General features: G+C 41.7%; 48 protein-coding genes and 2 riboswitches. Of the genes, 16 read left to right on the top strand and 32 right to left on the bottom strand.

Annotation, left to right across the window (positions count from 1 at the left end):
* Nucleotides 1-582 precede the first annotated feature (582 nt).
* From meaB to SWH54_04805, 16 genes are all read right to left on the bottom strand, one after another.
* Nucleotides 583-1,611: a methylmalonyl Co-A mutase-associated GTPase MeaB gene (gene meaB, locus SWH54_04880; GenBank protein ID MDY6790587.1), complete on the bottom strand. Its 1,029-nt coding sequence runs from the start codon at nt 1,609-1,611 to the stop codon at nt 583-585.
* 199 nt (nt 1,612-1,810) lie between these two features.
* Complete coding sequence (locus SWH54_04875) at nt 1,811-2,326, bottom strand: cob(I)yrinic acid a,c-diamide adenosyltransferase (GenBank protein MDY6790586.1); 516 nt, start codon at nt 2,324-2,326, stop codon at nt 1,811-1,813.
* A gap of 231 nt (nt 2,327-2,557) precedes the next feature.
* A complete protein-coding gene (cobJ, locus tag SWH54_04870; protein ID MDY6790585.1) occupies nt 2,558-3,289 on the bottom strand; it encodes a precorrin-3B C(17)-methyltransferase in 732 nt (243 codons plus the stop codon).
* Nucleotides 3,290-3,318: 29 nt separating this feature from the next.
* Nucleotides 3,319-5,172, bottom strand: coding sequence for a precorrin-4 C(11)-methyltransferase (gene cobM, locus SWH54_04865; protein ID MDY6790584.1), 1,854 nt, complete (start codon nt 5,170-5,172; stop codon nt 3,319-3,321).
* Nucleotides 5,173-5,324: 152 nt separating this feature from the next.
* Entirely contained in the window at nt 5,325-6,569 is a 1,245-nt protein-coding gene (gene cbiE / locus SWH54_04860; protein MDY6790583.1) for a precorrin-6y C5,15-methyltransferase (decarboxylating) subunit CbiE, read from the bottom strand.
* Nucleotides 6,566-7,675, bottom strand: a complete 1,110-nt coding sequence (gene cbiD / locus SWH54_04855; protein MDY6790582.1) for a cobalt-precorrin-5B (C(1))-methyltransferase CbiD — start codon at nt 7,673-7,675, stop codon at nt 6,566-6,568. Before cbiD ends, cbiE begins: the two co-directional genes overlap by 4 nt.
* Before the next feature lie 49 nt (nt 7,676-7,724).
* Nucleotides 7,725-8,780 carry a nucleoside recognition protein gene (locus SWH54_04850; protein ID MDY6790581.1) on the bottom strand — a complete coding sequence of 352 codons (1,056 nt, stop codon included), beginning with the start codon at nt 8,778-8,780 and terminating at the stop codon, nt 7,725-7,727.
* On the bottom strand, nt 8,770-9,495 hold the full coding sequence (gene cobI, locus SWH54_04845) for a precorrin-2 C(20)-methyltransferase (protein MDY6790580.1): 726 nt from the start codon (nt 9,493-9,495) through the stop codon (nt 8,770-8,772). Before cobI ends, SWH54_04850 begins: the two co-directional genes overlap by 11 nt.
* 10 nt (nt 9,496-9,505) lie before the next feature.
* Nucleotides 9,506-10,123, bottom strand: coding sequence for a precorrin-8X methylmutase (locus SWH54_04840; GenBank protein ID MDY6790579.1), 618 nt, complete (start codon nt 10,121-10,123; stop codon nt 9,506-9,508).
* Nucleotides 10,110-11,576, bottom strand: a complete 1,467-nt coding sequence (locus SWH54_04835; GenBank protein MDY6790578.1) for a cobyrinate a,c-diamide synthase — start codon at nt 11,574-11,576, stop codon at nt 10,110-10,112. The genes SWH54_04840 and SWH54_04835 overlap by 14 nt, the downstream gene beginning before the upstream one ends.
* 94 nt (nt 11,577-11,670) lie before the next feature.
* Complete coding sequence (locus tag SWH54_04830; GenBank protein ID MDY6790577.1) at nt 11,671-12,633, bottom strand: ABC transporter substrate-binding protein; 963 nt, start codon at nt 12,631-12,633, stop codon at nt 11,671-11,673.
* On the bottom strand, nt 12,630-13,403 hold the full coding sequence (locus tag SWH54_04825; GenBank protein MDY6790576.1) for an ABC transporter ATP-binding protein: 774 nt from the start codon (nt 13,401-13,403) through the stop codon (nt 12,630-12,632). Before SWH54_04825 ends, SWH54_04830 begins: the two co-directional genes overlap by 4 nt.
* Nucleotides 13,404-14,492, bottom strand: coding sequence for an iron ABC transporter permease (locus tag SWH54_04820; GenBank protein ID MDY6790575.1), 1,089 nt, complete (start codon nt 14,490-14,492; stop codon nt 13,404-13,406).
* Nucleotides 14,493-14,597: 105 nt separating this feature from the next.
* Nucleotides 14,598-15,479, bottom strand: a complete 882-nt coding sequence (locus SWH54_04815; GenBank protein ID MDY6790574.1) for a sirohydrochlorin cobaltochelatase — start codon at nt 15,477-15,479, stop codon at nt 14,598-14,600.
* Between the two features lie 72 nt (nt 15,480-15,551).
* Nucleotides 15,552-16,601, bottom strand: coding sequence for an LbtU family siderophore porin (locus SWH54_04810; protein ID MDY6790573.1), 1,050 nt, complete (start codon nt 16,599-16,601; stop codon nt 15,552-15,554).
* Nucleotides 16,602-16,724: 123 nt separating this feature from the next.
* Entirely contained in the window at nt 16,725-16,982 is a 258-nt protein-coding gene (locus SWH54_04805) for a hypothetical protein (protein MDY6790572.1), read from the bottom strand.
* Nucleotides 16,983-17,162: 180 nt separating this feature from the next.
* Nucleotides 17,163-17,414: riboswitch (cobalamin riboswitch) on the bottom strand.
* A gap of 112 nt (nt 17,415-17,526) precedes the next feature.
* Nucleotides 17,527-17,725, top strand: a riboswitch (cobalamin riboswitch).
* 131 nt (nt 17,726-17,856) lie between these two features.
* Here SWH54_04805 and cobT point away from each other — a divergent pair.
* The 5 genes from cobT (at nt 17,857) to SWH54_04780 (ending at nt 23,976) form a co-directional block, all read left to right on the top strand.
* Nucleotides 17,857-18,954, top strand: coding sequence for a nicotinate-nucleotide--dimethylbenzimidazole phosphoribosyltransferase (cobT, locus tag SWH54_04800; protein MDY6790571.1), 1,098 nt, complete (start codon nt 17,857-17,859; stop codon nt 18,952-18,954).
* Between the two features lie 130 nt (nt 18,955-19,084).
* Entirely contained in the window at nt 19,085-20,800 is a 1,716-nt protein-coding gene (locus SWH54_04795; GenBank protein MDY6790570.1) for a bifunctional sulfate adenylyltransferase/adenylylsulfate kinase, read from the top strand.
* Between the two features lie 136 nt (nt 20,801-20,936).
* Nucleotides 20,937-21,620, top strand: a complete 684-nt coding sequence (locus SWH54_04790) for a YggS family pyridoxal phosphate-dependent enzyme (GenBank protein ID MDY6790569.1) — start codon at nt 20,937-20,939, stop codon at nt 21,618-21,620.
* Nucleotides 21,617-22,144, top strand: coding sequence for an epoxyqueuosine reductase QueH (locus SWH54_04785; GenBank protein ID MDY6790568.1), 528 nt, complete (start codon nt 21,617-21,619; stop codon nt 22,142-22,144). Before SWH54_04790 ends, SWH54_04785 begins: the two co-directional genes overlap by 4 nt.
* Entirely contained in the window at nt 22,144-23,976 is a 1,833-nt protein-coding gene (locus SWH54_04780; GenBank protein ID MDY6790567.1) for a M48 family metalloprotease, read from the top strand. Before SWH54_04785 ends, SWH54_04780 begins: the two co-directional genes overlap by 1 nt.
* 377 nt (nt 23,977-24,353) lie before the next feature.
* Here SWH54_04780 and SWH54_04775 read toward each other — a convergent pair whose 3' ends face one another.
* From SWH54_04775 to SWH54_04710, 14 genes are all read right to left on the bottom strand, one after another.
* Nucleotides 24,354-26,660, bottom strand: a complete 2,307-nt coding sequence (locus SWH54_04775; GenBank protein ID MDY6790566.1) for a GspE/PulE family protein — start codon at nt 26,658-26,660, stop codon at nt 24,354-24,356.
* Between the two features lie 77 nt (nt 26,661-26,737).
* Complete coding sequence (locus SWH54_04770; protein MDY6790565.1) at nt 26,738-26,968, bottom strand: hypothetical protein; 231 nt, start codon at nt 26,966-26,968, stop codon at nt 26,738-26,740.
* Nucleotides 26,969-26,976: 8 nt separating this feature from the next.
* Entirely contained in the window at nt 26,977-27,768 is a 792-nt protein-coding gene (locus SWH54_04765; GenBank protein ID MDY6790564.1) for an enoyl-CoA hydratase-related protein, read from the bottom strand.
* A 145-nt stretch (nt 27,769-27,913) separates the two neighbouring features.
* Nucleotides 27,914-29,563 (bottom strand): N-acetylmuramoyl-L-alanine amidase, encoded by a 1,650-nt coding sequence (locus SWH54_04760; protein MDY6790563.1) that lies wholly within the window; start codon nt 29,561-29,563, stop codon nt 27,914-27,916.
* Between the two features lie 157 nt (nt 29,564-29,720).
* Complete coding sequence (gene mutS / locus SWH54_04755; protein MDY6790562.1) at nt 29,721-32,348, bottom strand: DNA mismatch repair protein MutS; 2,628 nt, start codon at nt 32,346-32,348, stop codon at nt 29,721-29,723.
* 3 nt (nt 32,349-32,351) lie between these two features.
* Nucleotides 32,352-32,777, bottom strand: coding sequence for a LapA family protein (locus SWH54_04750; GenBank protein ID MDY6790561.1), 426 nt, complete (start codon nt 32,775-32,777; stop codon nt 32,352-32,354).
* Complete coding sequence (locus SWH54_04745) at nt 32,774-33,256, bottom strand: HIT domain-containing protein (GenBank protein ID MDY6790560.1); 483 nt, start codon at nt 33,254-33,256, stop codon at nt 32,774-32,776. The genes SWH54_04750 and SWH54_04745 overlap by 4 nt, the downstream gene beginning before the upstream one ends.
* A gap of 182 nt (nt 33,257-33,438) precedes the next feature.
* Nucleotides 33,439-34,170, bottom strand: a complete 732-nt coding sequence (locus SWH54_04740; GenBank protein ID MDY6790559.1) for a UPF0280 family protein — start codon at nt 34,168-34,170, stop codon at nt 33,439-33,441.
* Between the two features lie 326 nt (nt 34,171-34,496).
* On the bottom strand, nt 34,497-35,666 hold the full coding sequence (locus tag SWH54_04735; GenBank protein ID MDY6790558.1) for an HD domain-containing protein: 1,170 nt from the start codon (nt 35,664-35,666) through the stop codon (nt 34,497-34,499).
* On the bottom strand, nt 35,653-36,438 hold the full coding sequence (locus SWH54_04730; protein ID MDY6790557.1) for a RimK family alpha-L-glutamate ligase: 786 nt from the start codon (nt 36,436-36,438) through the stop codon (nt 35,653-35,655). Before SWH54_04730 ends, SWH54_04735 begins: the two co-directional genes overlap by 14 nt.
* Before the next feature lie 12 nt (nt 36,439-36,450).
* The gene (locus SWH54_04725) at nt 36,451-36,897 is read right to left on the bottom strand and encodes a Mut7-C RNAse domain-containing protein (GenBank protein MDY6790556.1); all 447 of its coding nucleotides are present in this window, start codon (nt 36,895-36,897) and stop codon (nt 36,451-36,453) included.
* 542 nt (nt 36,898-37,439) lie between these two features.
* On the bottom strand, nt 37,440-37,640 hold the full coding sequence (locus SWH54_04720; protein MDY6790555.1) for a cold shock domain-containing protein: 201 nt from the start codon (nt 37,638-37,640) through the stop codon (nt 37,440-37,442).
* 205 nt (nt 37,641-37,845) lie between these two features.
* Nucleotides 37,846-38,304, bottom strand: coding sequence for a DnaJ domain-containing protein (locus tag SWH54_04715; protein ID MDY6790554.1), 459 nt, complete (start codon nt 38,302-38,304; stop codon nt 37,846-37,848).
* A gap of 18 nt (nt 38,305-38,322) precedes the next feature.
* Nucleotides 38,323-39,174, bottom strand: coding sequence for an ARMT1-like domain-containing protein (locus SWH54_04710; GenBank protein MDY6790553.1), 852 nt, complete (start codon nt 39,172-39,174; stop codon nt 38,323-38,325).
* A 195-nt stretch (nt 39,175-39,369) separates the two neighbouring features.
* Between SWH54_04710 and SWH54_04705 the strand changes: the two genes are divergently transcribed.
* From SWH54_04705 to amrS, 4 genes are all read left to right on the top strand, one after another.
* A complete protein-coding gene (locus SWH54_04705; protein MDY6790552.1) occupies nt 39,370-40,167 on the top strand; it encodes a divergent polysaccharide deacetylase family protein in 798 nt (265 codons plus the stop codon).
* Between the two features lie 80 nt (nt 40,168-40,247).
* Nucleotides 40,248-41,717 carry an AmmeMemoRadiSam system protein B gene (gene amrB / locus SWH54_04700; protein MDY6790551.1) on the top strand — a complete coding sequence of 490 codons (1,470 nt, stop codon included), beginning with the start codon at nt 40,248-40,250 and terminating at the stop codon, nt 41,715-41,717.
* Nucleotides 41,718-41,729: 12 nt separating this feature from the next.
* Entirely contained in the window at nt 41,730-43,835 is a 2,106-nt protein-coding gene (locus tag SWH54_04695; GenBank protein ID MDY6790550.1) for a hypothetical protein, read from the top strand.
* Nucleotides 43,822-45,000, top strand: coding sequence for an AmmeMemoRadiSam system radical SAM enzyme (gene amrS / locus SWH54_04690; protein ID MDY6790549.1), 1,179 nt, complete (start codon nt 43,822-43,824; stop codon nt 44,998-45,000). The genes SWH54_04695 and amrS overlap by 14 nt, the downstream gene beginning before the upstream one ends.
* Here the strand turns inward: amrS and SWH54_04685 are convergent.
* Nucleotides 44,958-45,254, bottom strand: coding sequence for a hypothetical protein (locus SWH54_04685; GenBank protein MDY6790548.1), 297 nt, complete (start codon nt 45,252-45,254; stop codon nt 44,958-44,960). The genes amrS and SWH54_04685 overlap by 43 nt on opposite strands.
* Before the next feature lie 203 nt (nt 45,255-45,457).
* On the opposite strand from SWH54_04685, the gene SWH54_04680 reads away from it, so the two are divergent.
* The 7 genes from SWH54_04680 (at nt 45,458) to SWH54_04650 (ending at nt 53,975) form a co-directional block, all read left to right on the top strand.
* Nucleotides 45,458-45,919: an isoprenylcysteine carboxylmethyltransferase family protein gene (locus SWH54_04680; protein MDY6790547.1), complete on the top strand. Its 462-nt coding sequence runs from the start codon at nt 45,458-45,460 to the stop codon at nt 45,917-45,919.
* Nucleotides 45,920-46,077: 158 nt separating this feature from the next.
* Nucleotides 46,078-46,614 (top strand): hypothetical protein, encoded by a 537-nt coding sequence (locus SWH54_04675; GenBank protein ID MDY6790546.1) that lies wholly within the window; start codon nt 46,078-46,080, stop codon nt 46,612-46,614.
* Nucleotides 46,615-46,964: 350 nt separating this feature from the next.
* Complete coding sequence (locus SWH54_04670) at nt 46,965-47,495, top strand: cobalamin-dependent protein (protein ID MDY6790545.1); 531 nt, start codon at nt 46,965-46,967, stop codon at nt 47,493-47,495.
* A gap of 596 nt (nt 47,496-48,091) precedes the next feature.
* Nucleotides 48,092-51,952, top strand: a complete 3,861-nt coding sequence (locus SWH54_04665) for a hypothetical protein (GenBank protein ID MDY6790544.1) — start codon at nt 48,092-48,094, stop codon at nt 51,950-51,952.
* 171 nt (nt 51,953-52,123) lie between these two features.
* Nucleotides 52,124-52,801 carry a CsgG/HfaB family protein gene (locus SWH54_04660; GenBank protein MDY6790543.1) on the top strand — a complete coding sequence of 226 codons (678 nt, stop codon included), beginning with the start codon at nt 52,124-52,126 and terminating at the stop codon, nt 52,799-52,801.
* A 62-nt stretch (nt 52,802-52,863) separates the two neighbouring features.
* Nucleotides 52,864-53,421, top strand: a complete 558-nt coding sequence (locus SWH54_04655) for a hypothetical protein (GenBank protein MDY6790542.1) — start codon at nt 52,864-52,866, stop codon at nt 53,419-53,421.
* Nucleotides 53,422-53,528: 107 nt separating this feature from the next.
* On the top strand, nt 53,529-53,975 hold the full coding sequence (locus SWH54_04650; protein ID MDY6790541.1) for a GNAT family N-acetyltransferase: 447 nt from the start codon (nt 53,529-53,531) through the stop codon (nt 53,973-53,975).
* Between the two features lie 7 nt (nt 53,976-53,982).
* Here the strand turns inward: SWH54_04650 and SWH54_04645 are convergent, their stop codons facing one another.
* Nucleotides 53,983-54,519: a hypothetical protein gene (locus tag SWH54_04645; GenBank protein ID MDY6790540.1), complete on the bottom strand. Its 537-nt coding sequence runs from the start codon at nt 54,517-54,519 to the stop codon at nt 53,983-53,985.
* Nucleotides 54,520-54,828: the final 309 nt, after the last annotated feature.

The raw sequence follows: 54,828 nt of genomic DNA, 5'->3' as shown, positions 1-54,828 counted from the left end.
TCTTGGATTTTGGTCACAGAATCAGCGCTGTTACCTTTAATCCAAAAGGAGCATTTTTTAAATACTCAGCATAGCTTTTGCCATTCTCCCCAGCTTAGCTGGGGGTTTAGCTCTGTAATTACCTCTGGTCATTGGCAAGGGTAAAATAATTATAACTCAAGTTTCTCACCCCGGTTTGGCTGAAAGTAATGCCCTGACGTCAGGTAACATATAAAATCAGATGTGAATCTAAACGGTTATATTTTTTTCTGTAAGGGGATATGTGGGTCATCTATTACCCCTTTTCGCCGTGTCCGGATATTTGGGAGATGCAGTCCCTGTTATATTGTTTAGCAACGGATAGACTGTATCCCAAATATCCGGACACGCTGCAACTGATTCAATTCATATCCCCTGGAAGAAAATAATACAACTGTCTCGATTCACACCCTTAACACCAATCAGTGCCTTAAGAATTCCGCCTCCACCGTGGATAAGGGGTACGAAACTTGAGTTATAACTTGTGGGCATCTCGTATTTTTAATCAGTCAAAAGCCGGATGGGTCGTATGTTGAGCAATATTTCCGTATAAACATTTAAGTTTTAAAAATCATTATGGCGTCTATTTGAACCTGTAGACGATGATACTCCTTTATGAGAAAAAAATGAAAGCAGCTTAAAAGCGGCGGCGGTGGGTGCCATTTTTCCTTTTTCCACTTCTTTTTTAACTTTTGGCAACATCGTTTTTACATCCGTATTTTTATAAAACTGGTCTTTAAGCCCTTCTTCCACTAGTGACCACATCCACTCTATGGATTGGTTTTTACGTTTTTCTTCAAACTCCCCGTTGGATTTTAGTTTATCCCGGTGATTCAAAATAATGTTCCAAATATTTTCCATACCTTCAAACTTAATGGCACTGCAGGTGGTCACCGGAGGTAACCAGTTTGCGGAAGACGGATTTATTAAATGCAGTGCTGTTTCATACTCTTTCCTTGCACGTTTGGCTTTTTCAATATTATCGCCGTCAGTTTTGGTTATTGTAATCGCATCGGCAAGTTCCAGCACCCCTTTTTTTATCCCCTGAAGTTCGTCCCCTGCACCTGATAGCATCAGCACAAGAAAAAAATCGACCATTGATGCAACCGTTGTTTCCGACTGACCCACACCAACTGTTTCCACTATTATTACATCAAAACCGGCGGCCTCACATACAATCATGGTTTCCCTGGTTTTTCTCGCAACGCCACCAAGGGTTCCCCCTGATGGAGATGGTCGTATAAATGCACATTCTTCCACAGAAAGCCTTTCCATACGCGTCTTGTCACCCATGACGCTTCCGCCGCTTTTTTTACTGCTGGGATCCACCGCAAGAACTGCGATGCGATGATCATCCTTTAACAGCATCATGCCGAAACTCTCAATAAATGCACTTTTGCCAACACCCGGAATCCCTGTTATACCAATACGAACCGCTTCTCCGCTATACGGCAAAAGATTATCAATTATCGTTTTTGCCTTTTCCTGATGAGCGGGCAGCGAACTTTCAACAAGTGTAATGGTTTTTGCAATAACCCGCCTGTTCCCTTCAAGTACACCGTCAATATAATAATCGGCATTTTCAGCAATCATTTTTTATCCTGAAGAATCTTATGTCAAATGACTAAGTATGCATTCGCTACGCTCTATCTTTTTAGATATTAAAAATGTTAGAATACCTTTCTTCGATATTCATTATTCCTTGTTCAATATTCTGCGGTTCAAAACAAACCCGCAAAATTGTTTTTTAGTACAAAGCCATAACATATCGCTCTTTATAAAGCCATCAACTTTATTTTTCGATTCCAATCCTGGCCTTCACCCCTTTTTGATAATAATGTTTGATTTCTTTCATCTCTGTGACAAGATCCGCCCTTTCAATTATTTCAGGTGTGGCACCCCGTCCAGTAACAACTATCTCCATACTATCCGGTTTCATTTTAATAATAGCCAGAAGATCCTGCGCTGAAAAAAGACCGCACATTACCGCAACATTTCCTTCTTCAATAACCACCACATCATGCTCACCTGCTAAAATTATTGATTTCAATTTTTCAAGACCTTTTCTACCTGCTTCTATATCTTCAGGTGATGGCTTTCCCCTGACAAAACGGCCAACTCCATACTGTTCTATGGTAATGAGATCAGAAAATCTTTCAAGCGCTTTTATTTCACTGTAATCTCCCATTTTCAGAAACTGCACGATAAAGACTTTCAATCCAGCTCCTACCGCCCTTACAGAAAGCCCCAGTGCAGCCGTTGTTTTCCCCTTACCGTTTCCTGTGTAAACCTGTACATATCCTTTCATATTTTATCTCCAACAAATTGCTGAACATCGAACGTCCAACATCGAACGTCGAATAATGATGTCGCTCCGCTCCTCAAATTATTTTAAAATTGAATAAAAAAACAATACCTAACATCTTACGACTATTTCTGTTTCTTCATCTTTTCCCATTTAAAATTCGATGTTGGCGCCACGATGTTCGATGTTTATTTTTTTAGTAAACCTTCCGCAGTCCATCCGGCAAAAATATAACTAAGCGCCCATATACTTCTTGTCATACCCCCTTGGTGTAACCATAAAATCGAGATATTTAAACGACTTGCTGTTTCCGATAAATACAGTTGTCTGCATGTTTGCGTATGCTATGTGAAGCTCTTCAAGGGAAACAAGCGTCACCATTTCATCTTTTCGCATGGCGCTTACAACAATTCCGACAGGAGTTTTTTTATCTCTGTATTTTAATATAATCTTCTGTGCTGTTTCAAGTTGCCAGGTTCTTTTTTTACTTTTAGGGTTATATAAAACAATTGCAAAATCCGCACTCGCTGCGGCTTCTATCCGTTTTTCAATAACCTCCCATGGAGTTAAAAGATCACTAAGACTTATAGCTGCAAAATCATGGCTTAATGGCGCCCCCAAAAGTGATGCGCCGGCACAGAGTGCGGGTATTCCTGGAATAACCTCGACTGCCATCGAAGATTTTGCACGCGAAGAAGAAGGTGTAATCTTGATATTTTTCTTTTTGCAAATCTCAAAAGCGAGTCCGGCCATGGCATAAATTCCCGGGTCACCGCTTGAAATAATGGCACACGATCTTCCGGAAAAAGCAACATCAATGGCCTCCTCAACTCGGTTTATCTCTTTGGTCATTTTTGTACTGATTATATTCTTATCCTTAATGAGAGGATAGACCAAATCAATATAGGTTGTATATCCTGCTACTGTATCTACAGACTTAAGAACGTCATTTGCACGTTTGGATATATGATCGAAACTTCCCGGACCAATCCCGATTATGTAAAGGATATTCTGGCGATTGCCACTGTCACATTTCTGATTGAATGTTTCTCTACTATCAGTTTTCCGTTGTTCGATGCAAGAATTGCCGCTGCTTCGCATACGCTTTCTGCTCCTGTATGTTTTGCCACCATCGCGGATGGTCTCTTAATACCGACTGCCCCGTTCAATTCTTCTTTTTCGTAAAAGACTATCGGCAGACTCAAATCCTCTGCAAAAGCTATCAGCCCCGGTTCATCAGCTTTCAAGTTAATCGTAGCAATACGTATCACGCTGGCTATTGCAAGCTTTGATTCTTCAAGTACTTCTCCAAAAAATCCCTTTATTTCATTCATCGATGTATTACTGTTGCATCCAATTCCTGCAACAAGTGATCCGGGTCTTAATATCAGCGTTTGTTTTGAAAGATCGGCCAGAATGTCATCTATATAGACACAGGAAATATCTTTATTTCCCATATTTTTTTCTTTATTAACATCTTTATAAATATATGATGAATCTATACTTCCACACAACAATTCGTATGGATCGTGGAGATATATTTTCTTTTCATTAAGGAATGCCATGTTTATCTTTTTTATAGCTTCCGGATTTTCTATGAAAAGGTTGAGCTGCTTAGCCAGAACATCAATCGCAGGCACATCGTTTACATCCGTAGCTGTGGTTATAACAGGTTCAGCTCCTGTTAACACTGCAACCTTTATCGCAAGTTCATTTGCCCCACCGATATGACCGGAAACAAGACTGATTACATGCTGCCCAAGCTCATCTATTACAACTACTGCCGGATCAGTCGTTTTACTTTTTAGATGTGAAGATACAAGTCGCATTACAATACCTGTTGACATGAGAAAAATATGCCCACTGTATGCATGAAACTCCCTTGATACAGCATCGGACAGTCTTTCAGAATAAGAAACCCGGATATCATTTATATTCAAATTATCAGAAAGGTGCAATTCGGTATCCGGCATACTCTCTGAAATTTTTTTAGCAAGGACTGCGCCTTTAGGTGTTACAGCCCACAGGGCGATTTTATCCTTTTTCTTCTTTCTATACCCGTGTGAAAAATCCTTATCATATAGTTTAGACTTAAATCTCACTTCATTTTTATCAATATCCATCACTCTTGAGACTATAATAAGGGCGTGGCTGGTTATTTTCTCTTTTCTTACTATATCAGGCAACTTCCCGGGATGTGTAAAAATAATCTTTTCTTCCGGCTGACTGACACGGAAAACAACTGCACACGTTGCATCTTTTCCATATGCTTTTTCAAGTATCCTCGCCACCTCGTCAACCATGGATATGCTAAGATAAATTGCTATGGAAGCTTTATGCTCTGCAAGTGATTCCAGCGCTTCATTTTCAGGTACAGGTGTTCTACCGGCCATACGGGTTAAAATAAGTGTCTGTGAAACCTCAGGCATGGTATATTCGATTTTCATGGCTGCTGCAGCGGCAAAAGCAGCGGTTACTCCAGGAATGACTTCATAGGGGATCGAAATTTTATCCAGCTTTGCCATCTGTTCAAATATAGCGCCATAAAGGCTCGGATCTCCTGTATGCAGGCGAACGACCCGTTTTCCATCTCTTTGAGCTTTTTCCATTTCACCTACAATCTCTTCAAGGTTCATGGAAGCACTGTTTAAAACCTTTGTTCCAGGTTTTGTCCATTTTAATACAGCTTCAGGCACAAGAGAACCCGCATAAATAACAAGATCTGCATCAGCAAGGGCTCGTTGTCCCTTAACAGTTATCAACTCGGGATCACCAGGTCCTGCCCCTACGAATATTACAGGATGCGATACATGGCTACCATTATTTTTAATATTCGGCGTGATTTTCATATTTTTATTAATTTAGTCTGTTGAAGAATATGCCAAAATGAGCATTCAGGTGATCCGATTTTAAGTGGGTCGCTGTTTGAAGGCATTAGTCAGCGTTATGAAATTGGAAATTTGGTTTTCATACTTTTCTCCCGAATTTCTACTTTCCAATTTCAAGTTTCAAGCCGTGAATGGCTACCATCTGTCTTCATACCTGTAATTATCCATACCGGGTTTTCAGCCTCAAGCATTTCTCCCCAGGACATTTCTTTAGACCTGCTGATTTGGACCTGGACTATATCTGTTTTAAAATCAAGTTGCTTCAATGTTTCCAGAGCAGTCTCAATTGATGGGATAAGTATCGTATTAATAACAATTATTCCGTCAGGTTTAAGATAACTTGCAGCAGCATTTATAATATTTTTTAGATTTCGTCCGCCTCCTCCTATAAATATCCTATCCGGCTCAGGCAGCTTTTCAAGTCCCCTTGGAAGCGTTGCTTCTATTACTTTCATGTTTTTTATTCTAAAGCGCTTCCTGTTATTATCGATTTGCTTCACCCTTTCTTTCTTTTGCTCTACAGCAAATGTCATCCCATTATTTGCAAGAATTGATGCTTCAACAGCAATGGAACCACTTCCTGCGCCTAAATCCCATAAAAAATGTTCAGGTAAAATTCGCAGTTTGGAAAGAGTAACAGCTCTTACCTCTGCCTTAGTGATCAATCCTTTATTATGATCATACCATTTATCAGGCATTCCGAAAAAAGTGTTATGTTTTTTTTCAGGTTGACATTCAATCTGTTTTAATACTGCCAGGTTAGGCTCCGAAAACTTCATTCCGGCAGCCTTTTTAATTGTATACCATTTAAATCGCTCTGAAGATGTACCAAGCTTTTCGAAAACGCAAATATTAAAATCTATAATATTTTTTTTAATAAGAAGTTTTGCAATCCATGCAGGATTTTTTTCAGGATCCGTATAAACTGCAATCTTATCCTTTGAAGCTATTAGCTTAAAAAGTTCTATTTCACTATCCCTGCCATGTAAACTTACGACTGAAACATCATTCCAGGGTTCCTTTATCCTTGAAAAGGCTGCAGCAATAGTAGAAATGTTAGGATATATCACAACATTGTCAGTGCCCAGTGATTTGATCAGCAATGAACCGATTCCGAAAAACAGCGGATCACCGGATGCAAGTACTACAACATTTTTCCTGCCCATTTTACTTTTTATATAGCGAATAACTCCTTTTAGATCTTTGCTTATCTCCTTTTTATCTGCCGTATAATCCTTGAAATACTCAAGATGCCGTTTCCCCCCTACCAGCACAGCAGCATCTTTAATTATTTTCAGGTGCTTTGCGGTAAGATCTTCCGGAGTAAGTCCCACTCCTATAACGGATACTGGTTTCATGTTTGTTTTATCCCCTTAGCATCTGAATCAAATACAACATTCCCGCTGAAATCAAATATAATACCCTGTATATCTATACCAGAACTTGCAAATATCCGTGCAGCCTTAACCACTAGCCTCCCAACATAAGAAACGACTTTTGGATATTCATCGACTATTAAATCAAATGCATGTCTGGCTGTATTGGCAGACGCTATTTTTTCAGCAAATTCACGATTTTTTGTAATCTCAAATGACCATTCTGAAAGCTTTTTCATGCTCAAACTTGACTTTGCGGCATGTGTGTGTGGCACTCCTTGTGCCATTTTTACCGCTTTTCCGAAAAAAACCGCAAGTGTAATCTTATTAAAACCCTTTTTAGATGCAGCTTCAAGGGACATTTTGAAAAAATCTCCGATCTGAATAAAAGCTTCTTCAGAAAGCTTCTCAAACAGAGCCTGGGAAAATCTTTCACTGCGACGACCGGTTGTTAATACAACTCTTTTCAGACCGGAGGCCTTTGCAACCGACAATGAAGATTTGATTGTTGCGATATAAGCGTCATGGGACATTGGTCTTTCAACACCTGTGGTTCCCAGAATAGATATTCCACCAAGAATTCCCAGCCTTGCATTTAAAGTCTTTTCAGCAAGCTTTTTTCCTTCTGGTACAAATATTTCAACTTCTACAGAGATGTTTTTATTATGATTTTTTAATAACCCCGTAACAGTCTGTGTAATCATTTTTCTGGGGCCCAGGTTTATTGCAGCTTCTCCGGGCTCAATCTCAAGGCCAGGCTTTGTGACAACCCCTACACCCTTTCCCCCGGTTATAGATACACTCCTTTGATTTTCTTTGTCCAGCAGCGTGACTGTTGCTCCAATTTCCGCCTTATGTGTTATATCAGGATCATCCCCTGCATCTTTTATAACCGTGCATTTCGATTTCTTTTTTCCCTCATATTCACAAGTATATATGGGAATATTGATATTTTCGCCTGTTAAAAATTCTATTTGAACGCTTGAAGATTTTTCGCCGGTTAAAATCAAAGAAAGAGCCCCCTTTGCTGCCGCGGCCGCCGCAGTCCCTGTTGTAAACCCTGTTCTTAGCCTTCTTTTGTTAGCCATTGATATATGCTGAATTCGTAATAAGCATAGATGTTACAAAAAACTGTATTCACCCCAGATAATAATAAATTGTTCCCATAATGACAAGACTAACGACCCTAAAACCCTGGCCCATTAGCAGCAACTGGGTTCCCATCTTCGGAGAAAAGATTCCGATATATCTTGGCAACTGATGACGCAGAGCACGAATGGGAAATGCAATTATGTTTCCGATAATCAGAGCTAAAACAGTCTGCTTTGTTGTAATTACGCCGGCATCAAGGAGCGCCCCTGCAGCTGCGAACCCTGAAGTAAACTCGGCAGCAAAACTTAAAATTATCACTGAAAGGGCCTCAACGGGCATAAATGCTGTTACAAAATAGTCGGCAAGCCAGCTTCGCATCATGTTAAAAACACCTGCGTCATTTAATAGAAAAACAATTATATAAACCGGAACAACATATATCGTAACATCAATAATACGCTTTGGAAATTTTTCCTTTATCCTTTCCCAAAGTCCTTTTTCCTGATTTTTGGAATCTTTAAAAAGTATTTTTTTTTCATTTTTATAATTCTGCGTATGTATTGAAAGTCTCAAATGTCCGTAAAAAATAAAAAGGACAGTTCTAAAAAGAGTTGCAGTAAAAGTTATAATAAAATAGATAGCTCCTGCAAACCCTGTAAGGGGCAATACAATAAAAACTGTAGTGGGTAAGTGAAGAAAAAAAGCCGGGAACTGGTTGACGAAATTGGTTAAAAATAGCTGTCTGCGAGATATCTTATCGTCCTTAAAAAAATCAAGAAGCATAGCATTTGCAGCAACACCTGAAATAAAAGCTGTTGTAAAAGCAGCGCTGCATCTATCTCCAAGATTACCAAATTTAAAGAAAGGCCTGGCCAGTACTGCGAACCTTTTTGTCCAGCCCGAAGCTTCAATTAGCTGACCTGCCGCAAGTCCTGCTCCAATAAAAAGCATAAGACGTAAAAGCGGCCACAAAAGCTTTGACACTACTTTTTGAACACTGAGATCGTTAATAGTATATATTCCGATAAACAGCACAGCAGCAGACAAAGCAAAGGATACTGTCAGCGATATGTATTTTGGCTTTGCCTCTTTATGCATCATCTTTTTGTTTTGCGATAATCAAAGTCCAGTAATCCGGCTTTCTTTTGCCAAGCTTATCAATATTCCTGATGATTTCTTCTTCCTGATGCCCGCAGTTTTTAACTCCGACACTGCTTTTATAAACTCCGGTTTCATTTAGTGCAGAGTTAATATCTTCAACATTTTTGTATGCTTTTAGAAAAACTATGCATTCCGGTTTGACGGAAAGCTGCCTTAGATGTTCTCCACCCCTGGCACCTGAAACAACCATGAGCGTTTCTTCACCTTCGACTAACGGTGTGTTAAGACTGGATGCTGCTGCCTGGTATGAAGTAATCCCTGGTATATTTTTTACTTTCACGTTGGGTGCAATCTTGCGAATATGCTTTAAAACATATCCATAGGTGGAATAGGTCATGCAATCTCCCAATGTTAAAAAAGCAACATCTCTACCGAGTTCAAGCTCTTTTATAATTGTATGTGCATGATCTTTCCATGCCTGTTCAGTCTTTTTCTTATCTCTTGTCATTGGAAAAGATAGCATTCTTACTGAAGTTGTTTCCGGAATATGGGGCTTTGCAATGCTTACAGACAGACTGTAACTGTTTTTCGTAGATGCTGCTGCAAAAACTACATCAACCCTGTTTAATATTTTTGAGGCTTTTATTGTAATAAGTTCCGGATCACCCGGTCCTACCCCTATGCCGTATAAACTTCCTGCTTTTTTCTTGTTCATTATCTCCTCGTTACGAATTTAATATAGCCAGTTTTGCCAGCGCATTCACCACACTGGCAGCAACATTGGAACCGCCTTTTCTTCCCTTATTTGTAATATACGGATAATCAATTTCAACAAGTGCGGCTTTAGATTTCGCAGCATTTACAAACCCCACTGGAAGTCCGATAATCAGAGCAGGTTTTGCTTTTTTATCTTTTACCAACTCTATAAGCCGCAAAAGGGCTGTGGGAGCATTCCCTATTACGTAAATACCGTCTTCCATATCGGATATTGCCGCATCAACTGCTGCTTTTGCTTTGGTAACCCCGGTTTTTGATGCAATCCGGCCAACTTCGGGATCAGACATAAAACATTTTACTTCCGTGCCGAAGCTTTCAAGATCGCTTTTTCTGATTCCCACTCTTGCCATGTTGGTATCAGTGACGATCTTTTTTCCATTTCGTAAGGCATTTATTCCACATGATATGGCATCTGGATGAAAACGAACAGACCTGATATATTCAAAATCGGCTGTAGTATGGATCACCCGTCGCACGACAGACCACTTTTCGGAAGGAAAGTTATGCCTGCCTGCTTCTTCGTCTATTATCTTAAAACTTAAGGTTTCAATTTCATCGGGTTTCATAGATGGATTCTCTTTTGTAATTTCGACAGAATTCAACAAAACATGCAGCCGCCTCCGGGCGGCTGCCAAAATGAAGATGTATATAACTGCCGAGTGTTCTGTTGACTATGTAGCCTTCATCTGTTTTATTTATTCCTGCTCTTGCTGAAACGTCATAAACCGTTTCTGCTTTGTTTCTATCTCCGTTTTTATCTTCGTTTTTATCTTTTGGCACTTTTATTTCCGAATAGTGAAATTCATGTCCTCTAATGGTCTCACCACGTTTTCCCGTCAGCGTATCTCTGACCAGCTTTATCTCTCTATAACCAAGTGATTTCAACCGTGTAAACATTTGTGTTGCAAAATCAAAACAGCCGATCATCGGATATGTATTCCCTTTTGTGTCCCGGATTTCTCTGCAAAGATACATAAACCCGCCACACTCTCCGTAAACAGGCATACCTCTTTTGCTGCTTTCCTTTATTTGTCTTCGCATCTTCACATTATCTGAAAGTTGCTTTGCGAAAAGCTCAGGATAGCCCCCTCCCAGATAAATCCCGTCAAGATTTTCCGGAAGGCTCTTGTCATCCATGGGTGAAAATTCGACAAGCTGCGAACCATTTTTTTCCAGCATGTCTAGGTTGTCCTGATAATAAAAGCAAAAGGCATTGTCCCTGGCAAGTCCGATCCTTACATCCGCTCTAATTGTAAAATCTGCATCTTCAGACTTTTCTTGGGTACTTTTAACTTCCGGGAGTAAATCAAGAAGTGTTTTTATGTCGATATTTTTTTCAATATGATCTGCAAGCCTGTCTTTATACTTATCTGATAATGGATGTTCCTGAGATGTAACCAGACCAAGATGCCTTTCCGGCATTGTAATATCTTTGCTATAGGGAATGCCACCCATGCATAGCATTTTGACATTGTCTTTAAGGGCTTCTTTTAAATATTCAAAGTGCCTTTTACTTCCGATATTATTAAAAATAACACCTGCAAAAGTTAGATCTTTATCAAACCGTTCAAACCCCTGGACAAGTGCTGCTGCACTGCGAGCCATACTCTTTGCATTAACCACCAGTATAACCGGAAGCCCGAGCCATTTTGCCATTTGAGCAGTTGAGCCTGCTTCACTTCTACCATCATACCCATCAAAAAGTCCCATCACGCCTTCTGCTACAGCAACATCCGCTTTCCTTGCATTTTTTCTGAAGCATTTAAGGTTGTAATCTTTCGGCAGCATCCAGCCATCTAAATTTCTGCTGACAGCACCTGTTATTCTTGAATGATGCCCGGGATCTATAAAATCCGGGCCAACTTTAAAAGGTGCAACATTAAGCCTGTGTCTCTTTAAAGCTGCCATGAGCCCAAGAGAGATGGTTGTCTTTCCGCATCCACTCTGAGTTCCGGCTATTACGAATCCTTTAATAATAATCTCCTTATTTTTATAACTTTTGTTTCCCAAATAGGACACGGAGAAACACGGATTACACAGATATATTATTTTTATCTGCTATGGAAAATCCCAACATTATGAAAATCCGTGTTAATCTGTGCAAATCTGTGTCCTAATTCTCAATAAAGATTTCCGGATAAAGAATTTTGCCGATTTCCTGTATTCCTTTAAGAAGCCTTAAAGTAGGTCGCGATACTATCATTTCATCAATAATATATACCTGGTCTTCTCTTACCGCCTTGATTAACCTGAATCCTGTTTCGTTTTTAATAAGAGATATTGTTGGGCAGTTCATGGCTCCATTTTGTGCAAGATAGACATCTATTTCAGCAGCATGGGAGAGGATTCGTTCTTTGCCATAAGCTGCGATATTTGTTTTCCTTATCGGTTTTGCGTCTATTGCGATATTTATCCCCCCTGCTGTTTCAAGGGCAAATATTGCCATTGAGTCAGGGGAAAAGGTTTTCATTCTCTTGTGTATGGCTTCAAAATATGCCTTTTTTTTAAAAGTCAGATCTCTTGTTCTGGATTTAATAAAAGATACCCTTTTTTTAAAATGCCGGGTCATATCTGATGCTTCATTCTGTTTTCCTGTAAGAATGCCAAGTATCTTCCAGTAGTTGAACATTTCATCTACTGTAGCAGGCTGTAATGATATGACTTTAATTTTACTCTTTTCCAGCCTTGCCATCAACTGTGGATAACCGCGGTCGATCATGGGTCGTATTAAAACAAGATCGGGGCAAGCTGCTAAAAACTTTTCAGGATCATCATGATATGAAAAGACCGGCTTTGTCTTTGCTTTTTCAGGAAAAGCCTCGTTTCGCGATACACCGATAATTTCTTTTTCAAGGCCTAATGCAAACAGGTTTTCAGTATGAGCGCCGTAAAGAGAAATAATCCTTTTAAACGGTTTTTCAACACTAATACTCCTGCCTGCCTGATCGATTATTCTGCTTTTATTTACTACACAAAAGTTCGAAGCCAATGCACTGATAGCTACAAGATGGCATAATGCTTCAATGGCTACCAGAGAAAAAAAGGTCTTAACTATTTTTAATACCTGATTTTTCATCTCTTAAAAACAACCTGCTTTGAATTTGAATACGGCTCAAAATAGATTTTTGTCTCCACCTTAAAAACAGATCGTATTGTATCAGGAGTTAATATTTTATCTGTTTGGCCATGAGTTTCAATACGCCCCTGCCTGATGAATATCAAGTCATCGCAGTAAATTGCAGCAAGATTAATATTCTGCATCACTGCAATTACCGTCTTTCTTTCTTTTCTAACACTTTGTTTTGCAATGTTAAGCAAACTTATTGTATAATTGATGTCAAGGTTTGAAGTTGCTTCATCCAGAACTAAAATCGGTGTATCCTGGGCAAGCGCTCTGGCAAAAATGACTCTCTGTCTCTCCCCCCCGCTAAGCTCCGTAATAAAACGATTTTTAAAATCATAAATTTTGGTCTTTTCCATTATCTCCTTTACAGTTTTAAAATCTTTTAAAGATGGAGCGGAGAAACGGGGAATATGCGGATAGCGGCCCATCATGACTATTTCTTCTACTGTAAATGGAAAATTTATATAGAAATTTTGCGGAACTAAAGAGATCTCTTTTGACAATTCTTTCTTTGAATACGAAGCAAGTTTCTTTCCTTTATATTTAATGCTTCCTGATACAGGTTGACTGTGTTTAGTAAGAAGATCGATAAAAGTGGTTTTTCCGCAACCGTTCGGACCTATGATTCCGTAAAATTTACCTGAATCAAGGTTTATGGAAATTTTGTCTATGACCTTTTTTTCTTTATAAAAATATTCTAGTTTTTCAACTTCAAAAGCCATTTATTCACCTGACCTTGCAGTCTGTCTTTTCCTGAAAATATAACAGAAAAACGGGCCACCGATCAGAGCTGTCAATACACCTATGGGAATCTCGCCTGGAAGAATAGCCCTGGTGAATGTATCGGCGGACAATAAGAGTATTGCACCTGACAACATCGAGACTGGAATAAGCTTGCGATTATCAGGACCTGTTAGAAATCTCACCATGTGGGGGACAAGAAGTCCAACAAATCCGATAATACCGGATACTGAAACACAAATAGCTGTTACCATGGATGCGGTAACAAGAAGAATTAGAGTCACCCTTTTTGTATGCACCCCAAGGGAAGAAGCTGTTCGACTTCCAAGGGAAATAAGATTGAGATCCCGGGCAAAAAATATAATAATCAAAAATCCGCCGCACAAAAATAACAATGTCATTATTACATCCGCCCATGTCTTTGAAACAAAACTTCCCATAAGCCAAAAGATGATTATTGAAACCTGTTCATCCGCCACGTATTTTAAGAAACTTATTCCTGCTGATAAAATGGCTGCTACTATTATACCGGAAAGGATCAGGTTGTTTGAAGAAAAACCACCTCTTGCAGATGAGAGATACACAACGAAAAACAGGGTGCCTATTGCACCGATGAAAGCAAAGGCCGGCACGGAACAGGCTCCAAGAAAAATATTATCAAAAAGGACAATATTAAAGAAAAATGCCAGACAGGCTCCGAAGGCGGCTCCGGCAGATACTCCCAGTGTGTATGGATCAGCCAGTGGATTTAATAAAATTCCCTGGAAAGCAGCGCCAGCTACTGCCAGTCCTGCCCCCACTATTGCAGCTGTCAGTATTCGCGGCAAACGCACCTCTATCACAACCACAGAAAGAATTTCATCCATTTCTTTAAGAAGGCCGGTTTGTCCTGATATTTTAGCAAAAATAATTTTTGCCACGTCAAGAAATGATAAATGAATATATCCCATACCGGTGGATATCACGATTATCAGGCACAACGCTGCGCTCAACAATAATACCTGGATTCTGGTTGCCTTTTGAAGCCTTTTTTTTAAGCCGGATGATTTTTTCTGTACTTTAATGGCCATCTTTTATTGAAGCAGTTAAAGAAAGCCGGCAGTTGTTAGAAATAACTGCCGGCTCCTGCTTTAGTGTCATTTTTTTGTTAAAATATCAACATGTAATACAAGTGTTTAAAAATGTGCCAATACTGTCTTTAAATGCGCAACCCATATATCAATGATTTCATCGTATTCAGCCGTTCCTTTAAGAATGGGTACACATTTTATACCTGCCTTGGTAAGGATGACCTTCCATGAATCGTCTTCATCTCCTGCCATGTCATTTCGGGCATGATCACCCGCCACCGACATAAAAGGCATGAGATAGGCTTTTTTGATTTTCTTTTTAAGAAGCATAGCTCTAATATCATCTATAGTTGGCGCACCTTCAACAGTACCCATAAAGATATTCGGGTCTTTCTGCTGGAAATGGTACATCATGGCAGCATAAAAAGCATTGCCCGGGTGGTGAGTACCATGGCCCATGAGGACAACTGCATCTTTCTTTTTCCTGTTTTTTGGGATATTTTTTATAACTACTTCCGTTACTTTTGCAAGATCATCTTCTTTTCCCAGAAGTGGGTAGCCCACGAGAATACGCTCAAATCCTCCTGCCATCTGTCCAAACGCATGGGCGCTCTGTACGAGCCCGTGGTACTCTTCACCGGCAATGGTATGCAATGACTGGATTGCCACATGTGTAAATCCTTCATCCATCATCTTTGCCAGGGCCATCTCCGTAGAATCGAGGTTCTTGCCTTCTTTTGCCAGTTTATGGCGTATAATATGTGAAGTGTATGCCCATCTTACAGGCACGCCCGGGAAAGCCTTTTTTACCCTTTTGTCAATGTTTTTAAAAGAAACCTGTGCCTCAGGCATGCTTGAACCAAATGCAACCAGTAAAATCCCTTTTTTCATGGGTTGCTTGTGCCCGTAGCCTCCGGCCAACGTTACAGTACAAAAAGCAATAACAAGCACAAAAACAAAAATTGAAATAGTTGTGTTTTTTTTCATTAGATGTTTTCTCCTTTCTTCAAGATATGCTTAATATAATATTTCCTTTTATCTTTCCGTTGCCATCTTTAGTTAAAACTCTATAGCCAGTTGAGCGGTCACCACATCGATTTCATCATCATTTTTAAATTCACCGTGGAGATACTCAAGACCCAGTGAGGTATTTTCAAACAGACCGTATGTAATTGCACCACCGTATCGCTTTTCCGGCAGAAAATCACCACCGTCGTCACTTGCCTCATAACGCACAGCAACTTCAAGATCATCGATAACACTAACCGCCAGTTCCGCATACCAGGTGGATGGCTTGAATTTCCGTCCGCCGTCAAAAGACAACTCTCCGGCTGCAAACTCATCAGCGGCTGTCAGGTATTCGGCGTTAAGGAAAAACCTGTCTAAAGCGGAAATCGAAATAAACGCACTATACCCGGCCACATAGTCTCTAATAGTCACCGGTCCGGATTCGATATCTTCCTGCAAAGAATCACTATCACCAATATTTGATATGTATGAACCTCCGGCTGATAATACAAAACCGGATACAGTGTTTTCCGGAAGGGTAAATACGGCGCCGGCCACATAACTTTCTATTTTATTATCCTCTCCGATTTCATCAATATCTCCGTTGAAAACACCGGCGGAAATATCCAACCAGTCGGTTGCAAAACCGGCAACCACAGCACTTTCCCTTGTTTCGCCCAGTTCCAGTGTGATTGGTTCGCTGATCATATGGCTTTCAAAATTTCCGAATGGCACATACATCTGCCCTGCGTTCAGGTACAGAGGCACCACATCCTCACCCTTAATTGAGATAATGGCTTCATCCACCTCCAGGTCGGTATCATCTTCTTCATATAAAAACAGAAGGTGTCCGGAAACGTGCTTTACAATTTCAGCATCGATGCCGGCTTCAACAGTTGCGATGACAATATCACTGGAATCCTCGTCTTTAGTAGCAGGGTCATTATAATCGATCTTTTCAAAACCTGCTTCGACCTCGATAGCACCGCTTAAAGTAACATTTTCAAACCATCTTTCTCCATCCTCATCACATACAGCCGGCCCGGAAACCACAAAAACTGCGATAATCAGCGATAAGGTAACAACAAATAATCTTTTCATAACTTATTTCCTCCATAATCTTTTTAATCTCAGATATTAATTTTAGAGTTTCTCTCGGTAAACATATTAAGTTATCTATAATACCAAAAAAACTCACAAGACACCTGTCTATTATCACCTTAATCACTCACACAATTGAATCTCACGACCAGTAAGCCTTATATCTGAGCCATTGACAATTTCAGCAATCATACAGACGATGCGCTTCATGCCTTTTGCCGTCAGCGACCACCATGCATCCATGATATCGAAATGACCCGATCTGGAAGAGACTATCTCTACTTTATCTGCCTCAATCTTTAAGTTCTTAACCTCTTCCTTCACATTAAAATCCTTATCATTTTCTTTTCCAATAACGTATACAATTGCCCCGGTTTTCATTTAATTTCACCCCCTTTCCACATCATTGTTAATGTTTTGCAGCCCGGGAGCAAAAAAAAATCCCCGGACCGATATTTAATCGATCCGGGGATTTCCCTTTTTTATCCTCAAGATCATCTGGCTACCCTCAGTCCGCGAAGGCTACGCCATGAGACCTTTGCAAAATGGTAATTTTCAAAGGTCTCACTATCCAGCTCAGGCAGGTCTTCTGACTCTCCCTCCTTTTTAGCGGCCTTCCCACCCTGTACTCAGGCATCTGAGTGTCGGACAGTGGCATAAAAATACTAAAAAGTTCCCTTTTGATTTAAATAAAAGGCCAGGGTTACAGCGGCGGGCCCGTCCCCGATTTTCACGGGGTTCCCTGTTAGGCTCAAAAACCATTGAATATTTTTCAAAGTTTTTTAAACGAGCACCTGAACAATATCTGATTTTCTAAACAAAAGAGATTTGAAAGTCAATAAGAAATTAATCCGGTATGACTCTGCATTCTTTTCAATACACAAATAGACTTGACAATAAAGTCCATCTGTATCATTCAAGAAAAATAATTGCTCGGCTTTATGGTACATTCAAATAATGAATAGGGAAACCGGTTAGACTCCGGTACGGACCCGCCGCTGTAACGGGGACGAAATCTGCAAAAACCACTGTCCGGTGCACGAACCTCTTTGTATAGGGTGGGAAGGGGCAGAAAGTAGAACGATCCGTAAGTCAGAAGACCTGCCATAAAGTTCACGGTTTACTTAAAAAAGTATTTTCGTTTTAAATGGTTTTTTGAGTAAACTCTGGTGTTGGGGAGATGGTAAATCCTCAAGCGTCAAACGCTTGAGGATTTTTTTTTGATTAAACACCGAGTAATCGGAAGATTAATTGAGTGGAGGAAAAAACAATGGGAACAGGAAGGATAAATTTAGAAGAAATAATAGAAGGTATTAGACCGGTAGATGAAAAATGGATGGAGAAAGCCAACGAGAGAACATCTCAACTGGTAATGCCCACCCGCGCGCTTGGAAGGCTTCACGACATTTCAGAACAAATATGTGGTATTTGTAAAACGTTAAAACCATCCATAAACCACAAAGCGTTTTTAGTTATGGCAGCAGACCACGGTGTGGTGGAAGAAGGTGTCAGCGCATATCCTCAGGAAGTCACCGGCGAAATGATCAAAACATTCTTAAATGGCGGCGCCGGTATTAATGTCCTCGCAGCCCAGGTTCATGCACATGTTTTTGTGGTGGATATGGGCATCATTGCAGATCTTGACCCTGTTTCTTTAAATGGAAAAGATCGCCTTTTTATTCATAAAATAGCCCGGGGTACGTCCAACCTGTCTCGAGGACCGGCCATGACACGAGAAAAAGCAGAACAAGCGATACTGACTGGGTTTCGCCTCGCCACCGACCTTTTCAATAAAGGATTAGATATACTTGGCACAGGTGATATGGGAATCGGAAACACGACGCCTTCTGCAGCCATCGGAACAGTATTCACTAAAACCGCCCTTGAAGAAATGGTTGGACGGGGAACAGGGGTCAATGACGAGGGTTTGCTAAAAAAACAGACCGCCATTCAAAAAGGAATTGAGGTAAACCGTCCCGATAGCAATGATGCTCTTGACGTCCTAACAAAACTGGGAGGATTTGAGATCGGTGGAATTGCCGGATGTATTCTGGCCGGGGCATATCATCAGCGTCCTGTGGTCATTGATGGATTTATTTCCACAGCCGGAGCGCTGGTTGCTCACGCACTTTGTCCGGTGGTGACAGATTATATTTTTGCCGGACACTGCTCTGAAGAAACCGGCCACCGCGCCATGCTGAATTATTTGGGTCTTAAACCTATTCTCGATCTTGGCATGCGTCTGGGAGAAGGCAGCGGCGGAGCGCTGGCAATGGGAATTATCGAAGGGGCACTCAAGATTTTTACCGATATGCTTACCTTTGATCAGGCCGGCGTCTCCCACAAGTCATGATGTTTTTGCAGTTTAATCTTGACCCTATTCATAATGTTATTTATTTTAAAAAAAAGAACATGTGAACGATTTGAATAGATAAGCAGTTTAACAAATAGCCACATTGCTACAATGACTGGTTGCAAATACTATGAGTAATACTGAAATAAACAAACCCCACGGTGGTTCTCTGGTAAATCTGCTTGTGGATGAAAAACGCCAAACCATGCTAAAAGATGTGGCTTTTAATCTGTCGGACATTACTCTTGATGACCGTCAGCTTTGTAACCTTGAGCTACTGACCACCGGCGCTTTTTCGCCACTAAACGGTTTTATGACAAGGGCGGATTATGAATCTGTTTTAGATCGTATGCGTCTGCAAAACGGCGTCCTTTGGCCCATTCCCATTTGCCTCGACATATCAGAAACCAAAGCAAAATCCATTGAAGCAGGCCAGTCGGTTACGCTAAGAGATGCGGAAGGATTTCTTTTGGCTATTATGGAGATTGAAGAAATCTGGCCTGTTGAGGTGGAAAAAGAAGCCAGGCAGATTTTTGGCACATCAGATCGGCTTCATCCGGGAGTGCAACAACTTTATAAAAAATCGGGCAACTTTTATATCGGTGGCACCCTTGATGTTTTAAGTCTGCCGCTTCATTTCGACTTTAAACAACTTCGTCTCACACCCCTGGAAATCAGAAATATCTATCAAAGGATGGGATGGAAACGTGTGGTCGGATTTCAGACGTCACAACCTGTTCATCGACCCCAGTACGAACTGACCCTTAAAGCCATGCAACAGGCCAAGGCAAACCTTCTCCTGTTACCGATTGCCGGTATGACTAAACCCGGAGATTTTGATCATTATACCCGCGTCAGATGCTACCGTGAAGTCACCCGTCACTATCCACCTGATTCTTTTATATTAAATCTCCTGCCTGTGACCATGCGAATGGCAGGTCCAAGGGAAGCACTATGGCAAGCGATCATTGCCAAAAACTATGGATGCACTCATTTTATTGTGGGCCATGACCATGCAGGCCCCGGTCGGAATAAAAACGGAAAGCCTTTCTATAAAAGCAGTGATTCCAAGAAGCTTACGAAAGCATATTCAACAGAAATCGATATAGAGATTATTTCATTTAATGAAATGGTCTATCTGCCTTTTGAAGACGAATACCGCTTTGCTGATCAAGTACCCCAAGGGTCTAAAACCGTATCCCTGACCGGTTCAGATATCCGGGAAAGGATTTTAACGGGCAGGGAGATCCCGAAATGGGCGACCTTTTCGGAAGTGGTCGACGAACTGCGAAAAGCCCACCCGCTGCCGCATAAACAGGGATTTACCGTTTTCCTAACCGGTCTTTCCGGTGCAGGCAAGTCCACCATTGCCAAGGTTTTATATTCCCGTTTTCTTGAAATCGGAGATCGACCGGTTTCACTTCTTGATGGTGATATTGTGCGCCGAAACCTGTCGAGTAATTTAAAATTTACCAAAGAAGACAGAGATATCAATGTTCGCCGTATCGGTTTTGTGGCCAGTGAGATCACCAAAAACCGCGGCATCGCCATATGTGCCCCTATTGCGCCTTACGAATCGACCCGCTCAGAAATACGGTCAACCATAGAGTGCTATGGCGGTTTTATTGAAGTACATGTTTCAACTCCAATCGAAATTTGTGAAAAAAGAGACAGAAAAGGTATGTATGCAAAAGCCAGGGCAGGACTGATTAAAGGATTCACCGGTGTGGACGACCCATATGAGATACCGACATCGCCGGAACTCAGCATCAATACAATCGACATTACCCCCAATGAAGCGGCACAGGAAATTTTGCTATTTCTCGGACAAAAAGGGTTTATTTGACAGTAACTGGTTCACGGTACAAGGGTCCACCGTTGGGAGACAGGCGTATATGTCATATCCACTCCAAATCGGTTCGACCATGAACCTTGTGAGCCCTTGAACCTTGGACGGCTAAATATATTAAGGAATTTATATTTTGAAGCTAAAATTAGAAAAAGTGAGGGATCGTATAAACAAAGCCGCTGTTTCATCGGGAAGGAATCCCGAGACTGTTCGTCTGGTTGCGGTTAGTAAAACCATACCCACAAAAACAGTTGAGGAAGCCATTCAGGCCGGTGCGGACATTCTGGGTGAAAACTATATCCAGGAAGCCAGAGCCAAATTCAACGATCTCTCCTCGTATCCGGTGTCCTGGCATTTTATCGGCCATCTGCAGACAAATAAGGCAAAATATGCGGTTAGAATTTTTGATTTGATCCACTCGGTGGATTCATTAAAACTGGCCATGGAACTTGATAAGCAGGCAAAAAAGACCGGAAAAATCCAGCACATCCTGATCCAGGTAAACCTGGCTGATGAATCTTCAAAATCGGGCGTTTCGATTAACCATACATTGAACCTGGTAAAACAAATCAGCGTTTTAAAAAACTTGGCCATAAAAGGACTGATGACCATGCCCCCTTTTTTCAACGCACCTGAAAAAGTCAGGCCTTTTTTTAAACAACTGCGCAGCCTGCGGGATCAAATCAGCAAAGAGACCATCCACAACGTTGCCATGGACGAACTCTCTATGGGCATGACCGGCGACTTTGAGGTTGCCATACAAGAAGGGTCAACCCTTGTGCGAATCGGAACTGCGATTTTCGGTGAACGAAAATGAAAATTCTGCTTCATATCTGTTGTGCCCCCTGCTCCATATACCCCGTCAAATTTCTGCGTAAGCAAGGCCTGGATGTCATGGGCTTTTTTTACAAACATAATATCCACCCATACACAGAGTGTTTAAAGCGGCAGCAAGCTGTGGAATCTTATGCGCCAAAAATAAATCTTCGCGTGATATACCAGGAAGGATACGACCTGGAGGGTTTTATCCAGAATGTGGTGTTCAGGGAGTCAGATCGATGTACGTACTGTTATCATGATCGCCTTCGTTCTACCGCTATGGTGGCAAAGCACGGCAAGTTTGATTATTTTACCAGCACTCTTTTATACAGCAAATTCCAGAAACATGACCTTATCAAATCGATGGGCGAGTCCATCGGCCGCAATGTCGGAGTTAAGTTTTATTACCAGGATTTTAGAACCGGCTGGAAAAGCGGAATCGAAGAGTCTAAAACCATCGGACTATATCGTCAGCAGTATTGCGGATGTATTTACAGTGAAAAAGAAAGATACTTCAAATAATGTTTGCCAATTTTATTTATTTCATTATTGTACTTCTCATTTACAGCACTTATCAGCCTCCGGAGCAGACCAACTTCGACCCTTGGGAAACTTTATTTTTATTTTTTTGCCTTATTTTTTTATTTGCCGCCTTTACCCGTTTCCAGTTTCATAAGCTGGAAAAACAGATTTATCAAAAAGGCTTTTCCGTGGTGGCCTATAGATTTGATGGTATCATCACCCGCCACTGCGTGATTGCCATCCTGCTTTTTGGTATCAACATATATGGCCTTAATCTTCCCTCCTTTCTAATAGCAATCCCTGTTTTTTCAACATTGCCGACAGTGACGGCGCTTTTTTTTCTGGGTATCTTTATTTTCTATCTTTCCATTGTATGGGCGTTGGCCCATAAATCATACCGGATGATTTATAAAACCGAAAATTCATGGCAGTCATACGTATGGTCAAACATTTCCTTTTCAATTCCCGTGCTCCTGCCATGGCTTTTCTTATCCGGAATATTGGATCTTATCAATTTATTACCATTTGAATCCTTAAAACAGCTTCTGGCTACCACCGAGGGGCAGGTGGGCTATTTTCTGATTTTTCTTCTTATCATTGCCATAATCGGACCGGCCATTATCCAAAAATTCTGGAGATGCAAACCCTTGGAAAGCGGATACAATCGCAGCCGTATCGAACTTTTGTGCAAAAAAGCCGGTTTAAAATATGCCGATATTTTATATTGGCCAGCATTCGGCAGCAGGATGATCACCGCAGGGGTGATGGGACTGATAAAAAAATTTCGTTACATTCTCATTACCGGTCCCCTCATTCGCTTTCTCGATCCAGATGAGATTGATGCAGTGGTTGCCCATGAAATCGGACATATAAAAAGAAAGCACCTCATTTTCTATCTTGTTTTTTTTTCAGGCTACATGCTTTTATCCTATTCAACTTATGACCTGATTATCTATTTGATTCTTTTCACCGAACCTGTGCTTAAATTTACCACCGCCATGGGTTTAAATTGGACCACAGTCATTTCAACCCTATTCAGTATCACCGAAATCAGTATGTTTCTAATCTATTTCCGCTATGTATTTGGATATTTCATGCGTAATTTCGAACGCCAGGCTGATTGTTATGTGTATACCTTGTTTGATACTGCAAAACCTTTAATTTCAACCTTTAATAAGATTATTGCAACCAGCGGCCAGTCTCCTGACAGACCCAACTGGCACCATTTCAGTATCAAAGAACGGATAGATTATCTTAACCGGTGCGAAGCAGATAAAAATTATATTTTCCGGCATGACAGAAAGATACAAAAAAGCATGGGAATTTATTTTGCAGCCATTATATTGGTGGGAGCTATCGGCTACAGTCTAAATTTTGGTGCAGCCGGAAAAGAACTCAGCAATCATGTGATTGAAAAAATCATATTCAGAGAACTGGATAAATCACCGGATGATCCGATTCTTTACCAGACCCTGGGTGATATTTATTATAATGCCAAAAATTACCACGGAGTCCAGCAGGCATACGAAAAATCGCTCATCCTTAATCCGGACAATCCCCATGTTTTAAATAACCTTGCTTGGCTGTATGCCACCTGTGACGATCTGAGTTATCGTAACTCTACAAGAGCCTTAAAACTTTCCCAAAAAGCCGTCGCCTTGCTTAACGCACCGCATACTTTAGATACACTGGCCGAAAGTTATTTTGTTAACGGAAAGTATGAAAAAGCCATAGCCACGGAACTTCGCGCCCTCGAACAGGTCAAAACCAACCGTTCCCATTATAAAAACCAACTGGATAAGTTCAGAAAGGCAACGAATACAATTGAATAGTTGATCGGTTAAGTCATGACCATCGACCAAGTCGGTGGTCACGACTGGAGGCCAAACATTGGTAAGTATTAAGTTTGACGTTTTTGTATAAGAAAATTACTAAAAATATATCATATTTATAATGAGCATCAAATCGCTCAACCAGTTACAAACAGCGTATTAATTTTTTAAATGATTGCTTTTAATGAAAATATTGTTTACTGAAGAGGCAATTGCTTGAGTGGATTGCTATTTAGTGTCCATTTAGAAATGGTAGATTTTGGTTCAAGACAAGGCCGCAGCACTTTTGTAACCGAAGTCGTAGTGCGGCTACGTCGAGGATTGCAAAAGTGTGAGAACGCAGTATTGGGCCAAAAGATGCCATTTCTAAATGGACACTATTTAATGCAAACCCGCCTAACCTGTAACAGATCACTGTGTCCTGCAAATATTTTTTCAATTCCGTCCTGTTTAAGGGTGGTCATTTCGTCCAGTATGGCCTGGTTCCTTATTTTTTCCATTTTTGCTTTTTCCTGAATCAATTTTTTCATTTCATCAGTGCCCATCAACAGTTCGTGCAACGCCATTCGCCCGGAATAACCCGTGTTATTGCAGGCATCACATCCATCCGGTTTGTACAGGGTCAATTTTTCCGAGAAAGGAATCTTTACATTTTTGGCAAACTCTTTCGGTCCGTATTCACGAACCAGCTCATTGTATTCCTCTTTAACCGGACTGTAGGGCTTCTTGCATTTCTTGCATAAGGTACGAACCAATCGCTGAGCCAGAATACATAAAACGGCATCGGAAAAGTTAAACGGATCCATCCCCATGTCTAAAAGTCTGGTGATACTCTCCGGCGCACTGTTTGTGTGCAGTGTTGAAAAAACAAGGTGCCCGGTTAAGGAAGCTTCAATACCGATAGAGGTCGTCTCCTTGTCACGCATCTCTCCCACCATGATTACATCCGGATCTGCTCTTAGAAAAGCCCGCATGGCAGCGGCAAAATCAAACCCTATCTTTGGCTTTACCTGCACCTGCCTGAGCCCTCTTTGCGTAATTTCAACCGGATCCTCAGCGGTCCAGATTTTTGTATCGGATTTATTGATGTATCCCAGCGCTGAATGCAGCGTGGTTGTTTTTCCTGAGCCTGTGGGGCCGCACACAAATATGATACCGTAAGGCTGAGTAATCACACTAATAAAATTTTTATAATTCCTTTGGGAAAACCCCATTTTATCAAGGGAAAGTGGCTCCCCGGCTGATAGAATTCTCATCACCACATCCTCAAGCCCACCCTGAGTCGGAACGGTTGCCACCCTTAGTTCAATATCTTTGCCGCCAAATTTTTTAAATTTTATCTTACCGTCCTGAGGTTTTCGACGCTCTGCAATATCGAGGTCGGACATTATTTTAAGGCGTGATATAATTGCATTCCTGTAGTTAAAGGGAATGGTCTGGTAAACCATGCAACTTCCGTCAATTCTGATGCGAACTTCAGTTTTTTGCTTTCCTGAATAGGGTTCGATATGGATATCGGAAGCACCGCGTTCATACGCATCCAGAATGATTTTGTTTACAATTTGCACCACCGCGCTGTCCTGATCATCAACGCCGGACTCCGCTTCTTCTATTTCCGCTTCTTCTTCCTCCAATTGCGACATGATATCCTCAATCCCAGCCACTTGTTTCTCATCTTGAGTAAACAGCTTGATGAAATCAAGCACATCCTGTTTTAATGCCACCTGAAAACTCAGTTTTTTACCGGGAAAGAGACTTTTTATTTCACCCACCCGTTGAAGGTCCTGTGGATCATCAATAATAATGACTATTTTTTCATCTTCAAAACGTAGCGGAACCCAGGTGTTATTTCGCATAAAAGGCACTTTCAAACCGGTTAGAAGCTCACCGGGAATCACAGTTGTTTTATTATACTCAACAAAAGGAACGTTATAAAATTTGCTTAATGATTTCCCGATTTCTTTTTTCGGAATTTTCAAATCCTTTATGAGTACCGATTCAACCGGTTGTTTTCTGACCCTGGCGTCTTCGATTGCTCGGCTCAGCTCTTTTTCGGTCAAAATATGGTTTTCAAGCAGATAGTCGAATTTGCCTGATTTAATTTTAGCGATCCGTTTTTGGTTAAAAAGTGCGATACCGAGAATTTTTGCCACTTCCCCCACAGAACCCTCTTCAATTTTAGTAAATAAATCTCCTCCTTTTCGGTTAATCAGTTGGATGACACCAAGCATATACTTTTTAAACAAAATAGGAACGGCAAGTACCTGTTTGGTGGTAAAACCCGTTTTTTTATCCCAGCTGTTATCAAATTTTAAATCCGGATCAATGGCGGCAAGCTCTTTAATGTCATAAACATTTTTAATATTTATAATTTTTTGCTTTATGGCACAACATCCCGCGATACTACTGGAGGCTGCAGGAATGCGAATCTCTTCCACTTCGGATCCTGATTTAAACCTGGAAAAAAGCTCTCTTTTTTTTCCATCAACCACAAAAACAGTCATTCTTTCAGCCTTAAAAAGCGAGATTATTTCTTGTTTCAAATTTATCAGAATCTCATCTAAATCTGTGGCTGCGTATATTTTATTGCAAATATCCTGCAGCTTTGTTCTATAGGCAACCTCGGTTTTAAGATTCTGTACACTGGTTTTCGCGAAATTCGATTTGGGAGAATTTTTAAACATAGCACCACCGCCTTGTTTTTTGTTTTCACATCGGGTGAACAGCTGAAAAATCTTCGCGGTAAAAGGACCACTTTGGTCTAATTATCTTTTCTTTTTATTGACCCATAATTATCATAAATTTTTTTCAAACCACCGATGATAAGAAGCACACCTATAAGATAAAAACAAAAATAAATAAATGGCATGATTTGAGAATATTGCTTTATCTTCTCTATTTTTGGCATGACCTGGGGGATTCGGAAAAAGACACCCGTTCCAGCCAAAACCAGTAAAATTCCCCATATAATTTGGGTAATATTTTTATTCATATTTTCCGTTAGTTGCTTAAGCTTCCTTTAAATTCCGCCTTTCTTTTTTCCAGAAAAGCACTGGTTCCCTCTTTGGCATCCGCACTGGCAAAACAAAGGGCAAATGCATCAATCTCAACGCGACATCCGGTCGCCAGGTCAGAATTCATACCGATGTTAACCGCATGTTTGGCACCTCTAAGAGACACTTTACCTCTTGAAGCAATCGTGTTGGCTGTTTTTAAAACCTCATCCATGAGAGATTCAGGGGGGCAAACCTTGTTGGCCAATCCGATTCTATATGCTTCATCTGCTTTAATCATTTTCCCGGTAAATATCATTTCTTTGGCCATGTTTTTCCCGATTAACCTTGGCAGTCTCTGGGTGCCGCCAAAACCGGGTATAATTCCGAGGGTAATCTCCGGCAGTCCGAACATGGCATTCTCTGAAGCATAGATAAAATCGCATGCAAGGGCCACCTCACTTCCGCCTCCAAGCGCAAATCCGTTCACAGCCGCTATTACCGGTATTGCCAGTTCCTGAAGCCTGTCAATTATTTGATGACCCTTTTGTGAAAAAATTTTTGCCTCAAGCGTGTTATAGGTTGAAAGTTCGCTGATGTCCGCACCTGCCACAAAAGCTTTTTCACCAGCACCGGTAAGGATCAATACCCTTATATCCTCATTTTGCGAAATATCATCCAGGGCCAGAGAGAATTCTCCGAGCAGTTCATTGTTTAACGCATTGAGCGCTTTCGGCCGGTTAAAAGTAATGGTTGCAATTCCCTCGTCTGTGCTAAAGATTATGTTTTCGTATGCCATGTTTACCCTCCATAATTAATAACCTGTGGTTGATATATAAATGCTCCGGTTGTTTTTAATCAGGTTGATTTTAAACTCCTCGGACCTCACCGACTTCCCGTGATCCCCAAACCTTTGAACTGCAAACCCGAGTCGCCATGATTTTTTATCCTCCTCGATTCATCCGGGTTCCTGTTGGAATAAAAGCGGTTGGATTGGTTTCCTTAATATATTTTTTTATTCCAGCGACAATTCCCTCGCATAGTCGTTCCTGATATCTTGGATTGATTAATCTTTGGCACTCCCTTTTATTACTGATAAAGGAAGTTTCAATCAGGACTGCAGGCATTTGTGCACCGATTAGAACATAGAAGGGCGCCTGTTTAACCCCTTTGTTTTTAACCCTGCGGTAACCTCTCTTCTTTAAATTCTTATAGATCGATTCCTGGATATATGTAGCCAGGCGACTCGATTCATTAATTTTGGAATTTTGCAAAAGATCGCTCAGTATGACATCAAGATCAGATATATTGTTTGTGGAAGTCGCATTTTCCCTCGCAGCAACCAGAATAGATTCTTTATCTCCTGCCGGGCTTAGAAAAAAGGTTTGAATCCCGTGTACCCTTTGATCCCGGTTTGCATTGGTGTGGATGGATATAAAAAGATCCGCATTTTTGGTGTTGGCAATGGCTGTACGTTCTTCCAGCGTCAGAAATTTATCTTTATTGCGAGTCATCACCACCTCGCATTTAATTTCCTTTCGTATCTTTCTGGCAAGTTTCCGTCCGATTTTAAGTACCACTTCTTTTTCATGGACGCCCTTTATTCGTCCCGGAGCGCCATAATCACGCCCCCCGTGTCCCGGGTCGATTATGATCCGTTTAACTCCTAACGAAAGTTGTTTTACCAGAGACTCTGAAACCGCTTTTGGATCTTTTATTTTATTTTTTACTTTTAAACCATTGGTTTTTTTAGGCTTGGTTGAATCTCCCCACATATCCATTATGATTCTGAACGGGTCCTTTAAGGAAAAAACTTTATAGGTCTTAAAGGTTTTTATATCCACCACCACCCGGACTGAATTTTTGGTGTACTGACCGGCTCGTGCCCCACTGAGCAAATCGTCATCGATCGGTATAATCTTTTTGATGTTTTCTCCTAAAAGACAGTTTTGCAGATCTACGTATAAGCGTTGGGGTTTTTTTATAGAAGGATCTTTTTTAAGCAGGTGAGGAATATATGTGGTTTCCTTATCCGTATCGATCACCACCCGTGTGTAGTTTGGATTTGACCAGAATCGGAGTCCGGTTACCACCACCCTTTTCCTGAGTGGCTTTTTATGGGGTTTTACTCCGGCACTTTTGGTTTTTGCTTTTGACGTCGTTTTCTTTTTCTTTGAATAGCTGATTTGGCCGGCAGTCAATTTCTTGATTAAAATATCGGCTTTATTGCTGTAGGCACTTTTAGGGTGGCGTTTTTTTATCCTTTCAAAATTGTCAATGGCCTCTTTTTTATCCGACCTTTTATATGAGCGCCGGTAAAGCTCCATATAAAGATTTCCGCTCATATACAGGCCGGCCGCCGCCCATCTTCCCGACGGGTCTTTGCGGTAAACTGCCTGAAATTTTTTGATGCATGCCAGCCAGTTTTCTCTGTATTTTTGCTTTATGGCGCTTTTTTTTAGTTTTCGATAGCACGCTTCTGCGGTAAAATATTGATCCTTTGCCGTCTGGGCAAACGTTGGTGACGGCCAAGCAATCGCCATAAGACCAAAAATAAGTAAGATCGGTATAATGCTTAGTTTAAGGGTATTCATACGATAGTTTTGTTTTAACCAATCCGTTTGTTGTGTAATTATGGAGATACGTGGTCTTTCCAGTTACAAGTTGCCCGTGACGGATTGCAAATGTTAAAGCTGAACTCCTTGCTGGAAAACTTCCCCGCATCCCAGCCTATGGATCTCCCGGCTTTTTTCACTGGGTGATGTTGTTCGCTTTTTTTTTCAGTTCATCAAGGTAATTCAGTGCATCCAGCGGTGTCATTTTGGATATGTCCAGATTGGTTAAATTTTCTATGATTAACCGTTCGGGTTTGCGAAAAAGTTTAAGTTGCACATGTCCGTTGTTAGGATCATCCTTATTTCTATCCAAAACAATTGTATCATTTAAGCTGAATTCACCATTTTCAATTTTAGTCAAAATTTTTTTTGCCCGTATTAACACATCGTCCGGAATGCCGGCAAGTCGTGCAACCTGTATACCATAGCTTCTATTGGTGCCGCCTTCAACCAGTTTTCTTAAAAAAATAATTTCATCGTTCCATTCTCTTACCGCAATATTGAAATTCTTCACCCGGGGTTTTTTCAATGCCAGTTCGGTCAATTCATGGTAATGGGTGGCGAATAATGTCTTAACCCCCTTTTTATTTAAATCGTGCAGGTATTCTGCAACCGCCCATGCAATAGACAGTCCGTCAAATGTGCTTGTTCCTCTTCCTATCTCGTCTAAAATAACCAGGCTCTGTTCGGTGGCATGGTGCAAAATATTTGCCGTTTCCTGCATTTCAACCATGAAAGTACTCTGGCCCTGAGACAGATTGTCGAGAGCACCCACACGAGTAAATATCCTGTCTGTGATATTAATTGAAGCTGTTTTTGCCGGGACAAAAGAGCCCACTTGCGCCATAAGAACCAGAATGGCCACCTGTCTTAAAACCGTGGACTTCCCCGCCATGTTCGGACCGGTTATAATCAGTATCTGGTTTTCATCGTTGTCCAACTTGATTGTATTTGGCACAAACCGTTCACCGGTGATCAGCTTTTCCACCACAGGATGACGCCCTTCTTTAATAATGATCTTTCCGTCTACATTCATTTTGGGCCTGCAGTAATTGTTTTGGTCGGCAATTTCAGCGAGATTGAGTATGCAGTCCAATCCGGCTAAAAAACCCGCCACAAGCTGAATAGTTGAATTATGCTTGGCCACCTCTTTTCTTATCTCACTAAATATTTCATATTCAAGTTCTGCCCGTCTTACTTCAGCGCCAAACACACTGGATTCAAATTTTTTCAGTTCATCGGTAATATACCGCTCAGCGTTCACCAAGGTTTGTTTGCGGACATAATTTTGCGGTACATTTTTCGAACGCGCTTTGGGAACTTCAATATAATAGCCAAATACCTTGTTATACCTTACCTTTAACGTATTTATTCCTGTCGATTCTCTTTCTTTAACCTCGAGCTGTGCAATATAGTTCTTACCGTTTCGACTGACGCTGACCAGCTCGTCAAGTTCCGGGTTGTATCCGGTTTTGATGATTCCCCCCTCATTGATGACCGGTGGTGCATCTTCTCTGATTGATTTTTCAATCAATTCAGATAGATCAATAAGTTTATCTAAATTTTCACTACAAACAAAATAATCGGATTTAAACCCCGAAAGAAATGACCATATGTCAGGCAACTTTTTTAGCGAACGTTTTAACGCCACCAGATCTTTTGCATTGGAATGCCCCATGGAAATCTTGCTTCCGAGACGTTCCAGATCGTAAACTGATTTCAAGGATTCTCTGATACTTCTTCGGATATGAAGGGTATTTTTTGCCTCCTGAACCGCATCCAGTCTCAACTCGATCTTTTTCAGGTCAACCAGCGGATATCGCAACCATCTTTTTAACAGTCTGCCGCCCATGGACGTTACCGTATGGTCCATTATTTCAAGAAGCGTCCCCTTCCCTGATCCCGTCTGAATATTCTTTATGATCTCTAAGTTTTGAAAGCTTTGCTCATCAAGCCACAAATAATGACTTAATGTATAGGTTTCAATCCTCGAGATATGTTCGGTCTTTTGTTTTTGGGTTTTTTGGATGTAATAAATAACTGCGCCTGCGGCACTGATCCCTGCGGTAAGATTTTCACAACCGAACCCTTTCAGGGAGACCGTATGAAACTGGTTCAGGAGTCTTTCGCGGCTTCTGTTATGCTCGAAAGCGATTTTTTCAAGAAAGGTGACCGATTTCTCCGCAAAAGTATCTATAATGCCAGCAAACAGGGGATCTTTTTGGCAAAATTCGGGCAAAAGAATTTCATTGGGCGATATCCTTAAAGCCTCATCAACCACTGCCGGCAAATCCTTTGATTCCGAGACACGAAAGGCGCCGGTTGATAAATCCAAACAGGAAAATCCTGCAATATCACCCTCCTGGGAGATAGCGAGAATATAATTATTGGTTTTTTCATCCAAAAATTCATTCTCAATGATCATTCCCGGGGTGATCACCCGCACCACATCTCTTTTTACCAGGCCCTTTGCCGTGGCAGGATCCTCAACCTGATCACATATGGCCACCTTATTGCCATGATCGAGCAGCCGTGCAATATAGCCCTGCACGGCTTTATGCGGTACACCGCACATGGGAATGGGAAATTCATCTTTTTTATTTCTTGATGTTAAGGTGATTTCAAGCTGCCTGGACGCTATTTCAGCATCCTCAAAAAACATTTCATAAAAATCACCCATCCGGTAAAGCAGTATCGTGTCCGCATACTCCTCCTTTATAGAGAGGTACTGTTTTATCATGGGGGTAATTTTAAGCGAACTCATTAATTATTCTTTTTCGCTGTTCTCGTCGGAGGGTTCTTTTGTTTCTGTACTTAAGGTAACTGCCGGATCAAAAGGTTTGGATTCAGTTGGTTTAAGTGTTTCGAGCTCTTTTTCAAGCGAGGATATCTTCTCAAGGTGTGTATTTATGGTGGTGTTTAAGGTTTTATTTGTCTTTTTTAATTTAAATCGATCGAAAAAAATAAAATATGCCGCAAACAGCAGACCGGCTAGAAAACATATCAAAAAGAGGAAAAGGTTGGCAGCTTCCGGTAATGCAAAAGTTTTAAAATAAAGATTTAACCCGAGACTTTGCCTGGCAAGAAAAAAATCCTGATTCTGGTGAACCAGAAGCACTAAAAGCCCAATAATAATGACCCATATGCCGATTTTGACTCTTTTAACATTTTTATTCCATGAATTCTTAATCATTGTATTTCCAATCTATCAAAATGAACCTTTAAATTATTATAAGTGGTTTGCAGGTGTTCCGGGATGACACGAACATCGGCAAAAACAGTGAGTGCATTTGTATCGCCAAACCACCGCGGAACAATATGGAAATGGAGGTGTTCCTCTACCCCGGCACCTGCCACCTTGCCCAAATTAAGCCCGACGTTAAATCCATCAGGGTTCATCACTTTTTTAATAATACCCACAGATTTCTCAACAGTGATCAACAGGCTTTGCATTTCTTCGCTGTTGAGTTGATCCAGTGCGGACAAATGCCTGACAGGGGCGACCAGAATATGACCATTGATATAGGGATATTTGTTCATCATCGCCATGGTAATGTCACCCTTAAAAAGGGTCAACTCGTCCTTTTCTGCCAGCGCATCACAAAATATGCAGCCTTCTTCCTTATCGCTCAGAATATACTCGATCCGCCACGGCGCCCATACAGTTTTCATAAAAGCCCTTCATATTATTACCACGGATTTGCACGGAAATTTCACCAATATCAAAAATTAAAACTCAGTGTCTCTCCGTGAAACTTCGTGGTAAATATTTTTTCTACTTTCCAATTTCAAGTTTCAAGCCGTGAACGGCTGCCTTTCATTCAAAACTACTATTTTAATCGTGAAAAATCAACTCATTTTTGGTTTAAAGCGACAATCTTCACCTCTCCCCACATACCCATTTTATCGCCGATAATCACCGCAATTCCTTTAACCCCGTCAATTGTTTTGCCGAAATCCATCGCCCTTTGAACATCTGTTTTTTTTATTACCCGGTTTCCTATTGAAGTCGCAGCCGCATCAGCCAGAAAGCATGATTCGGATATCACACAGACTGCGTCCGCTTTTCCCTGACTAAAGGAATGACCGACACTGCCGGAAGAGGTGCATACCGCGACCTGCTTGCCGCCCGGGTCCACATGCAAGCCGATATGCATGCTCAGAGGTGATTTCCCCGCAAAAATACCCACAGTGACCGGATGCTCCGTTTTGATAAACAAATCGCCGCCATTTTCAACGATTACCTGTTCAGTATGGTTTAAAAGACCGATACCGACGTGTTCAGCAACAGCACCGGCCACTGAAGCCATAGGGCCCACCCCCGCTTTTTCACCGGCAATCACCATATCTGAGATGATGTTTGGTACAGGTTCGCGTATTTTCCATGGTTGGAGCGTTTTCTCAAATTCGGGATGCCTTTGGATATATGTTTCTATATGACCCCGGTATTGCAAAGTTAATTCCCGTGCAACCTGCGTTAGGTTTTTAGCCGAATGGATAAACAGGTCGGTCTCTTTCACCACCACCTGGAAAGGGACCAGTTGGTTGGCGTAGATTTTATTCCGGTATGATCGCTTTTGATACATCGATAGGTTTCGGGTTGCGGGTCTTAAATAGGATATTTTCCTTTTTTATACCTCGTAACTCAATATCATTAACTTATACGATTATTGAACTGCAGAATATCGAACAAGGAATATCGAATTTCGAAGTGTTTTACCTTAGTTCTGCGGTTCGATATTCCTTGTTCGATATTCGATATTCATAAATTGCTTGAAAATTCGATTGGGTTAAACATATTTACTCGTACCCCGCAACCCGGTACTCGTAACCCTCAACATGATTTATCAGTATAACAACAACTTGTTGAGTAATATCGACAGCAAGTTTTCTAAATGATGTCCTTAAATCCCTAATAATACTGTGGTTCCGGTCTCATACTCTCAGGGCACTGTCTCAGGAAATATTGATCCGTCATTCCTGCGATAAAATCCTTTACCATCTCTTCTTTGCTGTGATGTATGTGATAATCTTCCGACATATCCTTTAAAAAGCGCGTGAAAATCACCGAAGAATGATTTTCAGTTTCAAGATCATTGAGGTATTTTTCAAACAACATTTCAAAAAGTTTCCTTATGGTACCCAAATGCTTTTTTATTTTTGGATTCATGTAGATATGCGTAAGATTGAATTCCTTCAACTTTTTTAGTGCAGCTGAAATTTCGGGACTGAATGCAAGGTAATTATGTTGAAAACTGTTTTTGATCATATCGGTCACCAGGTTAAATACAATGGTCCCGTTTGAATCTCCGAGATATTTAACGCTTTCTATAGGAAGATCGGATCTTTTTATCATATCCAGACGTATGGCATCTTCAATATCTCTTCCTATGTAGCTGATGGTGTCGGTCATTCTAACCGTACAACCTTCCAGGGTCATGGGTATAAGCAAAGTATCAGGGTCTTTTTTTTTGGCAGCCATCTCTTTTTTAAGTTTTTCAAATGATTTTTCCCTTTCCGGTTTAAGCTTTCTGTCATGAATTTCTCCGTCATGGCATAAAATTCCATCCAGGGTTTGCAGACACAAATTCCATCCGTCTCCATTCCTTTCCACCTTGTCAAGAAACTGAATACTCTGAACATTATGCATGAAATACCCGATCCCGTGTTTTTTACAAATATCGGAGAGAATCCTTTCGCCGTCATGACCGAAAGGCGCATGGCCGATATCATGCCCCAAAGAAATGGCCTCTATCAAATCCTCGTTTAATCCTAAAAAGCGACCGATCGTCCTGGCAATTTTCGATACAAGCTGAACGTGCAGCACCCGGTGAGTAATGTGATCGTTTTTTATCAGATAAAAAACCTGAGTCTTGTCTATGTATCTGGTATAGGCCCTTGAGTGTAAAATTCGGTCCACATCCACAGAAAATGCCTGACGGTATCCTGTTTCAATATTTTTTTCATCCACGCGGCGCACCGCATTCTTGCTTAGGGTTGCAACCGGAGAGAGGTTTTCCGATTCCCGCTGGTCCAAGGTCTGTTTTATCATATCAAGAACTGAATGATTAAATTTCTTCATTATCGATCATGGTCTCCATGAGTTTTTTATAATCAATTCCGGCTGTTCTAAAGCCTTCTTTACCATATTTCATATTTGCCTCAAGAATAAAAAAGCGGTTCTTATGCATGCAGATATCAATACCCACATCGTCCCAGTTACACTTTTTTGCAGTATGCAGGGCAAGTTCATGGGCCTTTGGGGGCATATGATCAAAACTGATCTGGCCGCCAAGGGCAACATTACTTCTGAATTCACCTTTAGAAGCAATACGCCAGTAGGAATGCACAATTTTTTTGCCTATCACCACGACCCGTATATCACGGTCAACGGGCAGGTATTCCTGAATATAGGCCACGTCCGTTGCCTTCAGATATTGTTTAAGCTCTTTCTCATCTTTAATAAGGTAAACCCCCCGACCCATTGCCGATCCACGGGGGATTTTACCTATCAAGGGAAATGGGAAATGATCGTTAATTTTCTTTTTTTGGCGCTTTCCATAAAAAACCCTTGTTCTGGGGTGTGGTATTTTAAGCAGCTGAAACAAAGCGGTTTGTTTTATCTTGTCTTGAACACATTTATAAGTATGATAGCTGGGAAAAGTTTTTTTTCCCATTGCATCAAACAGGTCGGCATAGAACGTGGTTGGGTAATAGATTTTACCGGCATTTCGTATCCGCTCCGCGTCTCGGCTGCTGTAATCAGAGAAATTAGGCCGAACCCCAAGTGTTAAAACGTTTTTACAGTCTTTAAGGCGTGCTTCAAGCGCAATTACTTTTGAGTTATGAGCCATGGTTTATTTTTTTCACGATTTGAATAGTTTTTTAATCAGTTCTCTGCTTCGTTTGATATGGCTTCCCTGCCAGTATATTCGTTGGCACTTTGGGCAAGTTTTGAACGAATCCTGACTTTCCCACACATAATCAGGTACCACTGAACGCAGGGAATTCTTATCAATCGTTCTGATTTTAGTGTTGCATCTAATGCATCTGGTAAACGTTTTTAAATCTTCGTTTGTAATTCCGAGTGCTTTAACCACCTCTTGAAGCTGGTTAAACGGTTGATCGGATTCTATAAAAATCAGTTGAGTGGTTTTGCACTCATCCCGGATACGTTTGGTTCTGGTCAGCAGAGTCCTGCCGTTTTCCACCGGAAGAGTACGATCTGATGGGTAAATCGTATCAAATCCAAGTATTCTCAGCCATTTAGCAAGCTTTCCGAGTGTTTTTTCCGCCGCAAATTTTATTTCCATGATGGTAATAAAAATATAACACTTGGATTTTATCTTTCAACAGGTAAAATTGGCTTCACCCTGTTTTAGGAGAAAAGCATACTGTTTCTCATAAATTTTCACGCCCGACTTGTCAAAACGATGCATCAAACCAAAGGCTCGTCCGGGTAATCGCCTGTTTGACCGGTACAAGACTGACAAATGAGATCGGTATCGTACACGCCCCCTATCTTCTCAGTTAAACCGATGCAGTCAGAGACAATCAACGCAGCCGTGGGATTCTGTCTCTTGGGGCTGGCTCGAATCTAATTGAAGCGAGATAGCTGCCGTACGTTCATTTACAGGTAAGATTGTAAAGTCTTGTACCGGTCAAACAGGCGATTACCCGGATGAACCGAACTAAGATTGAAAAGAGAATGTTTGTTTCTAATGAATATGTTCCGTTTTAAACAATGAAAAACCCGTATATAGGTCTGTCTCAGGATGATGAGAGATGGTAAAAAAAAGGGCAAAAAAAAAGGGCACCTGTTGCCAGAATGCCCTTTTCATTTTCTATTTAAAAATTAAACTTTTTCGACGTTTTTGGCTGAAGGACCTCGATCCCCTTCTTCCACGTCAAACGTCACCCGATCGCCCTCGGAAAGGGTTTTGAAGCCTGACATGTTGATCGAAGTATGATGAACAAAAATATCTCCACCTTCCTCTTTTTCAATAAAGCCATACCCTTTCTTGTCACTAAACCATTTTACGATACCATTTGCCAAAACAATACTCTCCTTTCAAAAAATAAAAATTCTTGCCTAATGCCCCAAGTTTTTCCATCTCAAAAAAACTTTTCATCAGAGCAATACAAACCGGTTTTATTAACCGGACCATCATTTTGTTTAAGCATATGATATATCCATAAAAAGTCAAGTAAAAAGATCACAGATGGCCGCCATAAAAAATATTTGCCTTTTACCATTAATGTTATTTGTCCTTCAGCATCTCATAAGCTTGTTGTATTTCTTTAAACCGTTCTTCCGCAATCTGTTGGAATTCTTTGCCCAGATGAACCACTTTGTCAGGATGGTATTTGCCTGCCATCTTTCGGTATGCTTCCTTTATCTTCTGTTTGGATGCATCTTTTTCAATGCCAAGTATTTCATAAGGATTTTTTATTGATTGTTTTGATTCGAACTGAGAATTTGAACCGGAAGATTTTTCCTGGGAAAATCTTTGTCCCTGATTTTTTTCAAAGGAATTTTCTGACTGTTGGAAGCTTTGCTTGCTGTATTCCTGTTTCTTTTTATTTAAATATAAATACCTGAATAAAAAACCTAAAATTGCCAGATCATCCAGCCATCCCCAGCCGACAATGAAGTCAGGCAGTATATCGTAAGGGGAAAGCAGATACAGCACAGCTAATATTATTAGTATTATTTTCATAGCGTTATATAATGACCCTTAATTAATATCTTTAATAACCAGACTGCCGATTTCGCAACCGATATCCCTGGCAATGACCGGGCACTTTGCTTTTAAGATGAAAAAAATGTTTTGGTCTGCACTGCTAAGGGTTTCGTAATTGCCCTGGCCTTTTGCCAGTACCAGATCCGCAGCGAAAAATTGGGTTAAAAACTCCGGAGAACAATTTTCCAGTATGGTTCCGGGTGCATCCGACCCGTTGTCGATGACCTCAACGATATCAGTCAGCCCCGTGAGTTTCGCATCAGCCAAAGTGGCATCGTTTATCACCGGATACCCACGCACCACAAACGTCACCCTATCTGCAGGCAACTGTTGTATTAGTAACTTATCGAAAACAATTTCACCGGTATTGTCCCCCAGATAAAGAATTTTTTTGGCAGAATTCGCAGCTGTTCGCAATTTTTCTATATTTCCAGACAATTCCTGTGACATGGCTTGTTCTATGGTTGCCATGATATAAGGCTTTGTCAGATGATGAACTGCACCTGAGTCTATAATGTTTCCGGCAATGGCAAAACGTACGGCAGCCTCAAAAGGGTCTGCGGCATTCTTAACCCTGTCTGAAAGTTCAGCATAAATACCAAGGGCCAATTTGTTAAAATTGTGCTTTAATTTTTGGTAAGGATCCTGATTCCCGGAAATTTTCCTGATTAATCTATGGATATACTGTCCCATCACAGGTGGCGATTGGCCAAAATCCATATCGCTTACCTTTGCAAGAACGCCTCTGAGTATCTTTTCCTGAAGTTTTTCGTCTGAAGTCGCAATTCTTGAGGCTTCAAGGGTCTGGCGAACAAAACACGGTATGCAATCGAAGTATGTTTTCAAATTTATTAAACTGGTTTTATTTATTTTATTATTAAAGCTAAACGGTTGTGCCACCCGAAGACCAGCATACCCACATGAGTGTGGTCCGACAATTTTTTACTTTTTACAAAATTATCAATATATAGTATTTTAGCTTGACTACCACCACAACCTGTAGTATATGGTGGGACATTATTCACACGGCATATTGAAATAATGGACAGAAGACGTTTTCTAAAAAATAGTGCTTTTGTGCTGGCATCAAATTTTTTCGGGCTCAGCATTTTTTCCAAAGCGTTTGCCATGGTTGAGAAAAAAAATAATTCTTCTGTTCAACCCTTAATTGCCCTGATAATCGATGATATCGGATACAGCATCCCCCGCGCAAGAGATTTTTTAAATGTGAACATCCCGATGACTTTTTCCGTGCTGCCCCATCTGACCCATTCTTATCGTATTGCGGTTGAAATCCATGGCCAAGGACATGAAATCATGCTGCACCAACCCATGGAACCTTTCAACTCCCACCTGGATCCAGGCCCGGGGGCACTTTTGGTGGGATACAAACCACAGAAAATCTCTCAAATTATGCAAGAAAACATCTTTGCGGCACCTTATGCCACCGGAGTGAACAACCATATGGGTTCAAAGTTTACCTCATGTGATAAGCAAATAGGTCATGCGCTCAGGGTCATTAAAGACTCTAACCTATTTTTTATTGACAGCCTGACTTCAGGCCACAGCGTTGCCCACCAAACCGCCAAGAAACTTCACATGACGACCGCGTGCAGAAATATATTCCTCGATAATTGTTTGCAAGACAAATATATTCGGCGACAGCTTTATCAGCTGGAAATTCATGCAAAAATACACGGATATGCCATCGGAATCGGCCACCCTTTTCCACAAACCGCGAAAGCCATCAGGTGCTTTATTTCAAGTCCCAAACATTCCGGCGTATCTTTTGTTCATGTGTCTGATATTCTCTCTTTCCATAACACAAAATACAGTTGAAAACGTCTTGTTTGTTGTGATAAAGTTCAACATCAATCACCAACCTTAGCTAATCTTTTTTCAACTTAAGGCTATCTGTGATGCATTCGGTTAAATCATTGGTAATCGTTTTTTTTGCCCTATGCCTGGTTGCTGTCATCGCTTTAAATTCTTTAGCGTCCGATCATATCCGCATGCCGATTTGGTCGGGTAAATTTTACCCTTCCAACCGAGCGGAACTTGAACAAATGATTGCCAGCTTAACGCAAAAGGCAACACGAACCACCGTTAACATTCCTCCCCATAAGCAGCTTAAAGCCATCATCCTGCCGCATGCCGGATACATTTACTCCGGTTTTACTGCTGCCCACGCCTCTTTGGTTCTAGGGAATAATCAGTTTAACAAGGTGATTCTTCTTGGACCCGATCATCGCATCGGTTACCGAAACTGTGCCATCAGCCAGGTCAAAGGCTACCAGACCCCTCTCGGCTTGATCGGTCTCCATCCAGATACCCGCCGATTGCTTAACAAAACAAATCTGTTTCAATCCATTCTAAAAAATCACGAAATTGAGCATTCTCTGGAGGTTATCCTTCCTTTCTTACAGTATTACCTTAAAGAATTTAAACTGGTCCCCATTGTCATGGGCCATCCAACTGAAATCAGGGGGATTGCGGATACCATCGAACCTTTGCTCGATGCTGACACCTTGCTGGTGGTCAGCTCGGATTTATCCCACTTTCTCCCCTACTCCAAGGCCTCAGCCAGGGACAAAGAGACCATTGACCTTATATTAAATAACAAAGCTAAAAAACTAAAAAACAGAGAAAACTGCGCCTGCGGAAAAGTACCGATTCTCCTATTAATGGAAATCGCCCACCGCCGGCAATGGCAACCTGTCCTGCTTCATTATTCAAACAGCGGGGATACCGCAGGGGACCGTTCAAAAGTGGTGGGATATTCTGCCATTGCCTATTTTGGCGACACATCCCTGAGCCAAAAACAGGGGCAGGTGCTGGTTAAACTGGCCCGTAAAACCATAATGGAACAACTTGGACAAAAAATGTCGGCCGACCAATCCAGGCAGTTAGCCGATGCCTTAAAAGACCGTTTTTTTACCAAACGCTGCGGCACATTTGTCACCCTTAAAATCGACGGCCGCTTGCGCGGCTGCATCGGAAGCTTAACCGCTAAAGAATCGATCCAATCAGGAATTATACACAACGCGCTGAATGCCGCTTTTGCTGATCCCCGTTTTCCTCCTTTAACATCTGATGAGTTTGATCATATCGATATCGAAATCAGCGTACTTACTCAACCCAAACCCCTTGAATATACCGATTATTCCGATTTGCTGGCTAAACTCCGGGTAAATATAGACGGGGTGATTATCCGCAAAGGACGGGCAGTCGCCACTTTTTTGCCCCAGGTCTGGAGACAGCTGCCTGAACCGGAGATTTTCCTTTCCCGCCTATGCTCAAAGGCCGGTCTTTCTGCAAATTCATGGAAAAACACCAAACTTGAAGTCTTGACCTACCAGGCTCAATACTTTGGACTTGCTGAAAAATAACGTTACATTTTAATGAGAACAATTGAACCCGCCATAAACCGAGTGGTGATCGCCACGGGAATCTCCTCCGTGGTCACCCAGCTTGTCACCATTCGTGAATTTTTAACCCAGTTTAATGGGAATGAGTTTATCATTGCCCTCATTCTATTCAACTGGCTGGTCCTTGGTGGAATCGGAACATTTCTGGCCCACATTATTTCCAGGAGTCCACGGCATGTTGCGGTGAATCACCTGGGCTGGCTTTCTTTTTGCCTGGTTTGCCTGCCTGTATTTCAAATCCTGGGAATACGTATACTGCGAGACGTCCTCTTTATTCATGGAAGCTCCGTTGGATTTTATCCGACCTTTGCATTTACTTTCTTAACCGTTGCGCCTTATTGCCTGCTCATCGGTTTTGTATTGCCCTACGCCCTGTTCACCATCAGAAAGGAAATTCCCGATTATCCCGGCGCACGGATCTATATCACGGACAATTTGGGAGACATCAGCGGAGGCGCTCTGTTTTCCTTTATCCTTGTTTTTCTGGTCTCTCCCCTGCAGGCTGTTTTGTTGGCCAACCTGCCGCTGATGTTGACCACCTACCTGTTGTTTCATTTTAAGCACCGGTATCATCCGGGTGCCATACTTTTTACCTTCCTGTCCGTTCTTATCCTTTTCGCCGGCGTATATTTAGAAAACCCTTCACTTGCTCCGCGCGAAGGCAAGCTGGCCTTTTACGGTGAATCCCGCTATGGCCGCATCTCGATTCACCAGGACAACGAGCAATTCACTTTGTTCCAGGACGGTGTTCCATCATTTAGCAGCCAGAATCTGACCATGGCTGAAGAGGCTGTTCACTATCCATTGTCCCAGCGTGATCACCTTAAAAATATATTAATTATCTCCGCCGAAAGCGGCATGATGACCCAGTTAGAAAAGCATCACCCGGAATCTGTCGATTTTGTGGAATTGAATCCGGATGTTTCCCACGTGTTGTTCCGCTTCAACATGCTGCGGAAAATTTTAAATCTAAACGTCATCCACCATGATGGCCGTGCCTTTCTTTCCCGCTCAACAAAAAAATATGATGCAGTCATCATGAATGTTCCTGAACCCACCACCTTTCAAATAAACAGGTTCTTTACCGATAAATTCTTTGCCATAGTCAAGGATCATCTGTCCCCCGAGGGGATACTCAGTTTTTCCGCACAGGGATTTGATAATTATCTGGCAGAACCTCAGCGACAGAAGCTTTCCTCGCTGTATAATACGGCGGCTTCTCATTTTAACCATCTGTTGATGCTACCCGGTCAAAAAATCTTTTTTGTTTGCAGCAACCATCCGCTTTCCGCCGATATACCGGCCCTTCTTACGGCAAAAAATATTTCCACCAGCTACATCAAAGGCTATTATTACGGCAATGTGACCTTGGAAAGAATCGGTCAGCTAAAAAAATTGATAGACCCCAGCACCCCCATTAATTTCGATCACTCCCCGCACCTCATGCGGCTTATGTTTTCCCAGTGGTTTGCCAAATTTTCCACCTCTCCCAACCTGTTTTTTACCGGGTTGGCTTTAATCACCCTGATCTATCTCATTCGCATATCAAGGGAAGAGTTTGTCCTTTTTTCCACCGGATGTGTGAATATGGGAAGTGAAATTTTAGTTATCTTTGCTTTTCAGATTTTTTTCGGTTATATTTACCTTAAGATCGGCTTAATTATCACTGTTTTCCTTGCAGGGTTATTGCCCGGAGCCTGGCTGGCAACCAAACTCAAGAGAAATGAAATAAAACAGCTGATGTTTACCGATGGCCTTCTTATTGTTCTCCTGGCCGGATTTATTTTTGTCTTGAAGTTCTGGGCCTATCACCTGCCCGAGATCTTTTTTCTTTCTTTCGGCTTTGCGGTTTCTCTTGCCTGCGGGTTTCAGTTTCCGGTGGCGTTTCATTTAAGGGGGGCAGACAACTCAGCTGCATCAAAGTCTTTTTCTGCGGATCTGATCGGTGCCGCTGCCGGTACACTGCTCACCAGCGTGATGCTGCTGCCGTTTTTAGGTGTGTTTAGAACTGCGGCAGCCTTGATTGTTCTAAAACTGTTGAGCTTGATCTGGTTGGGGATCAGTCATGAAAAAAATTAGCAGACGACACTTTATTATTTACAGCTCGGCACTGCTTTCCAGCGCCTTTCCCTGCCAGACCTTCGCCTTTTTGCAGGGGAAAAATTATCAGATATCCGGACCAGCTGATATCAAAGGCAAGATATTGAAAGGTGATGCGCCGGCAACCCCGTGGAAATGGTCCCATGAAGGGTATTTCTATAAAAAACTGAAAGGCGACCGGGTGGTCTGTGGTATCTGCCCGAATCGCTGTATCCTGTCTCCCGGTGACCGCAGCGTGTGTCGATCCAGGGTCAACATAAACGGCAGTCTTTACAGCCTGGCTTACGGCAATCCCTGCGCCTTACATGTTGACCCCATAGAAAAAAAGCCGCTGTATCATTTTAAGCCCCGCTCAAAGGCCTTTTCCCTGGCAACCACCGGTTGTAATTTTCGCTGCCTGAACTGCCAAAACTGGGAGATATCCCAGGTCAAACCCACCGAAGTCCGTCATCACGAACTTTTCCCTCCGGGGGTGATAAAAGCGGCCATGCAGTCACAATGCAAATCGATAGCCTACACCTATTCAGAGCCGACCACATTTTTCGAATATATGATCGATACCGCCCGTCTGGCAAAAGCCAATGGGTTATACAACCTGTGGATCTCAAACGGCTATATCAACCACAAACCGCTGTTGGAATTTTGCCAAGTGTTGGATGGGGCCAATGTCAACCTCAAATCTTTCAGCGATGCCATTTACCGCAAACTAAACGGGGGGCGGCTGAAGCCGGTGTTAAACACCTTTAAAACCCTCCATGAGCAAAAGATTCATTTTGAAATGACCAATCTGGTCGTTCCCGGATATACCGATGACCCGGACATGGTTAAACAGATGTGTGAATGGATTCTTGAATATCTCGGACCGGACCATCCGTTGCACTTTCTGCGATTTTTTCCCAGGTATAAGCTCGACCGGTTGCCACCCACTCCGGTTTCCACCCTGACCCGATTTCGCCAGCTGGCCATGCAGCAGGGAATCCGCTATGTCTACCTCGGTAATGTGCCCGGCCATGAGGGCAATCATACCTACTGCCACCACTGCAACAAACTGCTGATTGAACGTCAGGGTTATTTCATTCCCACCTACAACCTGACCGGCAATCAATGTAAATTCTGCAATACTGTTATTCCGGGGGTGTGGTAGTTCGTGGAGGGATGGTTAAATATTATGTTTCTGTAATCCTTTTTTGCCTGTGCAACCAATTCGCCTAATTTATCCATATCGCCGCCACAGAGATTCACTATGGCCAGTTGCTCACGCTCAGAGTCTCGCTCGTATTTTTCAACTCCATATCTGGACAAGGTGTCAATGGCTTCGGACTGAAACTCGTTGGAAAACGCATTAAAAACAGCCGTCTTGACAGCCTCCGAAGTTTTTGTTTTATTTTGCTCGTTCATAATTATACGCCCAAGTTTTGACCGGTAAACTGCAAACAGCGAGACGATAAAGCCGTGCTGGAACCTTTACAGCATAACTATTTAATAATCAAGTCATTACCACCGGCTATTCTGCTGGTAACGACTTAGACCTGCTATTCAACAATTAATCCATCAGGCGTCAGACAATCCAAGTGTGGATAGGTACTGGTAAGGAAAATAGAATGAACAAAACCACAAATAAACGGACAGTGGCCAGAACTGTGGAGATCGCAATTCTGCTCGCCCTTCCCATAATTTTTCACTTTCTGTTTCCTATATTAATCGTAGTCCCCAAGCCTTATACCTACCTTGGAATAATCCTGCTGGTCTCCGGTTTCGCGCTGGCAACCTGGGCGGCCAAGTCATTTCAGGTCGCAGGAACGAGCTACCAGCTTCATGGAGAGCGGTCTGCCCTAACGACATCCGGACCGTTCCGTGTTAGCCGTAATCCGATGTATTTGGCCATGGTGATCTGGCTCGTTGGGCTGGCAGTGTTGCTGGGATCGTTGACCGCATTCCTGTTTCCGATTCTCCTTTTCCTGGTAGCCAACTTTATGATTATCCCGCCTGAAGAAAGAAACATGGAACGGATGTTTGGTGAACAGTATGCAAAATACAGACGTCATGTGAGGCGATGGCTCTGATTGAGATATAAGTTGATCTTTTAAACGAGGCTTCAACGGAAAAAGTGAAAAGAAGATGAGTCCTAAAAATTGCGACTGCGGTAGTGACAGTTGGAACATTTAGCAAGCCCGGCATCGTTGGTGAATACTCCCAAAAACGTTTATACCAGGAGGTTGAAATGAAATCCACACAATTGAAAAAAATTATCACATTCATCCTGTTCGTGTTGTTATATGGATGTTCGCACTCATACAGTGTAAAACCTTTTCCGGTCAAACCCGATTTAGTGCCGGAAATGAACGTCAAAGATTCGGTTCACATTATAAACGCCCAGCATCAAGGAAAAAATACTGTATTTTACAGTATTGCGGGAAGCAAATGGATTGGGGATTTGGGTGAGTGGACAGAAAAGGCAGCCGGCCTGTTAAAATTCGAACTGAAAAAAAGAAACATCAACGTCACCGAGGATGCCCACAAAATACTGAAATTAACCATCACCGCAGGAAAGCTTAACAGTGAGTTTTCAGGAATCCGTTGTATCGTGATGCTTAAAGTAGAGGTAGCAGACGGATATACTCAGGAGTATGAAGGCAACCACATCAATCACTCCCCGTTTGCTCAGCAGGCAAGGTATCATGCCGGTGCCGGCGCAATAACAAAAGCGGTAACCGCCCTGCTAAATGATAAGAAAATTATCAGCTATCTCGAAAAATAACCATCAAAACGCTGACTATGGCAATCAAGCAAGTAAAATGATTTACTTTACCGCAGAGTAACAAAGCACGCAAAGAATCGTTTTTTTATTGTTTTCAGCTGAGAGGCCGAAAGCAATAAGGAATACATTCCTACAGAAAAATATAATTTGATATGAAAACATGTAGTTGTAACAAAACAAGCGTTGATTGATTTTCTTTTGCCGTCCTCTCAACGGCAAAAGAAATAATATTTTACTCTGCGATCTTTGCGTCTCAAGCAAAGCCCCGCTCAGCGGGACAAGCCGGGCGGTGAAACGATACAAACAAATACATAATCGAACTTGCGAATTAGGACGTTTAGCTAAAGAGAGTGAACGATATTTCTAAATACCAAAAACAGCTGGGGAAAAAACTGGATAAACTGTCCAAAAAATGGCAATCAACGGGTTTACCCTCCAGATCGGGTCTTGAAAACGCAGCTTCGGATTTGCATGAATGGAAAGTTGAAACAGGTGTTTTAGGGATTTGGGATCAGCCTCCGCTGATGCTGACCGGAACCATTGACGACGGCCTAGGGCATGGGCTCGAAATTATTAACATGTTTGCCGAGATTTCCGGTGTTGAAATCATTGAACTCGGGCTTCTGCTGACACCGGAAAAAATCATCAGCACCTGCAACAAGTATCAGCCTGATTTGTTAGGATTAACCGTGCTCCAGTTCGATTCAGAGGAAGACATTTTAAAAATAAGCCAAAACCTCCCGTCAAAAACAAAAATCATCGCAGGAGGACCGGTTTTTACCGCAGACCATGAATTTGCATCCCGCACCGGTATCCATTTCGCCGCAAAAAATGCAGCCGATTTTATCCAATATCTGCTTTCTTTTAAGAAAAAAGATTAGCCAGCCAAAATTGATCTTAAACCGTAAAACAGTTAGTCTTCGCAAAGCAATTTGGTACAATTTAAGAACTATTTCTTGTGTTTAACATCTTTTTGGGTTATTATAGATTTTACATTTATTTTAAATCTGAACCTGTTCTCTATCTCATCCAACTGCGAACTGCGCGAACCTCTTTGGCTCCTAATTTTATTTATAATTATAAATGATCTGCATAATAAAATAGATATTATGCTGTTTTCATAGACATAAATCGCTTTTTTTCCATATTTAATATTTTTAATAATCATATAAGACATCATGCCCCCATTTCCGTTGAACTCCACTGAAATTAGACATCGGAGGTGGAAATTGTTCTGCACAGAAATTGCACATACACACGTAATTTCTGCGCAGGACAATTTCGCTCAACTGGGCCATCAAATTCATATGAAAATTGAAGATCAAAGAAATAATTCTTCGTGGAAACCAGCGATATCAATGCTTGAAGAAGAAATCTAATGATTAAATACTCTAAATGGTAAAGTGAAAGCAGTAACTTGAGTTATCCTGACAGCATAACATATCGGAAGCCTATTAAACACCCTTCGGATTGAAAAATGGCAGACTATTCATCAGTATCAATACCACCCCCCCAAAATTGGCAGGATTTTGAGCGCCATTGCAGGGTGCTTTTCGAGTGTATTCTCGACGATCCAGCCACTGCTTTAAATGGGCGTCATGGGCAAGCCCAAAATGGTGTTGATATTTGGGGAAGACGAGGCGGTTCGGGTGGGCACTACGTCGGCGTTCAATGTAAAGGGAAGGACCGTAATCTCGGAAAGAAAGTCACTGAGAATGAGCTTAGAAGAGAGGTGGAGAAGGCACGCAATTTCACTCCTCCCATTTTGGAATTTTTTCTTGTCACTACCGCCCCAGACGACACCAAAATCCAAAAGGTTGCTAGAAATATAACTCAAGAAAACAAAGAATCCAACCACCCTATGGATGTTACCGTATGGGGGTGGAGTGAGCTTGAGAATCAAATTAGTCAGTACGCCCCAGCGATACAGGCTTTCCTTCCAGATAGCACACCATTCACAGATAAGCTATTAAGCGACTTTGCTGATTCAAAAAAAGACCATGTTTTTATTATGAACAAGCTTGACAAATTATTCGAGCTTAATAAATATGCTATCCAAAATAGCAGCGATACTTCAACAAAAGCCTCTGAAACGATCGATATTTATTTGCATGATGAGATTGATACCTATCGTGATCTAATAAGGGATGACCGTGCCCGAACAGCCCTTGATTTACTAGAGAGATTAAAAAAACGTTGCTGGGGAAAAGCATCATCTCGTGCCCGATTTCGGATGATCACAAACATCGGGGCGGCAAAGTTGAAAATGGGAGACGAGAAAGGCGCTGCCGACGATTTTATGGCAGCTATAAAATATGATTCTACTGACAAAATTGGAATGGCCAATCTAACACTCTCCCATCTGATCAAGGGCAATATGGAGGAGGCTATTAAAGCTGCTGAAGCTGCGCTGCACCAAGATCCTATGAACGAAAATGCTGCCTCTTATCTTGTCCAGGCTCATTTCAATGATGATTCGATAACAGATCCCTTAATTCTCATCCCAAAAGAAATTCATGATACACCAGCCGTCAGGATGGGAGTCATCTCATTTTTTCGCCGTCGGAAGCAGCCAGAATGGCGGAAAGCAGCACGAGAGGCATTTTCTCTTTTCCCCGATGTAGATGAGTTAAAGCGTGCCGCGGCTGAAGCAGACCTTGATGAGATTATGGAATCACGCTGGATATTGTTGGGCCAATGTCAGCCGGTTGGTTTTGATACAGGCATACTCCGCACCGCTATTAAACATCTTAAGTCGCTTTGGGAAAAACATAAGCGTGCTGAGGAAGCATTTGATGACACAAGTCTCCCCCACAACCTATCAGTTGCATACCGTGCCCAAGGTGACCACGAATCGGCGGCAAAAGTACTCGATGAAGTACTTGAAAAGACACCGGATGACATTGACCTTATCAGAGAGAGGGCTGCCATTCATTTGGTATTGGATGAAGAGGAGAAGGCATTAAAACTTCTACAAGAAAAAGCCGGGAAAGACCCGGAGACCGCTGTCATGATAGCGCAACAACTTGTCAAGATTGACCCAGAGGCGGCGCGCGAAGTATTAAGCGATGTGTCTAAACCCCATGTCGACGAAAAGCATAGATTATCAGCCTCTTTTATCAAAATTGAAAGCTACTTAAAGGAAAATAAGCCGAATATCGTAATGGATCGTTCGAATGCCTTAGCAAAAGCATATCCGGGAAAAATCGAAGTCCTTGTTTTTCTTGCCCATTGCCAGCATAGGTGTGGTGACCCAGCAGCTGAGCAGACATTGACCCAAGCTATGAAACTATTGAACGATGCATCTTCATTCTATGATCGATTTGTCGTTGCTAAGGAACTGGATAGACAACAACGGTATGATAAAGTAGTCGATGTACTTGATAGCTGGGTTGATTTCACTCGCGATACGCCAGCCCTGCGTCTGCTTCTGCCTGCCATGATCAACAGTGATCGACGTCGGCAGGTGCATGAAGCAATAAAGAAACTGCCTCAGGATATTGCAGAAAAACCCTTGTATCTGCGAATACAGTCAGCAGTACACATGATCCGTGGTGATTATGTCACCGCTGAAAAAGTGATGGATCATTATATTCAAATGTGTCCCGAAGATCTTTCTATGCGTTTTAAATGGATTGACGTCCGTCTGCGTCGCGGTGATGAAACGGACGTAAGGGCCTTTCTTGAAGGAAACGTGGAAAGACTTGATGGAAAACCTCTTGACCGCATATACCTTGCCAGGTGGCTTAATCATTTTGGCTTTGAAGAACGTAGCCTGAAGCTCGGATATGCAGTATTCATCAAAAATCGCAAGGACCCAAAGATTCATTTCCAATACACGTGCTTGTTACTACTTTCAAACAGAGCAGAAACAATAAATCTCGAAGTAACAAAAGTCGGGCCGGATGTTGTTTTTACTATTGAAAACGAAAGAGGTGAGAATGATAGATATTTGATCGAACCGGAAGAAAAGCTTCGCACATACAACAATCATGCCATAGCACCGGATCATCCTGTGGCTCGAAAAGCACTTGGACTCCGAGCTAACGATACATTTATTATTGATGAACGCAAAGAACCTCGCGAAGAATGGCGCATCGTATCTATAAAACACAAATGGTTGGACGCCTTGCACAAGTCAATGGAACGTTTCGAACGTCAATTCCCCATGTTTAAAGGATTCGAGAAAGTAACCATCGATAAAAAAGATCCTATGCAACCCATCCTCACTATCGTTAAAGACCGCCATGACGCAATGCAGGCCGCCTTTGATCAATATGAGCAGAATAATCTTCCTCTCGAGTTTATATCAAATAACTTTGGGGGCAATATCATCGAGGCATGGCACGGCCTGCATGACGCTGGACGTGCATTCCGTGTTTGTATCGGTACTTTGATGGAAAGAGACGCAGCCTTGGAAGCGATTAAACGCAATGAATGTCATGGTTGCGTCGTTGATATACTTACATTTCACATCATCCGCAGGTTAGGTATTGAAAACCCTGTTTCAGCGATATGCGGCCCGATTGGTATAACCGAATCTTCAGTGGATATTCTGCGGCTCCGTAAAGAAGACATAATTTCTCATATCGGCAAATCCTTCATGAATATCTCTTGGAGGGATGGGCAGTATTTTCGCGACGAGATCACAGATGAACAACTTCAGGACGTTTTGAAAATGGTTAATGATGACATAGATTGGATTGATCAACATTGCAAAATACTGCCTGCCGAGGGTACACGAGAGTTATCCCCTCAAATACGCAAGATTTCCGGTGTGTTTGACAGATACTTTTGTGACACTATTCTCGCAGCTGATGGATCAAACAGACTTTTACTCTGTGAAGATTATGCATACCGCATGATTGGAGCACAAGAGTTCAGATTGAAAAGTTCCTGGCTCCAGCCAGTGCTCATGGCCGCACAGAAACAAAATCTGCTGACGACGGATGGATATGTTGAGGCTATAATTGACATGATAGATGGCGGTTTTCGATTTATCTCGGTCGATGCAGTGGTCCTACTAAAGGTTGCAAATGATAAAAACGATCCAGGCGGGCGAAAATTCGCGAAAGTTGCAGAAATACTGGGTGGACCCGATGCCGATATGATATCTCATATTAAGGTTGCTGCAAACTTTTTTACTGAAATTTGGAGAGAAGGTGACCCTTCACTGGAATATCAAGCTCAGACGGGAAAGATCCTTGAGTGTCTTTTAAGAGGGCAACCCAAGTCATTTATTGCTATTATAGAAAAGCTTCGATCACTCGTTCCATATAGCAATAAAGGGTTTGAAAGATATCTTATCGGATGGTTGCAAGGTCATTTCGCCCCTTAGGGTTGCGGCACATTAATTTATAAGTTTCTAACGTGTTTGAGCTATGCTATCCTTTAAAATAAAATCACCAAACAGTGTGTGGGTGTCAACATTACATTTTGACAACAAGTTTGATCACATTCATTCTTTTCGTTTCAATTATCCAATTTTTCAAAAACGGGTTGCATACGAATGATAGACGATTTTCAAGTTGGGTTTATCGTTTCTCATAATAAGCGGAGGTGCAAAATGAAAATTAGTCAATTAATTTTTAAAGCTAGATTATTTTCAGTGCTTTCTGTGATTCTGTTTTTATGCGCCTGTGCATCTTCGCAACACATTAATATTGTTGTTTCTCCAAAATACTACCAAAAGCAACAGATGAATATCGCGGTGCTGGATTTTGACTATAAAAAAGGCGATACAGTTGCATCTTTGCTTTATGGGTCAGGTTCAGCAACAGACGCAGGGAAAATGATAGGCGACCTGCTTACAAGTCATCTCATGTCTTTACCAAATGTCACTGTGGTTGAGCGCTCGAGGTTGAAAGCCGTTCTAAAAGAAAAAAATCTTACTATATCCGGCCTGTTGGAATCCAACCAACTTGCAGAGGTGGCAAATATCGCTGGAATAGATGCCATTATAATCGGAAGTGTTGGAGACGCATCCGGCGGAAACGCTGTTTTAATCTACCAAAAATCTTCCGTATCTTTTTCTGCAAGATGTGTAAGAGCTTCTGATGCGGTTGTTTTATGGTCCGGGTCAATTACAAAAGTAGTTGGAACGGACGAAACAACCAGGGTGATTAATGAGACTGTCAAAGCTTTTTCCAAAGAATTAATCAAAAAATTATGCGGGCAAGGCAAATAATTAACAGCATTTTTTGTCGTATTCCGAGCTTTGCGAAGAGAGTTCAGTGAAAGGAGATCTGAATGAACATTAAGAAAAATTTTGTTGTTTTGGTGGCAGCTTGTTTGATTGTTTTTTCTCTGCCTTTAACCGTTTCTGCTGACAGCTGCGATGATGTGATGGAGGAAGCCGGCCGGATATTTAATGCTGCCATGGCTGCTTCAAAACAAAAAGAATATGCAGAAGCCATCGAACTATATGAAGAGGCAGAAGAATTGTATCAGGAAGCTTCGGAAATGGAAAACTGCCGTTGTCCCAAAATCGCAGGCTCCGCCAAACGAAACATAACCATCTGCAGGAACAACGCTGCAAAAATTAGAAAAGCCCTGGAAAATCAGGAGAATTATGATGCAGAGTTAAAGATTGTCGAAATATACAATCAGGCGAAAATGAAATTCAATCAGGGGAATTCTTATGCCAGAAGTCAGCAATGGGAAAGCGCGATTAGCGCTTTCGAAGAAGCCGAGGAAATTTGGCAAAGCATTGCTTCAACGGAAACTGAAAATGGCAGAAGGGCAATGCAGTCAGCCAGGCAGGCCCGCAATATGGCAGATTTAGCCAGGCAGCGGTCGGAAATGTAGCAGCATATATTCCATTCACCTGGCAGGGATCATACAGTCGACCTTGCCACTTCCCTTTAGCCTGCCTGATGACCAATGTAAGGCGTAATGCTTCAAACTGAAAGACTATGAATCAAGTGCAGTATGAAATCCGCCAGACAACAATGGATGATGTTTCAGCTATAGCTGAATTGACAGCACAGCTTGGTTATTCATCATCAGAGTTTGAAATTCAACAACGTCTCAGTACCCTGTTGAATTCCCAGGATCATGTCATTTATGTCTCCTTGGTGTCGAGTGGGAAAATAGTCGGCTGGATTCACGTGTACGTGGCTAACAGAGTTGAATCAGGATCATTTGCTGAAATAGGCGGTTTTGTGGTTTCAGCATCATTTCGCCGGAAAGGTATTGGAAAAGCGCTGTTGAAAGCCGCTGAAAACTGGACGGTGCAAAACGAACTTACCAGGCTGCGGGTAAGAAGCAACAGCAAAAGGAAAGACGCCAAAGAGTTTTACTCCAATATGGGTTTTTCTATATCCAAGCAGCAAAGAGTATTTGATAAAAAAATAGGTTAAAAAGCAATTAATTATCGAAGCCAAAACCCCGGTAAGGTTCAATTTTTGCCTCAGTTACCAACCAGTTATCTCCGTTCTTCCTAAAATGTATGCCGAGCCTGTACAGGTCGGCAAGCTCACCCACTTCTTTAAGCCAGCGTTCGGGGTCCTTATATAGTTTTTCCAAATCAGGAACAGGTTGTTCTTTTTTAACCACCAGAAAATGCACCACTGCAGTGGCAGATTTTTCTTTTTCCAAAATCTCAACAGCGGGCTCGGGAAAAATCAAATTGAACTTGCCATATCTTCTAAAGGTCAGCCAGAGGAATTTTCTCACCTGCTGGCGTTTCAATTTCCCATCCTGAGCGGTAAAATTTTTGGTAGTTAATTCCATCAGCTTTCCCGTATCATGCTCTTCTGCCAGCACCTCAGCTTTTTCGATGACGCTCAGAATGAGTGAAATATCATCATCTTCTTCTTTCGAGCAGGATGACAAACAGCATGCGGAAATAAGAACGAGTAGCGCAGTAAAAAAATAGCGATTCCAGAGATAGCGATTTTTCATAAATTTCTATTGCCTGATATTAAAAAATAAGTATTTCCCAAAAATCTCTCATATTGAAGTAACATGATTTATCTTTCCCCTTAAACACCTGTCCTTGTCAAGTCCGAGTTTTATTATTTTGGTATATAGAACTTTTTGCTCAGCCATCGGTGTCATTTCTTACCCATTCATCATTATTTAATCCCATATAAGTCATGACCTCCGGCCCAGCCGGAGGCTTGCATAAAGCCCTATAAGGGCATCGATACTGATAACCCCTTAAGGGGTATTATTGTGTTAAAATTACTGTTCTGCGACCAAATCCATTTT

It is taken from the genome of Thermodesulfobacteriota bacterium, from assembly GCA_034189135.1.
Lineage (GTDB): Bacteria > Desulfobacterota > Desulfobacteria > Desulfobacterales > JAUWMJ01 > JAUWMJ01.
Note: the sequence above shows the minus strand (reverse complement) of the source record. Positions and strands in the feature narration are given on the sequence as shown.

Coding starts and splice junctions, on each gene's coding strand:
- meaB (MDY6790587.1), bottom strand. CDS start 1,611: ATGATTGCTGAAAATGCCGATTATTATATTGACGGTGTACTTGAAGGG.
- SWH54_04875 (MDY6790586.1), bottom strand. CDS start 2,326: ATGAAAGGATATGTACAGGTTTACACAGGAAACGGTAAGGGGAAAACA.
- cobM (MDY6790584.1), bottom strand. CDS start 5,172: ATGAAAATCACGCCGAATATTAAAAATAATGGTAGCCATGTATCGCAT.
- cbiE (MDY6790583.1), bottom strand. CDS start 6,569: ATGAAACCAGTATCCGTTATAGGAGTGGGACTTACTCCGGAAGATCTT.
- cbiD (MDY6790582.1), bottom strand. CDS start 7,675: ATGGCTAACAAAAGAAGGCTAAGAACAGGGTTTACAACAGGGACTGCG.
- SWH54_04850 (MDY6790581.1), bottom strand. CDS start 8,780: ATGATGCATAAAGAGGCAAAGCCAAAATACATATCGCTGACAGTATCC.
- cobI (MDY6790580.1), bottom strand. CDS start 9,495: ATGAACAAGAAAAAAGCAGGAAGTTTATACGGCATAGGGGTAGGACCG.
- SWH54_04840 (MDY6790579.1), bottom strand. CDS start 10,123: ATGAAACCCGATGAAATTGAAACCTTAAGTTTTAAGATAATAGACGAA.
- SWH54_04830 (MDY6790577.1), bottom strand. CDS start 12,633: ATGAAAAATCAGGTATTAAAAATAGTTAAGACCTTTTTTTCTCTGGTA.
- SWH54_04825 (MDY6790576.1), bottom strand. CDS start 13,403: ATGGCTTTTGAAGTTGAAAAACTAGAATATTTTTATAAAGAAAAAAAG.
- SWH54_04820 (MDY6790575.1), bottom strand. CDS start 14,492: ATGGCCATTAAAGTACAGAAAAAATCATCCGGCTTAAAAAAAAGGCTT.
- SWH54_04815 (MDY6790574.1), bottom strand. CDS start 15,479: ATGAAAAAAAACACAACTATTTCAATTTTTGTTTTTGTGCTTGTTATT.
- SWH54_04810 (MDY6790573.1), bottom strand. CDS start 16,601: ATGAAAAGATTATTTGTTGTTACCTTATCGCTGATTATCGCAGTTTTT.
- SWH54_04805 (MDY6790572.1), bottom strand. CDS start 16,982: ATGAAAACCGGGGCAATTGTATACGTTATTGGAAAAGAAAATGATAAG.
- SWH54_04795 (MDY6790570.1), top strand. CDS start 19,085: ATGAGTAATACTGAAATAAACAAACCCCACGGTGGTTCTCTGGTAAAT.
- SWH54_04785 (MDY6790568.1), top strand. CDS start 21,617: ATGAAAATTCTGCTTCATATCTGTTGTGCCCCCTGCTCCATATACCCC.
- SWH54_04780 (MDY6790567.1), top strand. CDS start 22,144: ATGTTTGCCAATTTTATTTATTTCATTATTGTACTTCTCATTTACAGC.
- SWH54_04775 (MDY6790566.1), bottom strand. CDS start 26,660: ATGTTTAAAAATTCTCCCAAATCGAATTTCGCGAAAACCAGTGTACAG.
- SWH54_04770 (MDY6790565.1), bottom strand. CDS start 26,968: ATGAATAAAAATATTACCCAAATTATATGGGGAATTTTACTGGTTTTG.
- SWH54_04765 (MDY6790564.1), bottom strand. CDS start 27,768: ATGGCATACGAAAACATAATCTTTAGCACAGACGAGGGAATTGCAACC.
- SWH54_04760 (MDY6790563.1), bottom strand. CDS start 29,563: ATGAATACCCTTAAACTAAGCATTATACCGATCTTACTTATTTTTGGT.
- mutS (MDY6790562.1), bottom strand. CDS start 32,348: ATGAGTTCGCTTAAAATTACCCCCATGATAAAACAGTACCTCTCTATA.
- SWH54_04750 (MDY6790561.1), bottom strand. CDS start 32,777: ATGATTAAGAATTCATGGAATAAAAATGTTAAAAGAGTCAAAATCGGC.
- SWH54_04745 (MDY6790560.1), bottom strand. CDS start 33,256: ATGAAAACTGTATGGGCGCCGTGGCGGATCGAGTATATTCTGAGCGAT.
- SWH54_04740 (MDY6790559.1), bottom strand. CDS start 34,170: ATGTATCAAAAGCGATCATACCGGAATAAAATCTACGCCAACCAACTG.
- SWH54_04735 (MDY6790558.1), bottom strand. CDS start 35,666: ATGAAGAAATTTAATCATTCAGTTCTTGATATGATAAAACAGACCTTG.
- SWH54_04730 (MDY6790557.1), bottom strand. CDS start 36,438: ATGGCTCATAACTCAAAAGTAATTGCGCTTGAAGCACGCCTTAAAGAC.
- SWH54_04725 (MDY6790556.1), bottom strand. CDS start 36,897: ATGGAAATAAAATTTGCGGCGGAAAAAACACTCGGAAAGCTTGCTAAA.
- SWH54_04715 (MDY6790554.1), bottom strand. CDS start 38,304: ATGAAAATAATACTAATAATATTAGCTGTGCTGTATCTGCTTTCCCCT.
- SWH54_04705 (MDY6790552.1), top strand. CDS start 39,370: ATGGACAGAAGACGTTTTCTAAAAAATAGTGCTTTTGTGCTGGCATCA.
- amrB (MDY6790551.1), top strand. CDS start 40,248: ATGCATTCGGTTAAATCATTGGTAATCGTTTTTTTTGCCCTATGCCTG.
- SWH54_04695 (MDY6790550.1), top strand. CDS start 41,730: ATGAGAACAATTGAACCCGCCATAAACCGAGTGGTGATCGCCACGGGA.
- amrS (MDY6790549.1), top strand. CDS start 43,822: ATGAAAAAAATTAGCAGACGACACTTTATTATTTACAGCTCGGCACTG.
- SWH54_04685 (MDY6790548.1), bottom strand. CDS start 45,254: ATGAACGAGCAAAATAAAACAAAAACTTCGGAGGCTGTCAAGACGGCT.
- SWH54_04680 (MDY6790547.1), top strand. CDS start 45,458: ATGAACAAAACCACAAATAAACGGACAGTGGCCAGAACTGTGGAGATC.
- SWH54_04675 (MDY6790546.1), top strand. CDS start 46,078: ATGAAATCCACACAATTGAAAAAAATTATCACATTCATCCTGTTCGTG.
- SWH54_04665 (MDY6790544.1), top strand. CDS start 48,092: ATGGCAGACTATTCATCAGTATCAATACCACCCCCCCAAAATTGGCAG.
- SWH54_04660 (MDY6790543.1), top strand. CDS start 52,124: ATGATAGACGATTTTCAAGTTGGGTTTATCGTTTCTCATAATAAGCGG.
- SWH54_04655 (MDY6790542.1), top strand. CDS start 52,864: ATGAACATTAAGAAAAATTTTGTTGTTTTGGTGGCAGCTTGTTTGATT.
- SWH54_04650 (MDY6790541.1), top strand. CDS start 53,529: ATGAATCAAGTGCAGTATGAAATCCGCCAGACAACAATGGATGATGTT.
- SWH54_04645 (MDY6790540.1), bottom strand. CDS start 54,519: ATGAAAAATCGCTATCTCTGGAATCGCTATTTTTTTACTGCGCTACTC.